Below are 57,671 nucleotides of genomic sequence, written 5' to 3'. Positions count from 1 at the left end.
CTCTATCGTATCAAGTTTCTTCCTGATTGTGTTTCCAAATAAAGTCTATACGTTTGCCGACTGCGGCGTAGTCCCGAATCCTAATGCAGAACAGCTCGCCGACATTGCCATTACCACCGCAGGGAATCATCAAAAGCTTGTCGGTGAAGAACCGCGAGTTGCGATGCTTTCGTTCTCGACAAAAGGCAGCGCGAAACATGAGCTGGTCGACAAGGTGGTGCAGGCCACCGAGATTGCGCGCAAGAAAGCGGCGCATTTGAAGATAGACGGAGAACTCCAGCTTGACGCCGCGATCGTTCCGGACGTAGCGAAGCGCAAAGCTCCGGCGAGCTCCGTCGCGGGCGAGGCCAACGTACTCATATTTCCCGACTTGAACGCAGGAAACATCGGTTACAAGATGGCACAGCGCATGGGCGGTGCGGATGCACTCGGGCCGATTGTACAGGGATTAAAGAAACCGGCTTTCGATCTTTCACGCGGATGCAGCGTTCAGGATATAGTAGACGTTGTTGCGATAAACTGCGTCATGGGTGTGTGAAAACCCAAGAGGGTTGCATTCGACAGAATCGCCCGGATTATCCGGAAGAATTAGGTTTGCATACATTAGTTAATCGCAATCGATCAATGAAAATCGAAATCTGGGCTTAGTCAAGACTGAGCACATATTCTACGGGATGAATCTGTGTTTTCAGTGTGCTATCTTCACTTTTCAAGAGTTCTCCCGACGGCAGCTTTCATTCAGGAGTGACTCAAAATCTCTAAATTCAAATGACAAGAGAAATCGTAATAGGCAAAATCAAAATCGGAAATGGTAATCCGCTCGTGATTATCGCAGGTCCTTGCGTCGTCGAAAGCCGCGAGCTTGCACTGAAAGTAGCGGCCGAAGCCAAACAGATTACCGGAAAACTTCGCTTGCCCTACATTTATAAATCGAGTTACAAGAAAGCGAATCGCACAAGCGGCAAATCTTTTGCGGGAATTGGAATGGACGAAGCGTTGAAAATTCTCGAAGAGGTGAGAAGAGAATTTGAGCTCCCGATTTTGACGGACGTGCATTCTGAAACTGAAATTGATGCGGCGGCAGAAGTCGCCGATGTTCTGCAGATCCCGGCCTTTCTTTGCAGGCAAACCGAGCTCCTTCAGGCAGCCGGGAAAACCGGCAAGGGAGTCAACATAAAAAAAGGCCAGTTCATGGCACCGGAAGACATGAAGCTGCAGGCTGACAAAGTTGCGGCGACCGGAAATTCCAAAGTGATGCTTACAGAGCGCGGCGCAAGCTTCGGTTATCACAACCTTGTTGTCGACATGAGGTCTCTGGTCATAATGCGCGACAGCGGCTTCCCTGTCATTCTGGATGCGACTCATTCAGTTCAGTTGCCGGGCGCAGAGAAAGACAAAACGGGCGGCCAACCCGAATATATTTTCCCAATCGCTCGCGCCGGAGTTGCAGTTGGAATTGACGGGCTCTTTCTTGAAACCCATCCTGAACCGAGGAAGGCATTAAGTGATGCCTCCACGCAACTCCCGTTTGAGTCATTCGAGCCGCTGCTCACTCAGGTGAAGAAGATCGACATGCTGAGACGAGAACTGTGAACGGAATGACGAAAACTGTCTCGAAGAAGTTGCCGTGTAGAGATGGCGAGACGGCGGAGGGATCGTACAAATGACAAAACTACAATCACTCCTTCCGAAGCTGAAAAAAATCAAAGCAATTTTTCTGGACGTCGACGGAGTCCTTACCGATGGAACCATAATTTACGGACCCGACGGCATCGAAATGAAAATATTCGACTCGCAGGACGGCTTCGGGATCACAAATGCGACGAACAGCGGAATCAGAGTCGGAATAATTACCGGGCGGCAATCCGAGGTCGTTAAGCGGCGCGCCATGGAACTCGGCGTTGTCGATCTATATCAGGGATCAATCGACAAGATAACTCCATTCGAGGAGATCAAGAAAATCTATTCGCTTGAATCATCAGAGATCGCATACGTTGGCGACGACATCCTTGACCTTCCGCTCCTTCGCAAAGTCGGATTCAGCGCTGCGCCGGCAAATGCGGTCAGAGAAGTGCGGACGAAAGTCGATTACGTCAGCAAGTCGCGCGGCGGACAAGGTGCCGTCCGGGAAATAATCGATCTAATCTTAAAGGCGCAGAAGAAGATATGAATTCTCCGATGGATGCTATTAAAAAAGGAAAAGAAGTAGTCAGAATAGAAGCCGAAGCGATTCGCGCGCTCGAAAATAAAATAGATGAAGCCTTTGCGGGGGTCGTCGATTTGATTTCGAAAATAAACGGCCGCGTTGTCATCACCGGCATGGGAAAATCGGGCCTCATCGCGCGGAAGATCGTGGCGACTATGAATTCGACCGGAACGCCGGCCATTTACATGCATCCAAGCGACGCAGTCCATGGCGATTTGGGAATGGTGAGACCGGAGGATGTCGTCGTATGCATTTCGAAGAGCGGAGACACGGAAGAAATCCTACAGCTCGTTCCATTGTTCAAGCGAATCGGAGTTCCAATTATCTCGATCATCGGCAACAAGGTGTCCAAGCTGGGAAGAGAAAGCGATTTCGTTCTCGATGCAAGTGTTGAACAAGAAGCATGCCCGTACGATCTGGCACCCACTGCCTCGACGACGGCAGCGCTCGTCATCGGCGACGCACTCGCAATCGCACTGCTGGATCGCAAGAATTTTACCGAAGAAGAATTCGCTATGTTCCATCCCGGCGGAAACCTCGGCAAGCGGCTTTTCCTGCGACTGGAGGAACTGATGGTGAAAGGGAAAGACATCCCCAAGGTTGCCGTGTCGACATCTCTCAGGGAAACGATTCTTGTGATGACGTCGGGAAGATTGGGAGCCGCCTGTGTGGTTAATTCTGATAATCAGCTCGTCGGAATAATAACAGACGGCGACTTACGAAGGCTTCTGCAGAAGGATCTTGATTTTTCTCACTTGATTATCGACGACGTCATGACAAGAAATCCAAAATTTGTGAAACAAAATACACTCGCCGTTGCGGCTCTCGAACTGATGGAGAATTTTAATATCTCGCAGCTGGTAGTCGTGGACGATTTTCATAAACCGGCGGGCATGATCCATCTCCACGACCTTGTAAAAGCGGGACTTTCTTCCAAATCGGAATCATGAAAAAAATTCTCCCGGGAATTTTTGCTGTTTTTATTTTAGACGTATGCTGTCAGTTGCCGGCTATCGTCCTTACCGGCTGCGAAGAAAAATTGAAACCTACAGTGGTACCGATTTCCGGGAATCCTCCCGATCAGGAGAGCTGGAATTCGACGATACTTTTCACCGATAGCGGAATAACGAAAGGAGTTCTAAAAGCAGGACACGCCGTGGTATTCAACAATCAAAGCAAGACTTACCTCGGCGACAGTGTCCGCGTCGATTTTTTCGACGATCGCGGAGTCCACACGAGTTATCTCACTTCCGACAGCGGCATTGTGAATGACCAGACAAACGATCTCGAAGCGATCGGGAACGTATACGCCCATAACGACAGCGGGACGACTTTATGGACCCAGCAACTCTACTGGAACAACAGGACCCAAAAGGTTACTTCAGATGTTTTCGTGAGGATCGTCTCCCCGAAGGAGACCATACAAGGAATCGGTATGGAATCTGACCGCGATCTCAGGAATTACAAGATATTCAACGTCAGCGGGGAGGCAAAATCTGAAAAGTGAGTCTTACCTTCAGCGACAAAAAGGACGGGAAAGAAGTCACCGGTAGCAAGAATCTAGAAGCAGTAATTCGTACGCTGAGAATTCCCTGCATCTTCTTGATCGCCTCCCGCCTGCTCCCTCTCGTCGCGGCTAACGCACAGGAACAGACCGTTCGATTGATTCACGCAGACAGCCTCGTCGGCTACAGTCTAAACGGGGATAGCTACCGCGACCTGGTCGGTCATGTCGTAATGCAGCGAGGAAACACGACTCTGAATTGCGACCGAGCAGTTCAAAACATGACGCTGGATATCGTCGATCTTTACGGCAACGTGAGAGTGGAGGACGATACTCTGACGCTGCGAACAAAACACGGGACGTATTTCGGGAAAACAAGCACCGTTTCAAGCGATAGTGCGGTTTATCTAAACGACAGGCGCCGGACCCTGACCGCGGACAGAGGCAATTACAACACGGATACCAAGGTGGCACAGTTCTTCGGAGACGTTTTTGTCCGCGACTCAGCATCGCAATTGACGTCTGACCAGCTTATTTATTACCGGGAGGAAGAGAAGACATTTGCGGATGTAAACGTCAGGATAAAGAGTCTCGAAAACAATATTACGGTCCGCGGTTTCCATTTCGAAGATTACAGCAAAAGAAACTACAGCCTCATGACCGGAGAACCTCTTCTCGTACAAATCGATACGAGTTCGGACGGAAAAATCGACACGATGATGATTACCTCGTTGATCATGGAAGCTTACCGTGACAGTGCAAACGAGCGGTTCATCGCGAAGGACAGCGTGCAGATAATTCGGGGCTCGCTTTCCGCGCACTGTGGTTATGGAATTTATTTTTCCAAGGACAGCATGGTTGTCCTGGAGAAGGAGCCTGTCGTCTGGCACGAAGATAATCAGCTTACCGGCGACAGCATAACGGTTTACATCCGCGACAAGAAAATTGATCATGTTGTTGTCGACGGCGCGGCGTTCGCTGTGTCGCAGAGCGATTCCATTTTCGCCGACAGATACAACCAGCTCAAAGGCAAAAAACTGACAATGTATCTGAACGACAGGAAGGTGGACCATATCATCGTTGAAAATAACGCAACCAGTTTGTATTATCTTTACGACAAAAATAAACCTAACGGAGTTAACAGAGTCAGCGGTGACCGGGTCGTGATGTATTTCAAGGACGGAAAGATAGAGAGAATCGCGGTAATTAGCGGAGTCGAGGGGACATATTATCCGGAAAAACTTGTCAAGGGTGGAGTAGACTCTTATAACCTGGCGGGTTTTATCTACTACAGAAATCGTCCGGAAAAATCGGAGTTTCCGCGGGAGTGGACAAAAATTTCGCAGTTAGATAAATGAACGAGTCTTCAACTGCACAAATGGATTATACGCTCTCTGAAAGCAGCGTATTGCATTCGCGCGGTCTATATAAAAGGTATAAAAAAAGATACGTTGTGAATGACGTCTCAGTCGAAGTCCGTCAAGGTGAGGTTGTCGGTCTACTCGGACCGAACGGCGCCGGCAAGACGACAACTTTCTATATGATGGTCGGAATGGTTAAGCCAAACTCGGGAAACGTATTCATAGGCGTCACTCAGATCACGGGATTGCCGATGTACAAGAGGGCGCGCCTCGGAATCGGATATTTGCCGCAGGAGGCTTCTATTTTTCGGAAGATGACGGTTGAGGATAATATCATGGCTGTCCTCGAATACAGGAAATTAAATGGAACGGTAAGAAGGGATCAGGCCGACCGGCTTGTCGAAGAACTGGGACTTTCGAACATCCGCAAAACTCTCGGTTACGCTCTCAGCGGCGGCGAGCGAAGAAGAACCGAAATAGCCCGCGCGCTCGCATCCGATCCGAAGTTCATGCTCCTCGATGAACCTTTTGCCGGAATCGATCCTCTTGCGGTCGAAGACATAATGAAAATCGTGGTGAACCTGAAAAAGCGAGGGATCGGAGTTCTGATAACCGACCATAACGTCCACGAAACACTTTCTATCGTGGATCGTGCTTACTTATTGTTCGAAGGGAAAATATTAAAAGAGGGGACGTCAGAGTTCCTCGCAAACGATACGGAAGCTAGAAAGCTCTATCTCGGAGAGAATTTTAGACTGGACCGATACTGAGATCAGAAGACCGTGCCGCCAGCTTAAAAATGGACAGCGTCCCGTCCGATCCTCCGGTTATTTCAGCAAAAGCAATTTCTCTGTTGCAAACAGGTGTTCCGCATTTCGCAGAATAGCGAAATACACACCCGACGCTACCTTCCGTTTGTTCTCGTTCGTGCCATCCCATGTCAGTGAACCGGAATGAGAAAGCCCGTCGAAAGTTTTTATTAAAGCACCGGTGACTGAATAGACCTCGAGTCTTGAGATTGAATTGTCCGGGATATTGTACTGGATTCGACAGGAGGGGTTGAAAGGATTTGGATACGCAGCCAATTCAAATTTGTCCGGAGTTCTGTTTCTCTCGACAATATTCGTCGTTGCCGAAGTCTGCAAAACAAAATGGCAGATTGATGCCGCTTCAATCGGGTATGAAAACGCATTGTTGGATATATTTGTCACGCTGTCGAGCTCATGTATCTGCGAGCCATAACGGTTGAGCTCCCAGACTCTTCCTCCTGTGATTTGCTTTGATGACAGAATGGAAAAGCTGCCGGTTACACCTGTGTTGTAGTTCTTGTTTATCACTATCAGATGGATTTTGTTCTCATCGCTCTTTATCGACGCATAGATCGAGAAGTCTACGCTGTCGCTGGTTCGTGACGGGATATAATAATCACCGAACTTTGAGTCTTCGCCATCATAGTTCCTGTACATTTTGTATGCAGCTGAAATGAATTGAGATGGACCATTGAGCTGCCAGAATGTGGCGAGATAGACACCGTACTTCGCAAATATTCCAAGGACATCATCGGTTGCCAGCGCACCCGAGATGTCATTCTCACCGCCGTAGTTAATCTCAGTAAATGCTAATTTTGTTCCGGGATAATATCTGCCGATCGACTCCATTACTTTCGGAATGAGGGGTAGATACGATGGAAAATACTGAGCGATCCAGCTTTGCTCTTTGTAAGATGGATCCCACAGAGTCCGCGGGGCTTGAACTCTCGCCAGGTTATCAACGGTCGTCGTGGCGTTGGAGTTTACAATCCTGTTTCCGTCGCTTCCCTGCGCCTCAGGATACCAGTGCAGGTCGAGAACGTCGAGCAGTCTTTTGCCTGTGGAATCGCTCGCCCTTTTCATTTGATCCAGGTAGTAATCAAGGAACCATGAATATCCTTTTCCGGCGCTGACAGTACTCCAGTCGGGGGCACCTTGAAAAGACAAATAGCCGTTGAATCCGTAGGAGACAGGTCCGAATATCTCGGCGGAAGAATCAATCTTCTTCACAGCTCGTGACAGATTTACTGACCTGGAAATAATCTCCTGGCACGTCGGCTGCAAGGGATGAAGCCTCGGATGCGTTGAATTCCAAAGGTCGGGTTCATTATCTAACTCATAGCCGCGAATACCGGTGGGCGCGCTTGCAGTTCCGTATTTGCTCACCAAAAAGTTCACATATTCATCCATGAAAACAGTGTCATCGCCTGTATCGGGTTGAAGCGAAAGGTGAGATCCTTTTTGAAACGCCACATAAGCCCACCGCGAAGATGGAGCGGTCTCCGACGAATCAACCGTTCCATTCTTATCCTTCGCGACGAAACCTGCCATTTGAAGCGTGACGAGAGGATAAGAACCGATCTGATGAGCCTGATTATAAAATGCCTCGGTAACAATCGCGGGAATATTGGAACTGTCCGAAGGTATGTTAAATACTGATGTGAGATAGTCGTCGCTCGATTGAAACCAATCACTGCCTGCATTGGATGCGTTGTTTTCCCAGTTGTAGCCGGTAAGACGGTTCCCGCCGATTCGCATAGCGGTCCAGTTTTCTCCACCGGCTAACAGCTGATTTGTTCCATAGATGTACGGACTGATCGGCTTTGCCGAATCGGCTGCCATCACAGTGAAGGAAACGTTCTGAGCAATGATATAAGTCGGAAGAAAGAAAAAGACCAGTATTGGTAAGAGATTTCTCATCGTTATCTCACAATCATTTATCGGCATCTCAAGCATTTTTACCAATATACTTTGATGAGGAAAACTAAAAAACTCATCGATGACTGAGTTAGAAATAATGAACGAGTCAGGCGATGGTGATGAAGCCTGAACAGGCAGCCTATTCGCGAAATCAGATCTTGCAACCTGTGGGTAATTTCTTCTGAATCTTCTTGCAGAATTAGACCTTAGTTGTTTATATTCAGACAGTGAAAAGCAGTAACGAAATACAACAATCCCTCTCCGACGCCCGACCAGTTTGGGCTAACTGGTTATACTCCTATTTCTATTTCCCCCAATGGGGGAATTGACTCTATTCACAGATATAATTGTATTTTGTCGTTAATCCAGAAAGAAAAATCTCTCTTAATCATAAATTTTCAATTAGAGTTTAATCTAAGGAGCATCTAACATGGTTGTGGTATTTGAAGAAGAAGCATCGGAAGCCGAGATCGAAAACGTAATAAAAGTTTTGAACGAGTTCGGCTTCGACGTCCATCGTTCGACAGGCGTTTCGAGAACTATACTTGGCGCAATCGGAGTAAAACCCGATTTCGACCACAGGCAGATCCAGGTTCTTCCGGGGGTCGACGAGGTATACCGTGTCACGGAGCCGTACAAACTCGCGAACAGGACATTCAAACCGGAAGGAACAGTCATCGAGATCAAAGGGGTAAAGATCGGCGGGAACGAGGTGGTGGTCATGGCTGGACCATGCGCGGTTGAAAATGAGAATCAACTTTTCACGATAGCGGATAATGTCGCAAAGAACGGAGCAAAGATTCTTCGCGGCGGCGCATTCAAGCCGAGAACTTCCCCCTATTCGTTTCAGGGATTGGGCGAAGACGGACTGAAGCTGCTGAGGAAGGCAGGAGACAAATTCAACCTCCTGGTGATCACCGAAGTCATGGATACAAGCCAGATTGATATAGTGGCACAATATGCCGACATTCTTCAGGTCGGCGCGCGCAACATGCAGAATTTCTTTCTGTTGAAAGAGATCGGGAAAATATCCAAACCGGTCATGCTGAAGCGCGGGCTCGCCGCAACTGTCGAAGAATGGCTTATGGCAGCTGAATACATACTTGCGGGAGGAAACAGGAACGTTATGTTGTGTGAGCGCGGGATACGGACATTCGAGAATTCCACGAGGAATACACTCGACATTAACGCGATTCCTGTCGTACACAAAAAGAGTCATCTCCCGGTAATTGTCGATCCGTCCCATGCAACCGGCATTCGTGAAAAGGTCGTACCGGTCGCAAGAGCTGCCGTCGCTGTGGGTGCCGACGGGATTATGGTCGAAGTTCACAACGATCCGGCAAAGGCGCTCTCCGACGGCCCGCAATCTCTCTTCCCTGACCAGTTCATTCAAATGATGAAGGAAATCAGACTGATCGCTGAAGCTATCGGAAGGAAAGTCGCTTAACAATGGGCAGATGAAACAAAACAATGGCTGAACACGAGATCACTTCGCCAAGCACCTTTCTCAAACAGGTCGGAGTAACTGAAGTTGGATGAATTTGAGAATTTTAATTCGCTGAAGAAGATAGGTGTGATCGGTTGCGGAATGATCGGCGGCTCGATTGCGCTGTCGCTCGCCAAAAGCGGTCACCGTGTCTTTGTGCTCGATCTGCCCCAGAATGAGAAGTCGATTTTGAAACATATACCCTTTGTGACAGTATCGAAAAGTGTCTCCGACATATGCAGCGAAGGCCCCGAGGTAATTTTTATTTGCGTCCCCTCAGATAAAACAGTTGAAGTTATCAAAGAAGTCGCGGCCGTTGCACATGATGGCACAATAATTACGGATGTTGCGGGCGTGAAAAAACCTGTCATGGATGCAGCAAAAGAATGCATTCCAAAGAACATCGTTTTTGTGGGCGGACATCCCATGGCAGGTTCCGAAAAATCCGGTGTCGAAGCCGCGCAGCCTTTTCTTTTCCAGAATGCCGTTTATGTCCTCAGCCCGCTGAGAAATTATCCGGAAGAAACAATATCGTCTCTGCTCGAATCCATCCAACAGCTTGGCGCCAGGATATTGTTCATGGATTCGGCAAAACACGACAAGATCGCCGCGGCCACAAGCCACCTGCCGCAGCTCATTGCCGTAGAACTCGTGGATCTGATAAATGGACTTTCGAAGCGTGACGAGAACTTCAACACGCTCGCTGCCGGCGGTTTTAGAGATATGACGAGGATTGCTTCGAGCGACTTCGCCGTGTGGAAAGACGTGATCGCTTCAAACAGAGCCAACATAGATGATATCATCGATGTTTTTGTTAAGAGGCTCTCCGATCTACGTGTCTCCATCACTCAGGGGAAGCTTAAAGAAGTGGAGCGCGAATTTGAAAACGCCAAATATGGCCGTTCACAAATTCGTAAAGGCGGGAAAGGATTCTTGCATCCCCTCTATGACCTTTACGTGGTTGTTGAAGACAAAGTCGGAGTTCTCAAAGAAATTACTACAACGCTCGCCGATTCAAGCATAAACATAAAGGATATCGAGCTTCTGAAAGTACGAGAAGGTACAGGCGGGATGTTCAGACTCTCATTCGACACGGAACAGATCATGGATCACGCCGCACAAATGCTTGAACGGGAGGGTTTTCAAATTTTGCGGAAAGAATACGAAGGTTAGGAAAATCGGCGGCCTTTAATCTCAGATAGAATTTTCTATTCCTCTTCTTCTTCAATTTTCGTATCGACTCCGCCGACTTCGTTTACCCTGATTTTGATTCCATCCAGCGTCACCGCAAACAACGAGCCTTCATCAGTAGAAAATATTTTCTGGAAATCCTCGGGCTCAAAGAAATCAAAAAAGCGTTTTGCGTATTCGTCCAATTTCCTTATGTAATACTGCGTATTGTAATCTCTTCTGGTTTCGTCATTCTTGTCTCGAAGGGAACCGCCAGGATCGTAGATCCTTGCGTTCATAAACGATGGCTGATGCGGATCGCTGCCGACAATATAGTAGGTAACTCGCTCGCCCGCTCTCAGACTTAAGCCTGCAGCTATCGCCGCCTCAAAACTTGCACTCCGATTTCTGCGGTTCGCTCTCACCGCCGCTTCGTATTCTTCGGTGGATTCTCTAACCGTTTCAGTTCTGGCAATGTTCCCGGTAGGAAGTTCGCGACTGAGGATTTTATGGGAGTAGCCGACATAAAGGTCATGAAGTGCCTTAACATTTTCATGCAGCAAATACTCAATCGCTTTTTGTATGAAATCACGGCCGAATCGTTCCATGCTCCTCGATATTAATGAAGAACCCCGGACTTTTATTTTCCCGTCAAAGCCGAGCAGTGCGTAATTCTTCTTCTTATAGCTGAGCATCTTTTCATATCTGCCATCCAGAGAGAGATTTATCCCCTGCGGCAAAGTACGAGACAACTTCGTGATAAATCCTCTTTCGTTTTCTTCTCCGACATGTTCACGCGGAGGCACGAAATATAATCCGTCGGTGTCGACCTCAAGAAGTACGGCACCTTCATTTGACAGCTGGCTGATCATTTGTCGAAGAATCTTCTGCCCCGTTTCGGTAACCATGTCGGCGGCTTTGTAATCATTAAAGATCCCGCGAGAATAACCAAGATACCCGTAAAATGAGTTGATCAAGATTTTCAGCGAGGATTGCATCGCGTCCAGCCTGAATCTTTTCATCGAGTCTAACTCTTCTCTCATCTCTTTTTTGGTATCCAGTCTTAATTTCGTCAGATGTTTTAAAGTCTTCTGAAATACTCCGAGCTCATCAGTCCCGGGTGAAATCTTATAACTTAGCATAATTGACGGATACAGCGATTCAACATCCGCGTGGACTACCGGACCGAAGAGGCCCTGCATGTACACATCGGTGTATCCGCCGCTTGTCTGCCTGCCGATTTGCGGCTTCGGTATTGAATGTTTTTTTCGCAGATACTCCCGAACAAATAACGATTCAATTTTTGCCGCTGAGCCGAGGCGGGGAATCTGCCCGTAGTTGTACGGCAGCATCTGAGAAACATAAAAACTCGTTTGCGATAAATGCTCGGCGATCATTCGGGTTTCTCTGACGTCGTCCAAGGCGTATCGTACCAGCGTGTCGGGATTCTTCAACCATGTTTCAGAAATCTTTGAGCCTTCGATGTAGGTTCTATCCTGCGAGGCGAAACCGAAATGCTTTGCGACATTCTTCAACCCGTAGCTTTCGAGTTCCCTTCTCGTCGAATCGTAACCCTGAACCAGCAGCCACGTGTCTATTATATGTCGTCCGGGAATTTCGATGTTGGAATACTCAATTTCTCTCTCCTGGAAATTCACCCGCGAAGTATAGACTTTCGGTTCCAACGAATCTCTCCCGATGTTCAGTTTAACGCCGCACATTTCGCATCGACGCAAAATGTACGGAAGATCGAAGTTGTAAATATTATGACCTTCTATGACATCCGGATCACGCCTCTTTATAATATCCACAAGTTCGTTCAACATGACGGATTCCCCCTTTTCGCGTCCGTCAATCACATACTCCCATCCGGAATTGTCCGACAGAGAAATAAGTATGATCCGGTCCTCAGGCCGCGCTGAGACTGAGAAGTTTGAAATCGAGAAGGTTTCTATGTCAAGCTGCATCCTTCTCAGTTCGGAGAATTCCATGTCTTTGAAGAGGGTGATCCCTGTTTGCATCAGGAACTGAAATATCGGATCCTGCTTCACGTAGATTTCTTCTATCTCCGAGAAATCAACGGAAGGTTCTTTTTGGCCATGATGCAAATTTTCCGCCGCCTTTCTCAGTGCGGAGCGCATGTCGGTCCATTTCTTAAAAATGCAAAGATACCTGTAATAATTATTTCCCGCCAGTTCGACTTCCCAGAACTTTTTCTCGAAGCCCTTGAGAAGAGAAATGTCGTTCACAAAGAAGAACGGGTAAAATTTGCGCTCCTCCGAAACCGCGACACCTCCTATCCTCTTTATGATTTTCATCGAAGCGTCACCCGTCTGGAATACCGAGACAACCTTCGATTCCGCATTGCGGCCAAAGATAATAGGATCAGTCATTTATTCTACGGAAAAAATTATCACATCGTGGACTTCCAAACAAATAATCTCGAACTAACTGTCGGAATCCCACCCTCATTGGGCGCGACCTAGGCGGAGGCTCAACTCCCCATTGCCCTGCAATCCCGAAGATAGGTCAAATAAATGACCCAGATGAAAAATAAGCCGTCGTTCCGTGTAATAAAAAATGGCGAACCTTCCGATCAAGATTCGCCATAGCATCATGTTAATTGTTGATGACTACCTCATATTTCGCATCCAAACCGGCCTGCCGGAATCATCGCGCAGCTTGATCGTTTTTCCGCCGGTCACAATTTGCGCAGCCAGAATCACGTCATTTCCGCGAAAGTTCATTTTTGAGCCGGTAACTTGAATCGCATCCCCTTTGTTAAATGAAATATTCTGACTATTGATGTAGAACGACGGACCGACCATGACCGGTATTGTCCCGCTCGTGTCCTTGACGGTTAGGCGGATCATGTAGCTATCTCCCCTCGGTGCAGCCTGGCTATCGACGGTTGCAATGGTCCCGGTTACGGTCGTGACAGTAGAAGTGTCATAAAACTGACGGCGCTGACCCATTCCTTGGGCAAAAAGCGTGCTGCTCGCCGCGATCATGGACAAAAATACTATTGCGATCTTCATAAGAATCCCTCCTGGTTTATTTTTTCATAATAGAAAATCAAAGAAGCTGTTTTTTTCTCCCGGTTGATTATTTCGCTGTAATTCGGGAGATGCCGCAAGACGGCAATTAAGATTTTAGACGCAGAAACCGTTCTGAGGATTCATGTTTTCTGAACAAAAACCTCAAAGGAAAGTTTCTTTTGAATAGAAGGGACTTGAAATAGGTTATTGATTTGATCTTCCAGCATTCAACGTCTCACCGTAATTTGACGTTGGTTTCGCATATACAACCCGACCTCCCATTATCGTTGCCACAATTTCATCCTCGAGAATTTCTCGCGGCGGAATTTGTCTGAAGTCCTTTCTGAAAATCGTAAAGTCCGCGTATTTCCCTACCGATATTGTTCCCTTTTCGTTTTCCTGAAATGCGCCGTAAGCGGGCCAAATCGTAAAGGCTTTCAACGCTTGTTCCATGGTCATCTCTTCCTCGGGGAAAAAACCTCCTCTGAAATCCGAGCTGTCGGCGGCGATATCGGAGGTAACCTGAAAATATTCTTTCACATCTTCATAATTCCGCGGTAACCCGAACAAGTCTTGTCTTGTGATTGCTGCATAAATTCCTAGACGCGGATCGGGGCTCTCGACGGGAAAATCCGAGCCCCCGATAATCACGTTCCCTCCTTTGAGAAGAGACTGCCAGGCGTAAGAATATTTTATTCGTTCGGGACCGAGTCTCATCTCCGCCCACGACATGTCGGAGGTGCAATGCGTCGGCTGCATCGATGGAATGACATTCAACTTTTTAAATCGCGCGATGTCTTCCTTCAGAAGTACCTGGGCATGTTCAACGCGTAACCTGGCGTCCGGAACCCGGGCAACTTTCAGGGCGGTTTCGTATGCGTTCAACACGATATGGTTCGCGCGATCACCGATGGCATGGGTACAAACCTGGAATCCATTTGACAAACACGCCACAGTTAAATTCTCTAGATCCTTTTCGCCTATTTCTGTCAGGCCGTAATTGCCAGGATCATCAGTGTAAGCTTGCACAAGCGCTGCTCCTCTAGACCCGAGCGCGCCATCCATATAAATTTTTACCGAACGCATTGTGAAAAAGCCTCTTTGATCTGCCAGCGGCCCTTGTTTTAATATCGCCGGCAGAGTCGAATCTGTGCCGAGGTACATCGCATAAACTCTAATCTTCAGTTTACCTTCGCTTGCGAGTCTCTCGTATACTCTCAAAGTCTGCGCATCAATTCCTGCGTCATGAACCTCCGTCAGTCCATAGCGTGCACAGGTATCAGATGCAAGAATAATAGCGTTCTCAATTTCAGCATCTGTCGGCGGCGGTATCTTTGAGGTGATCAATTCCATCGCTGCGTCGAGAAACACTCCTGTTGGTTCGCCATTTTGGTCTCTCAGGATTCGTCCGCCGATCGGATCGCTCGTTGCGCGTGTAACGCCCGCAAGCTCGATAACATTTTTGTTCACCCAGATTGCGTGTCCATCGACTCGCACAAGGAGGACGTAATTATTGGGCGCGGCCCGGTCGAGAATGCCGTGCGTCGGAAAATTTTTATCCTGCCATAATTCTTGATTCCAACCCCTGCCGCGAATCCATCTGCCCCTGACCGATTTCGCCGCCGCATCGTGCACCAGTTTGCCAACATCATCACTGGATCTCATATCCCTCAAATCAAGCGTTGTCAAACTAAAGCCCAATTCCGATACATGACCATGACCGTCGGTCAGCCCCGGGAGAACGAACGCACCTCTCAGATCTATTGTCGCCTTCCCCGTGAACCGGGACTCAATTTCATCTCTTGTCCCGACGGCGACAATCCGGCCGCCATTTACCGCGACCGCCTGCGCATCCTCCACCAGAGAATCGAGTGTACAAAAACTACCGTCTGTAAGTATGAGATCGACTTTCATTTTAGGTAAGGAACATGATGCAAATATCAAACATGCACAAACGACAGCGACAATTTTCAACCGTTCCATCTTCCTAATTACTGGTTCACTCAATTTACTAAGCCAGGATCCAAAGGTCAAAATTCAAGGTCTGAATTCAGGATTCCTTTGGCTTCTCTCAGAAGATCGCCTTGGGAAAATTTTGATTTCTCACTTTTATCCGACAAATTTTACTTTGACCACAAAAGGAAAATATCATGGATCACTCTCTAACCACAACTACATTTGAGCTTGAAGGCTACCGGATCGTCAAGCAGATCGGCGTCGTCCGCGGCATCGTTGTGCGCTCGAGGTCGCTTCTCGGTACGATCGGCGGATCGCTGCAAACAATATTCGGCGGCAACATAACCTTGTTCACCGAGCTCTGCGAAAAAACACGGAACGAGGCATTCGACATGATGACTAAACACGCAGAAGAATTAGGCGCGAATGCGGTGATCGGCGTAAGGTATGATGCAACCGAATTGATGAGCGGAGTCTCGGAAGTATTATGTTATGGAACGGCAGTAGTTGTCTCGCGGGCGTAATAAGACAGGAGAAACTGCGACTCACTTCGCAGCGAGTCGCAGCTGTTACATCCTAGAATGGTCTTGCGAATCGGATGCCAAAAGTGGGTGATGTGGCAATATCGGTCCTCCACGCAACGAAGACGCGGAAATTGCCGTCGTCACTCCCGACGCCGAAGCCATAATCTGATTTGAGATCTGAGGCGCTAACTACTTTCCATCCTTCCGCCATTCCGACGGACGACCCCGCATCTTTTACTTCACCCATGTCTCCAAACAGGATGAGGGTAAATGTATTTACCGGGAAGAATTCAGAATGTTTGAACATGCCGGGATTAAATAAGAATTCAAAGTTGAACAAAACCAGCCTGTTCCCCGAAAACTCCTTGTAGGAAAACGCATTCAGTGAATTGAAGCCTCCTATTTGATACAAACGCTGGAGCGGGAGATCTCCGGTAGAAGTCCCGGTTCTAAATCTCATATTCAACTGCAGGCCTGTGAAGAGCGGTTGGTAACGAACCGCATCCAACGTAATCATCCTGAAGTCGAATGCTCCGCTAAGAGTCGTCTCGCCACGTAGGTCAGCGACCCATCCTTGTTTCCTTGCGTCTCCGCCGCTATAGCTTCTATGCTCAACGTCAACGACAATGCTTCGCAACCAGCCGTCATCGATAGCCGGGTTATCACGGAAGACCTTATGTCCTCCGAAGAGAGACCACTTCGTCGTTTTCGACAGGGATGAATATTTGTCAACATCATAACTTAGGGTGACTCTCGAATTGACCTGATAGTATTGCGCGACGTGGAACGACGCACCCTGCCGGGAATAGTAGTCCATGAAATCCTCTCGCGCTATAATTGAATAGGCAAGATTCTCTTTAGGTCCAATTATCCAATAGTCTTTTGAATCGGTAAGTGAATGCGCCTCGAGGCCCGTCTCAAATCTGTTTTCGTTGCCGAACCATTTGTCCAATCCGAGCTGGTATCTCCAACGATGGAGATTGAATGCATAGCCTAGGAAACCATACGGCGAGGTATCGTCTGTTCCGTCCCAGAAATAATCCTTTTCAGCTCCAAGTCCTAGGAAAAGGCCGTCAACTCTGTTGTAATTCGCTGCGAGATGGTCGAACAAGAAATCATGATTCTGCCAAATATCCGGATGCTCTGTAAGTTTAAGTCTGTGCACGAACGTGTGTCTTTCCTCAAGATCGCTTCCCACCCGCTCTATGACATTCCCTGAAACCGAGGCGTCGTCACTGACGTGAGCTTTGCCGTTCACTACGATCACGTCTCCGTCCACCTTCGAACCGTTTCTGACAAACGCATCCCCGTTAACGACTATCATGCTTCCTCTGATTATCCCGTATATAAACGCGTCTCCGTTCAGCACCTCGACGTTGTCATTCATAACCTGGTCGTCACCCAGTGTGTAATCTCCATGTTCAGTATGGGCACTTTCGATTCCGTAAATGTTTGCAGCATCGCCTGCAAGCTGGGCGGCGGTACTGGTAAGATCCCGAATCTCATCGCCGATCTTTTCCAACAGATCAGACAGCTTCTTCAACTCCTCGCGATCCGCTTCCGTCAATTCCTTGGTGGTATCCGTGCGAGCCTTGAACAGATGGTAAGCCCGCTCGATCTGTTTGAGCTCGGTTCTCAACGAATCTATAAAACCACGTTGAACCGAATAGGTTGTATCCTGATTTCCCTTTTGGTTTGTGGGATTATTATTCTGTGCTCTGGAAACAGAGGCAGCAAAAATCATCGAGCATACGACAAAAAAAGTAAACAGCCATTTCATTTCACAAACTCCTTTCCAGAGAAAATCTACGAAACCGTAGCAAATAGTTACAGACTCACGACCAATTCAAGTCAACTCATTTACAAGGTCGGCTGAAGGCCGGCATGAATGCTCCAAGCTCATAGGGACAGAATGAGTATTCAGCGGCCAAACAGGCCGGAAGAATCGGTAAGTTTCAGCCTTTCCATGCTTTTGTACGATAAGATAATATCCCGGGCCTCCTCAAAACGTCGCTGATCAGAGCCGAATAGAGAGGGAAGTAACCGGGCCGTCTTTACGCGCAGACTGGAATCTAAAAAAATTCTTTGGCGGTTGATTCCAATGGATAGAAGTTAAGCAAGGGGAGATACTCCAGCGCACCATGATAGTAGGAAAGCTCAAAGAAATGTTTCATCCCGGATATCTCTTCCTCGCGGAGATCGAACTGAACATTCTCTGTCAGATAAGATTTTACAAGGTCGAAATCTGCACCGTACTCCGCTGCAGCATCATGGCACACCGCGTCTATATTGTCCTGACCGAGAATCTTAGACGATATTATTGCCTGAAGTTCGTCCGTCTCGAGCGCTCCTCGTCGTCCGGCCCAGACTGCAAACACAAATGGAAGTCCCGTCATGTCATGCCATTCTTCCGCTAGATCAAGATAATTCTCGTCCGTCGATCTCGTCTTGAACAACGCAGAATCGCCGATAACTAGAGCCGCGTCGGCAGCGGCAAGCATTCTTTCTACATCGGGGACTGCGGCTATGAATTCCGGCTTTACTTCGAATCTCTCAGCGAGCAGAATCTTAGTCAGCACAACCGAAGTCACTGAGCTAATATCGACTGCGACCGATCTGATGCTTTTGAGATTCCTGTTGAAGTATAATCGGATGCTTTTCACTTTTCCATGAGCGATGATTCCGCAATCAGGAACGATTTGCAGTTCCGGACTATTTTTCGCGTAGGCGATACTCGGCACGAGGGCGACATCGAGCCGGCCGGCATTCAGCCCAACTGCAAGAGCGGAGGGGATTGCCTTTGTCAGTTGGAAGTTATGCGGAAAGATGTTCTTTTCTATTCCGTAGATAAGAGGTTTCGTATTGAGAAAACTCACAGCACCGATTTTTTTCTTGTTCGGAGGATCTTTAGGATCGCAACTCTGTGAATCGGACATTGTAATTCCTTTGCTACCGCTTAGATGTTTGCTAAGCGAAGCTTTCTATGACTTTGTATAGTGCATCTCTCTCGATTGGGACGCGGCCCGCGTCTTTAATCAGCTTGATCAGCTGCCGTTTTGTCAGAGTGTTTTCGGTTGAAGCGCCGGCCATATGGAAGACTCTCTCGTCACGGACTGTACCATCAAGGTCGTCGGCCCCAAAACCTAGACTTATCTGTGCAACTTTCGGTCCCATCGAAATCCAGTAGGCTTTTATGTGCGGGAAATTATCGAGCATGAGCCTGCTCACGGCGATGCTTTTTAAATTGTCGATGCCCGTCGCCCATTGCGTTGAGTCTTCGACGTGAGGATGATACGCGAGCGGTATAAAAGCAAAGAACCCCTTCGTCTCATCCTGAACATCGCGGAGACGGATGAGATGATCGACTCTCTCTTCCACTTTTTCCATATGACCGTAGAGCATCGTGGCGTTGGACGGAATCCCCAGCCGGTGAGCGGTTTTGATTACGCTTATCCATTCATCGGCGCCGATTTTGTCGGCAAACATCTTGTCGCGCACTCGCTCGCTGAAAATTTCCGCGCCTCCGCCCGGCATCGCATCAAGCCCGGCTTCTTTGAATTCAATGAGGACTTTCTCGACGGTTTTCCCGAAAAGCCTCGCGAAAAAATCTATCTCGACGGCGGTAAACGCTTTGATGTGAATCTTCGGATTTATCTTCTTGATGCCGCGCAGCATCTCAATGTAATAATCGTACGGCAGTCCGTTATGAAGGCCGCCAACGATGTGCATCTCTGTGATGTTTTCTTTCTCTTCTTCGATCCTGCGGAAAATGTCCTGTAGACTGAAGAGGTACGCTCCGTCTTGTCCTTCCTTGCGGTAGAAGGAACAGAACTTGCAGTCAAGCTCACAGATGTTAGTGTAGTTGAGAACGTAATTCTTGACGAAGTACGTATCCGCTCCGTTGATCCTCTCGCGCACCATGTTGGCCAGCTGGCCTAACGCGAGGAGATTATTTGTATTGTACAGCTTTACTCCGTCTTCGCGATCGAGGCGCTTTCCTGCTGCGACCTTTTCGTAAACCGGTTGGAGGTCGCCTAATACATTTGTCTGCTCTAAAAAACTGACGGTCGACTGCTGGTAACTCATGGTGGAACGATTCTTAATCCAAGATTTCGAATCAGAACTTCGCCGTTCGTGACCCAAAATCTCGAAAGTTTTCACGTGGTTTTCTGACGAACGGCTTTGCTTGCGAGATCTCGCAAATAGAAAAGTTTCGCCCGTCGAACTTTTCCTCCTCGCATTACTTCAATTTTTGCAATGCGAGGGGAATGAAGCGGGAAAATCCTTTCAACCCCAACTCCATTGGATATTTTGCGAACGGTGATCGTCGCCTTCAAACCGGCTCCTCGACGACTGATTACGATTCCTTCAAAATCCTGTATTCGTTCCTTATCGCCTTCGACAACTTTGAAATGAACATTCACGGTATCACCGGGACGAAATGGTGGCAGGTCAGTTTTCAAATGCGCTGCTTCTACCAAAGATATTTTATTCATGTTTGTTCTCCATTAATCTGTCATGTTGAACCTGATTCACCGCACCAAAGGCATAGGTATCAAAACAGGTTCAGAATGACTCATAAGTATAATTAGATTTTCAAAACTCATCGATGTTTAGAATGTTTTTCCCGGGTCAACGCCCCGGGGTCAAGCAAGTCGGCTCTGCGCTTCGCAGTTCTGGCAAGACTCATCTCATCGCGCCACTTTTTCACTTCCTCGTGATCGCCGCTCAATAGTACATCCGGGACTTTCATTCCTCTGAACTCCGCCGGCCTCGTATACTGAGGCGAGTCAAGAAGCCCGATCTGGAAAGAATCGCTCAGCGCACTTTCACTGTCTCCGAGAGCACCGGGAAGCAGCCGGACAACAGCGTCGATTACTACGATAGCAGCGATTTCTCCGCTTGTCAGTACGAAATCTCCGATTGAGATTTCCCTGGTGACGAGCCGTTCTCTGACACGCTCGTCAACACCTTTATAATGTCCGCAGATGAACAGCAAATTGTTTTTCAAAGAAAGCTCGTTCGCAACGCTCTGACCGAAAGTTTCTCCGTCAGCCGTTAACAGGATCGCATCATCATAGGTGCGTTCCGAAAACAATTTCTCGACACAATCAAAGATCGGCTCCGGTTTGAGAATCATTCCCGCCCCACCGCCGTAAGGCAGATCATCTACAGTCCTGTGTTTATCATGAGTATAATCACGCAAATCATGAACAACAATCTCTACGGCTTCCCGTTCCTGAGCCTTCCTCAACATGCTTTCATTAAGAGGACTTGAAAGCAATTTTGGAAAAGCCGTTACAATATCAATTCTCATCAACGCAGTCCTTGGTGATTCGGGGGCAATATCTCCATCCCGGGATTAACACCCTCAATGATCCGTCGGCTTAAGCTTTCTCTAACCTTGGGTTAGGAAATGGCTATGTCTCTCTCCTAAGCGGCTCCGTCCATGGGTCACAGCCGACGGCAGCTTAGGTTCCCACATTCACGATCTGAACGCACCCGCCTTCGAGAACTCGACAGGGAAGCGAGAGGAATTTTATTGGTTATCTATTATCTCGAGAATGGCACGCTTGCCTTCACGAGCAGCGATGGCACTGAGCAGAACGCGAATAGCGTTCGCGGTTCTTCCCTTCTTGCCAATCACCTTGCCAACATCTTCCTTTTCAACCTTAAGCTGGAAGACCACCTTGTTTGCTTCTTTTTCTTCCTGAGCTAGCTGAACACTATCAGGTTTGTCCACCAGTTTCTTGATTATGAATTCGACGAAGTCGTGCATTGCGGACCTCCTTTCTTCCTAGTCTTTTTTCCACATCAGTCGGCAAAGACAGGTTTCATCTGAACCTGATAACCAGCCCGACCATGGCCGGGATTAAACAAAAGAAGAAACTTCACTATGTCAAATTCCACTCGCTCATAAGAATCAAGATCAAGGCGAGCCAACGATTTCAAAACTTAATTAAGAAGCCGCCGGAGCAGTTTCTGCCGGCTGTGTCCCGGTGGAGGATTCCGGTTGCGGGGCTGCCGCCGGCGTTGCTTCGGCCGCCTTGGTTTCGGTAGCCTTCTTCGCCTTCTTAACGGCTTTGTGTCGTTGCTTCCGCTCGGCATCACGGGCAAGCTTAGCCTCTTGGGCGGCCTGCCACTCGCTCAATTTCTGAACAACATCAGATTCATCCAGACCTTTTTTCAAAAGATACCACTTGTACCACAATCCAGATTTACGGAGAAGGCTCCGCACCGTGTCTGTGGGCAAAGCGCCGCGCTTCAGCCACTTGAATGCCTTCTCTTCGTTAAACTTGATCTCAGCGGGATTTCTCAACGGGTTGTACGTCCCGACCGACTCGATAAACCTCCCATCGCGCGGCGAGCGTGAATCCGCAGCTACAACTTTATAGGATGGCTGATTCCTTCGTCCGGTTCTTTTTAATCTTAGCCTTACTGCCAAATATTCCTCCGAATTTTACATTGGGAAACGCATAGCAGCGTTCGTCAAAGCAGCTTTCCCAAATCTTCCTTTGGAAAGCGTCTTAAACATTTTCTGCATTTCCGCGAATTGTTTCAAAAGTTTGTTAATATCTTGAACTGTCGTGCCACTTCCTGCCGCGATCCTCTTGCGCCGTCTTCCGTCTATGATGTTCGGCCTGTTCCTCTCTTCATTCGTCATCGAACTTATCATCGCTTCTATTCTGACAAGCGCCTTCTCGTCGACGGCTGCATTCCGCATTGCACCCGAGACGCCAGGTATCATCGACAGAATGTCTTTTATCGGACCCATCTTCTTTATTTGTTTTAGCTGGTCGCGGAAGTCTTCAAGTGTAAACTCGTTCCTTCGTATTCGCTGCTCCAACTTCGCAGCCTGCTTCTCGTCGACCTGCTCCTGAACTTTTTCGACAAGCGTAACAACGTCGCCCATTCCAAGTATGCGTGAAGCCATCCTGTCCGGGTGGAACACTTCAAGTTGATCGAGCTTCTCGCCGAGGCTGACAAACTTGATCGGCTTTTGCACCACCGACCTTATCGACATTGCGGCTCCGCCGCGTGCATCACCATCCAATTTCGTAAGAACGACCCCGTGAAAATTCAGCCGGCGATTGAATTCCTGCGCAGTGTTAACCGCGTCCTGTCCGGTCATAGAATCGACGACAAAGAAAATCTGATTTGGATTCACGGCATCTTTTACGCTCTCGGCCTCGCGCATCATTTCTTCATCGACGTGGAGACGACCGGCAGTATCTATGATCACTATATTGCGAGCGTTCTTTCTGGCGTAGTCGACAGAATTTTTCGCGATGTCGACCGCCGATGCGCCGCGGTCCAGATATACTGGTATGCTGATTTGCTGACCGAGAGTTTCCAATTGATCAATCGCAGCGGGCCTATGAATATCGCACGCAACAAGAAGCGGATAGTGACCCTTCGACTTCAAGTAATTGGCAAGCTTCGCGGCAAACGTAGTCTTACCGGAGCCTTGAAGTCCTGCGACCATGATGACATTCGGAATTTGCTCTGTGAGTTCAAGCTCGCTCGTCGTCGCACCGAGAATTTCCACAAGCTCGTCATGTACGATCTTGATGAAAACCTGACCGGGGTTAAGGCTCTTTACAACATTTTTCCCGATCGATTTCTTCTGGATTTCTTCGGTAAACTTTCGCGCAACAGCGTAATTGACATCGCCTTCAAGAAGTGCTCGGCGCACCTCTCGAACCGCGTCGGAAATATTCTGTTCTGAGATACGCGCCTGCCCGCTAAGACGGCGGAAAATACCATCGAATTTTTCGGAAATCTGTTCAAACATATAACTTTAGGCTCGAAAATTGCCTGAAAATTTACGAAAAAGAGGAGACTGTTGCAAATCTCGACTCACAATCACTTCGGCTCAATAAAAAAGCCCACCTGCGTACCGCAGACGGGCTCCTTGGAAATGTGGATTGCCGATCAGCCTTTCGGCCCTGCGGCGATCACTTCTTCCGGGCAGCCGTCCTCGAACTTCTTGAAGTTCTCGACGAAACGTGACGCGAGTTCCTTGTACTTCTTCATGTATTCAGCTTTGCTTGGCCACGCTCCAGAAGGATCAAGAATGTTATCCGGGACTCCCTCGCATTTAGTGGGGACCTCAAATCCGAAGACCGGATCTTTGACAAATCTTGTCTTGAGCAATTTGCCATCCAGCGCATCATTAAGGAGCGTCCGTGTATATCCGATGCTGATTCTCTTGCCGACTCCAAACGCACCTCCGATCCAGCCGGTGTTGACGAGCCAACAGTTCACTTTGTACTTAATGATCTTGCGTTTGAGAATGTCTGCATAATAATAAGGGTGGTGTACCATGAAAGGTGCACCGAAGCATGTGCTGAATGTCAGCTCGGGCTCTTTTCCAAGTCCGACCTCCGTTCCGGCAATCTTCGAAGTGTAACCTGAAATAAACTGATAGATCGCCTGATCGGGACTCAACTTTGCGATCGGCGGCATGACTCCCGAGGCGTCGCAGGTGAGGAAAATAATATTTTTCGGGTGTCCACCCTTTTTCTCAAGGACAGCATTCTCGATGTATTCGAGAGGATAGCATCCGCGAGTATTTTCGGTTATGGATTCATCGTCGAGATTGATCAACCTCGTGACCGGATCATAAACGACATTTTCCAGAACCGTGCCGAACATTTTCGTAGTCGCGAAAATTTGAGGTTCGGCGGATTCGGAGAGCCGGATCACTTTCGCATAGCAGCCGCCTTCGAAATTGAAGACTCCTTCGTCACTCCAGCCGTGTTCATCATCGCCGATGAGTCTTCGCTTGGGATCGGCAGACAAAGTCGTTTTACCGGTTCCGGATAATCCGAAGAACACTGCAGAACTGCCATCATGTCCTATGTTTGCGGAGCTGTGCATCGACATCACTCCCTGCAATGGCATCAGGTAGTTCATTATCGTGAATACAGATTTCTTTATTTCTCCGGCATAAGCCGTGTTTCCGATTATGCAGACCTTGCGGGCAAAGTTGAGAACGATAAAAGTTTCAGTCGCGGATCCATCTATCTGTGGTACACCCTTGAAAGATGGTACAGCTATCACCGTGAAATCCGGGACATGCCTTCTATATTCCTCGTTGGTTTGCGGCAGGATGAACATGTTCCTCGCGAAGAGGCTGTGCCATGCTTTTTCCGCAACTATCCTTATCGGCATCTGATATTCCGGATCTGCTCCGACATAACAATCCTGCACAAAGAGATCCCTCCCCTGCAGAAAGCCCAACATGCGACTATAAAGTGCGTCGAACTTTTCCGTGCTGAATGGCCGGTTGTACTGTCCCCACCAGATTTTGTCTTCAGTCGATGGTTCCCTCACGATGTATTTGTCGCTCGCCGATCGCGCGGTATGTTTCCCCGTGTTCGCCACGACGGGACCAAGATGGGTTATTCTAGCCTCGCCCCTGAAAGAGATCTCCTCATAAAGCGCTTCGGCCGGCAAGTTCCAATATGACATTCTCAAATTTGAGATACCGTGGTTGTCAAGACCATAGTCGCTTTTAAGAGCCTTGGCCTCATTCTCGGCAGGTGTTTTTATATTCAGAAGATTGTTCATAACCAGTCCCTCACAACTTTGCGTTCGCCAATATAGATTTCTTTAGCGGAAGTCGGATCGAGCGCCCAACGTATTCGGTTGACTCCTTCCGTAACATCTTTTATCGAACCTGCATAACTCAACCTCAGGTGACCTTCCATGCCGAACTCTTTTCCTGGCACAGTCACTACCAAAGCCTTTTTTAGCAATAGTTCACATAACGCCACCGAGTTCTTCATGTAAGCACTGAAATCCGGGAGACAATAATAAGTGCCATCAGGCTTCACCGTCTTTACGCCGTTGAACGCATTCAGCTCCTGAAGCATAACATTCCGATTATTTTCCAAAGTCAATCGCAGGCTTTCGACGGCGCTTTGCACTCCCGTCATCGCACCTTCGGCGGCAGCCTGGAGAAGGACGGCGGTACACGAAGTAATCTGGCTCTGTACGTTCGCCATTATTCTCGTTAGATCCCTGTTCGCGATCGTCCAACCGATGCGAAAGCCGGTCATGCCATAAAGTTTCGACACGCCGTTCACTACGATGATGTGAGTCGATTCTATGTCTTTTGTAGTGTGTTTGTAGGCAGATGGCGCTTTCTTGCCGTCAAAGACCAGCTTGTGGTAGATATCGTCCATGATAATGTAGATATCTTTCTTCTCGCAGTATTCCACGAGCTCACCTATGAATTCATCCGAATACATAACCCCCGATGGATTGTTAGGGCTGTTGACAATTATTGCTCTCGTATAAGAGCTGACGGCTTTCAGTATATCTTCCATCCTCGGATAAAAACCGCCGTCCTCAGGAGTGACGATTACAGGAACGCCATAAACCATCCTCACCATTTCAGGATAACTCACCCAATATGGTGCAAGTATGATCACTTCATCCTGCGGATTTATCAGAGAGTATAGAAGATTGTAGACGGATTGTTTCGCGCCCGACGAGACGATAACGTTCTCGGGTGCGACGATTCTGTCGTAGTTTTCTTCCGTATATCTAATGATTGCTTTCTTTAAAGATGGTATACCGTCTGTTGGAGTATATTTAATGTCTCCCGTATTCAGTTTGGCTGCCGCACTTAATATCGCGGAAATGGGAGCTTTGTTTTTGGGTTCACCTCCGCCGAGGTGAATGACTGCTTCGCCCTTCTCTTTCAATAATCGAGCTTCCTCGTTCAACTTCAGTGTCGGCGACTCAGCAATAGACTTCGCAAGCTGACTTACGCTCATTTTTTACATGATCTCCTTTTGAGTTTTCCTAATCGAAGCTGTTGAAATTAGAACCAATGCTTTGCACAAAGCTATCAAACGATACGGAACCCAACGACATGAAAAATCTCTACACATTTCTTGTGAAGACCTGTTCCGGTCGGGAGTCCTCAGTTTGAAGCACAAGTTAATCTATATGAAAAAGGGAATTTCCAATTTCCCTGTCATGACATAGCTGCGTTGTGATACAAATTTTCCGTCGCTCTGGACAGCGTTCTCCCTTTAACGGGGTTTTGTAACGCCTCCATCAACTTATAAAGTGTCGTTGATTGTGTAAGCGGATGAATCCCTCTCGGGAAAGATTGTCCTAGAGTATCTCGTTAGTGCCTTCAAAGTCAAATTCTGCTTACATTTCAGTATAAAGATTTTGTTAATTCCCCGCAAGTTTTTTTTTACGAATTCTAGTCAGATCGTCGGTCCAGAAGTTTCGTGATTTGATTTTTCGAAAGTTTCAGCGTAACATATAGGCCACATCATTCATAAAGAACATTGGACACGAAATGAATTTCAAGTACTTGAATCGCTGCATTGCGCTTGGACTTTTTCTAGTCACTCTCACAATGTACCGCATGACGTCGCAATCATCGGTAGCATTCTGGGATTGCGGAGAATATGCTGCAACTTCCCCGGCATTGGAAGTTCCCCATCCGCCCGGTGCACCGCTCTTTATTCTCCTCGGCAGGGTAGCCATGATGACTCCTTACGTGAGCGACCCGGCACTCAGGATCAACCTCATCTCCGCATTGGCAAGCGCACTCACCATCATGTTCCTTTACCTCATCGGTGTTAAAGTAATTTCAAGATGGAAAAGCTTTCCAGTCGACCTCCATTCCTCGATAATTATCTTCGGGTCTTCAGCGATAGGAGCACTGACGTTCTCGGTGACCGATACATTTTGGTTCAACGCAGCTGAGTCATCTCTTTTTGCATCGAGCATGTTCTTCGTCTCCTGCGTTATCTGGCTCGGCATGACATGGTACGATAAGGCAGAGGAGCCGGGAAGCCAGCGGTACCTCCTTCTCGCCGCATATTTGATGGGACTGTCGATCGGTATTCACCAATTAAGCATCCTCGCTTATTTCGCAATCGCCCTTCTGATATACTTCAAGTACTACGAGTTTGGATGGAGAACTTTTTTCTGGTTTGGAGTGATAACCGTGTTCTCCTTCTTCATTATTTATCCCGGCATAGTGAAGTGGCTCGCAACCATATTAAACGGCGACGTGAGCTTTGGACCATTCGACTTGCACCATAATATTGTGGTGCAGCTTATTCCGCCCGGCATCGTTATCGCCGCGATATACGGCATCTATAAAGCGGAGAAGGCAAAACGGTGGATAGTCAGCATTTCACTTATGGCAGGACTCCTTATAATTCTCGGATATTCCACTTACACGCTTATCTATATCCGCGCGAACGCTCATCCGGCGATAAACGAAAACAACCCGAGCAACCTCGCCAGGATGGTCATCTACCTCAATCGCGAACAGTACGGTGAGCAAAGGATGTTCCCCCGCATGTGGAGCTCCGAGCCGCAATATGTACAAAACTACAAGAACTATTCTTCGGACCTGGATTATTTCGCATCCTATCAGTTGACTCACATGTACCTTCGTTATCTCGGATTTAATTTCATCGGTAGAGCGGGAGATATTCAGGATGGACCGGTGACGCTCTTCACTTCACCGAAGGGATGGTTCGACGGAAGAGCGGGATATCCGACAAGATATTTTGCCATTCCATTCCTGCTTGCACTTTTCGGAATATGGTACCACGTCAAGAAAGACTGGAAGTTCAGTCTCGTATTCCTGGCGTTATTCGCTACGCTGGGCCTCGCTCTCGTGGTCTTCTTCAACATGCAAAATCCGCAGCCGAGAGAGAGAGATTATTTCTTCGTCGGCTCGTTCTTCGTGTTCGCAATGTGGATCGGCGTCGGAGCTTCAGGTATCATCGATCTGGTTACCGATGCATTCAAAACAAAACAGGAAATCTGGAATAAACATAAAAACATATTGGTCGGGGGGACCGTCGCCGTGCTGATGTGCATTTCGCCGATCGAAATGTTTTCGCAAAATCTTTACTGCCACAACAGGCACGGAAATTTCGCGCCGTTCGATTATTCATATAATATTCTGCAGTCGTGTAAACCGAATGCTATCCTCTTTACAAACGGCGACAACGACACATTTCCGTTGTGGTACCTGCAGGAGGGGATGGGAATTCGTACCGACATCAGAATTGTAAATTTAAGTCTGGTAAACACCGACTGGTACATCCTTCAGCTTAAAAACGAGACGCCGCACGGTGCTGTGAAGGTTCCTATAAGCATTTCAGATGATCAGATTAGAAACATATCTCCGGTGGAATGGCATACGACGACATTTAAACTGCCGGTTCCAAAAGATGTCTACGAGCAATTTGGAATTACGGACACCAGCATAACCGACAAGGGTTACATTCAATATACCGTCAGGCCGACACTCCAGGCGGGAGATGTCCAGGCTATCAGGGTACAGGACATTGTAATGAACAATATCGTCCAGACCAATCAATGGAAGCGTCCCGTTTACTATGCGGTCACCGTTGCCCCGGATAATTTTATCGGGCTCACGCCATATCTTCAAATGCAGGGGCTCGCACTTCAACTGATGCCGAAGGCGAACAACGTGCAAGGTGGAGATTACGAAATAAATCTGCCAATCATGAAGGATTGCCTCATGGAGCCTGAGAAGAAACTTTCTACCGAACCGCAATACGGTTTCCTTTTCAGGAACCTGGACGATCCGCATGTATTTTACGATTACAACGTCAGGAACTTAATGGTGAATTACCGTTACAGTTATCTCAGGCTCGCGGCATACTATGAAATGCACGGTGACAGCGGAAAAGCCATCGCTACGCTCGACACCATGGAAGCTCGAGTACCTAACGAAGTTCTTCCCATGAAGTATGATCTCCTCAGCGATATTGCCAGGATGTATTACATGGCTGGTGCGACGTCGCAGTTCCAAAAGTTTGCCAACATAGTGGAAAGTGGAGCGCGTGAAGCGATTGAGGAAAACCCTAATGACGTGCAAAGGTATTACAATCCGTACAGAATACTTCTCGACATTTACGGCATGGAGAATCAATATCAGAAGTCGATCGCACTTCTCCAGAAGCTGCAGGGGATGTTCCCTAACGACAACTCCATCTCCCGGGAGATCGCAAGATTGCAGACCATGATGAAGATCAACAGCGCTCCTCTAACCCCGGACACTTCATTAATACCCAAAACTAATTAGAGACTTTTCACAAAACTCTTTAAAGGCGGTGGTAGGTAGAATTCTATCACCGCTTTTTTATGACCCCGTTCTTTGTGCACATTGCCAAAGAAACTCGCGGGTTTACTCGCTCACTTCGGATAGCCGACAGTCTGCGACAAGATAATTTTCTGATCAGTCCTCAGATTCATCGCCTTCGAAAGCGCGGGCCTATCGATCGAAGCTCGAACGACGCAGGCAAGATCTTCGGAAGCGCAGTAGAGATAGACATTCTGGACAATGACACCGCAATCGGCAGCGGCGTACAGAGTTTGATCATCGGCCGACACCTTCCCCATCTTTGAAAGGTCGGCGACGTAGACTATGTCGAGCGGTGCATCTTTCACAAAACCCTGAGTCCCAGTTTTCTCGCGGATGTCTTCCTTGGTTAGCTGCCTGAGCAAATTTGAAGGCGCATCGTAAAGATACAAACCGTCTTGCATCGCGACATAAATGTCGATATCCTGCCGGTTCATAGCCGACGGAGCAGTACGGCGTCCATCGGGACGATTTACTCCGAATGCAGCCCAGAGCAGATTTGACAGGACCTGTTGCGGCAGCGGTTTTGAATCGAACGAACGCGAAGTCCTTCTATGCTTCAAACACTGCATGAGCGGCTTACCACCCGAAGTGTCCGGCGGTAATAGTACAATTGTCGAAGTAGAAGTCTCGTGGACCACATTGTAGTATCCAACTCGCGAACTATCCTGCGCAGCACAGGTGGACATGGCGACCAAAAATGTCATGACAGAGTATCTTATCAGCCCGTTCATGATTTATTCCTTTTTATGTTAAAGAATTATCTCACGCCGTTTATTCATTTCAATTCTTTGTATCTGAAACACGTCATCATGTGGTCGTTCACCATGCCTGCAGCCTGCATGTGCGCGTAACAAATGGTAGTCCCGACAAACTTAAATCCCCTCTCCCGCAGGTCTTCGCTCATCCCATCGGATTCTTTAGTCCGCGCGGGCATGTGCCTCAGCGCTCTCCTTGTATTGACGATCGGCTTCCCGCCTACAAACTGCCAGATATATTTGTCGAAACTTCCGAACTCTTCCTGCACTCGTATAAACTGCCTCGCGTTGTTGACCGCACCTTCCAGCTTCAATCGATTGCGAATTATTCCCGCGTCAGCCAGCAGGCTCCTGATTTTTCTGCCATCATACCTCGCCACCTTTTCAACGTCGAAGTTGTCGAATGCCTTCCGGAAATTCTCCCGCTTGTGCAGGATCGTCGACCAGCTAAGCCCTGCCTGCATTCCTTCAAGGATAAGAAATTCAAAAATCTTTCTGTCGTCGTGGACGGGAACACCCCATTCCTTGTCGTGGTATTCGATCATCAGAGCGTCCTCCGTCGGCCAGGGACAACGGATGAGTTTTTCGTGATCAGACTTTGTCATTTGAACTCCCGATAGTTCTTAAACTTGTGAATGCGGGCAAGGCTGTCTTCAAGAAATCTCTTCGAACTCGCCGGTCTTTTTGTTCTTCCTGACATTGTTCCAGTTGAAATAACGGCCGTTCATTGCAATGTAGATTCCGTGTGGCAGCGTCTCAGCAAAAGCAAGTGCGCTTCCAAGATTGAACAGCCCGTCGGAGCTGCCGAATTTATACGGTATCATGGCGCCCGTCAAAATAATCGTTTTGTCTTTTATGGCCTCGCCGAGAACGCGTGCGGTCTGCTCCATCGTATCAGTGCCGTGAGTAACGATAATTTTATCCTCCGGACACTTCGAGCAATTTTCAAGAATGATTGCCCGATCGTCCTTGGTCATTTCAAGGCTGTCTATCATCATCAACGTCCTGGTCTCCACATCCACCTTACAGCGACCGAGCTTCAGCATCTCCTGTAAGTGAGAATCCTTAAAGTACAACTGTCCAGTGATCTCGTTGTACTCCTTGTCGAACGTTCCGCCCGTAACAAATATTCTTATCGCCATTATGAGACAATTTAATATTTCCGTATCGAAAGACTCAAATATTTCTCCTTGCCATTCTAATTCCTCCGCCGACTCGGGTGATATTGAAATAGATACCGGCAAGTCGCTATCTTAAACCCCGACTCCAAAAATGATGCATACAATCTGCAGAGACAATAATGAACAGTAGAAAATTCCCCGATCTTTTTTACAATCCGATAAGCATGGTCGGCAGCATAATCGCCGCAGTTACGTTCGGATCGATCGTGTTGCTGATGCTTTCGGATATCCTCTGGAAATCTTTCCCGCCGTATTTCGGCATCGTCACATATGTACTCCTCCCGAGTGTACTGATAGCAGGTTTGATAGTCATTCCGGTTGGAGCGCTCATTGAACGAAAAAGATGGCGAAGGGCTGCCGAAACAGGCGAGCTTCCTCTCCCCCGAATAGACTTGAACGACTCAAGACAACGAACGGCATTCCTCCTGTTCTCCACGGGCACACTTCTATTGATGATCTTCACCGCGATCGGAGGATACAGGGCTTTCGAGATAACGGAATCGGTTTCGTTCTGTGGAAAAGTATGCCATCAGGTGATGAATCCCGAATACACAACCTACAGTCATTCTCCTCACGCGCGCGTGGCGTGCGTCCAATGCCATGTCGGCTCCGGTGCAAGCTGGTACGTCAGATCGAAACTCTCGGGTGCTTACCAGATCTACTCGGTGATATTTCACAAGTATCCGCAGCCGATACCGACCCCGATAAAGAACCTGCGCCCGGCAAGGGAGACATGCGAGCAGTGCCATTGGCCTCAATCATTTGTCGGCGAGCGCAGAATCACGAAGGCTTACTTCCTGGAAGATTCCGCCAACACAAGATGGACGATAGACATGCTTGTCAAGATCGGTCGTAGCACATCCGGCGAAACGCAGCGCCCGCCTGTCCATTGGCATGTGACACATACAGTCCAGTATCTTGCTTCAGATACGGCACTGCAAAATATACCATGGATACGCGTCGTGGATTCAACCGGTAAGAGCAAAGTGTTTGAGACCGGCAACAACCCCTTCACTCCCGATTCCGTGAAAACATTGGCCGTGAAGACCATGGACTGCATGGACTGTCACAATCGTCCGACGCACATCATCAAAACGCCGGGCGACGCGGTTAACGAAGCTATGGCAACCGGTGAAATTAATCCTTCACTCCCTTGGATAAAGCAGACCTCAGTCAATGCACTGCTGACAAGGTATTTGGATTCCAAGGATGCGCTCGACAGCATCGCACTATCGGTCGATTCTTTCTATAAGGACAAATATCCGGAAATAGCAGCAACACGCGGGGCTGAGATAAAGGCATCTGTCGCTTCCCTGCAGTCTATTTACCAGGCAAACTTTTTCCCTTACATGCGGGTCGACTGGCGGGCCTATAACAACGACATCGGACACGAGAATTATTTGGGTTGTTTCAGATGCCATGACGGGAATCATAAAACTGCCGACGGAGAAATCATACCGAACAGATGCGAGACCTGCCACCAGATCATTTCGCAGGGAACAGGTTCGGAGGAACAGGCCAACCTTGCCGGTGTGGAGTTCAAGCACCCCACCGATGTCGGCGACGCATGGAAAGAAGGATTGTGCACGGACTGCCATGATGGGACACAGTGAGGTGCCAGAAGTCAGAGATCGGATACAAAACTCATCTTCGCTCCTCACCTCTGGCTTCTTGGGTCTAAGTTCTAACTCTTAACTCATCACCTCTGGATCTTTAAGATCGCTTTGCGAATCACAATATACAGGATAGCGATGATCGCTGAAGTGGCCAATCCCCAGATAAGCCCGACATGGAAGCTTACGAAATTTTTCATAACGTGGGATGAAAAGACTGCGCTCCCTTCGGTGAATACCCATGCCCAGACAAATGCGCCGATCAAATTATATATCGCAAAGACGAGGGACCTTACCCCATAAACCCCGAGGGTTATTGGAACTATATTCCTGATGCCGTAGAAGAATCGCGCGACTATCATTAAAGGAGAGCCGTACCGATGAACTACACGCGACGTTGATTCGACTTTCGCCCCGAAAGTTCTTTTCAAGAAATGCCACCTGTTCCACAAGAACCTTCCCGCGTAATAGTAAAATGTATTCCCTACAAAAGAAGCTACGGTGCCAAGAATGACCACCCCTGTAATTGTGACGGCTCCTCTGTGGGCGAGCGCGACTCCTGCAAATAATCCGAACTCGCCCGTAAAGGCGACCGTAATGAAGACGGTGAGGTAGCCGTTTTGATGGATCAGATGTTCCACTCCGTAACATACGAATTCCCGTGGCACAACTTCAAACGGGAGTGGAGATCAACACTATCAGAATATGACAGATATCTCAATACGTCATGATAATTAAGATCAAGACATCATCGAAACCGTGACTCAATTCATAGTTTCGTGCGCTGCAGGCGGATCGGGTCCGAGACAAGATCAAGCTTGTAACTTTACAGTCTGGGATTGGCGTGACTGAACGTTCAACTTGAGTAAGCTGTGCTTTGATTAATCCTGTTTTAGAAATAAATTGGTAGCCCTGAGGGCCAAGACGGCTTCGAAGTGGAGCAGCATCAATAACCTCCTTATTCATCAGGCGGGAGAATTGCTATTTAGAAAAGAGATTTAAGATGGCGCGAATGAACCAAGTCTCGGTCAGACGAGCATGGATCGTCTTTTCGATTCTCATTAGCTTAGCTTTCATAATAGGCGGGTTTTCGTACTACAGCGTCGAGAAAAGCAAGATTCGCCTCGCAAAATATGATGAGATCGCTTCCGTCGCCGAACTGAAAATTGGCGAGATACAAAATTGGCGTTCGGAACGAATTGAAGATGCAGTAATTATTTCGAAGGGTCCGCTTTATGTCGAGACAATTCTTAATTTGCTCCACGACCGCGGGAACAAGCAACTCGAAAAGACGGCGAAAGAACGGCTCGCCCTAGAAAAGAATCTAACATTTTATAGCGACGCATTTATTCTCGATGCAACTGGACAACGGCTTGTCTCTCTCGACACTTCATTCGCTATCGACACTTCCGAAAAAAGATCCTTCCAGGAGACGATCCTCGAGCGCAAACCCGTGATGACGGATTTGTTCCGAGGTGCAGACGGCAAAATTCATATAGATGTCATGGCCCCAGTATTTGACAAATCAAACAACGTTGCAGCGGTCGTCGTTCTGCAATCGGATGCGGAAAATTTCATCTACCCTCTGATCAATTCATGGCCGGTGCCAAGCCGTAGTGCGGAGACGCTGCTGCTGGAGAAGAGGAAGGACGAAATAGTTTTTCTGAGCAATCTCCGATATAGTTCGAACGCAGCTTTCTCATTTCGGCAGCCTCTCACCATGACAATGCTCCCAGCGATGCAGGCTGCTTTGGGAAAGGTCGGGATGTTCGAAGGAATGGACTATCGAGGAGCAAAAGTTCTCGCAGACCTTCGCCCTGTTCCGGGCACGCCGTGGTTCATGGTCGCGAAAGTAGATGAGAGTGAAATTCTCTCGGAGATATATTATCGAGAGGGTGCGGTAATACTCATTGTGTTACTCCTGATAGGAATTTCGGTCGCTGCTACCGCATACGTTTACCGTCGCGAGAAAGCGAGCATGCACCGGGAAATGTACCAGACAGAGGCCGCTCTGCACGAGTCGCAGCGGATGATGAGGGCCGTTCTAGATACCGTACCTGTACGCGTTTTCTGGAAAGACAAGAATGGTATTTATCTCGGCTGCAATTTGCCTTTTGCCAGTGACTCCGGATTCGATTCACCCGACGAGATTGTCGGGAAAGACGATTTTCAGATGGGCTGGCGCCAACAGGCCGAACTCTACCGCGCGGACGACAAACAAGTAATCGAGAGTGGCATCTCGAAAGTAGCTTATGAGGAACCGCAATCCTTTGACAAGGGCACCAGGTGGCTCAGAACAAGCAAGGTCCCGTTAAGAAATGCCGAAGGCGAGATCATCGGCGTCCTCGGGACATACGAAGATGTAACGGCGACGAAACAAGCTGCAATACAGCTGGCTTACGAGAGATATCTTCTGAATGCCCTCATGGAAAACACGGTGGATCCCATTTACTTCAAAGATCTGGAAGGGCGTTTCATGCGAGTAAGCTCGACCATGGCGGCAAAACGCGGACTGGCCAGCGCCGATCAGCTTCTCGGCAGAACAGATTTCGACTTCATCATGAGAGACAGCGCGCACGAAATCCGAAAGCAGGAACTCGAGATAATCAGAACCGGCAAACCCGTAGTGGACGTGGAGATCGAGGAAATGTGGCTTGACCGTCCTCCGACGTGGGCATCCGTAACGAAGGTGCCCTTGCACGATCAATCTGGAAAAATCGTCGGCCTATTCGGCGTCTCACATAATATCACCGACCGAAAAAATGCGGAGATTGCCCTTCGCGAGAGCGAGGAGAAGTTCCGCGGACTCGTCGAAGGTTCATCGGTGGCAATCTGGATCCACGACGGCAATCGATTCCTTTACGCAAACCCTGCCGCATTGAAAATGACGGGCTATACAGCCGAGGAACTTTCCACTTTATCTCCCGCTGAGTTCGTACACCCAGACTACCGTGAACTTGTGATGAAGCGAGCGGAGGAACGCATAGATGGGAAAGAAGTCCCTAGACATTACGAATACCAGATACTGAAGAAATCGGGAGATGCCATCTGGATAGATTTCAGCGGCGCTACGATAGACTACAGGGGAAAGCAGGCCATTATTGCTTCGGCATACGATATAACCGAACGAAAGAAGCTTGAGGAACAACTGCTGCAATCACAGAAGATGGAAGGAATCGGAAGACTTGCGGGAGGGGTCGCACACGACTACAACAACATGCTCAGCGTAATCATCGGATACGGTGAAATGCTTGCCACCAAAATGAACAAAGGTGACCCATTATATCGTTACGCCGAATTCATCGCGGCGGCGGCCAAACGTGGAGCTGACATAACAAAGCAGCTTCTCGCCTTCGCGCGGCGGGAGATTGTTTCACCGCTGGTGTTGAATCCTAACGACGCGATCGACTCGCTCGGGAAAATGTTCGAGAGTCTGATCGGTGAAAACATCGAGCTAACGTTCATTCCCGCACAAAATGTCTGGAACATAAAAATAGATCCTACACAGTTGGACCAAATTCTCGTGAACCTGGCTACCAATTCAAGAGACGCCATAGACAACACGGGCACGATAATCATTGAGACATCGAATGTGCATGTAGATGAGGCTTACGCGCAGAACCACATCGACTTCTCTCCGGGTGAATACGTGGTCATAAGCTTCACCGATTCGGGCAGAGGAATAAGTAAAGAGACGATGGAGAAAATTTTCGAGCCCTTCTTCACCACAAAGTCCAAAGGACAAGGGACCGGACTCGGACTCTCGACACTATATGGAATAGTAAAACAAAACGGCGGCAGCATAAATGTCTACAGCGAAGTTGGGCAGGGCACAACATTCAAAATTTATTTACCGCGCCATAAAGGCGACGTCCAGCAGCCCGAGGAGACTCAGGAAGAGGAGGAGCCAGTAGGTGGAACCGAGACAATCTTGGTCGTCGAGGATCGGGCTGATCTGCTCGAGCTAGTCAAGAACACCCTCCAGATGTTCGGATACAAAGTACTGACTGCTTTGAGCCCGGCAGAGAGCATACAGTTGGGTAAAGCGTACTACGGCGAGATCGATTTACTCCTGACAGACGTCGTTATGCCGGGAATGAATGGGAAGGAACTTCGAAATAAGATTCAGACCATACGGCCTAATATCAAGACTATCTTTATGTCCGGCTACACAGCAAACGTCATCGCTCACGAAGGAGTACTGGACAAGGGGGTCGACTTCATACAAAAGCCGTTCACTTCAAAAGCGCTCGCACGAAAAGTGCGCGAGATATTGAAGGGCTGACATAGAACGAAAGTCTTTCTCGTCGGAACCGTAGAGTCTGAACGAGGATCGAAATCCTTCTTATTCATGCGCCTGAACTTTATTACCGTGCCAACATTCTTTATCCTTTCTTGATATATTCTCCAGGTTACGAGCTAAACTTCTCGTTGTCATGATAGACTGAATTAACCGGAGGTGCCACCCCTCTAACGATGTGTTACTGCGAAGAATCCCTGGCAAATGGAGAATCTCTTTTCGAGAGACACAGCTCTGAATTCATCGTTTAATGATTTTATTGTTGGCAGGCTTCGCGTTCGAGCGGCCGTCAATGACGCATGCTTTTGTCGCGATCATCTTCCTTTATCTTGAATCTGCCTGACCGCTTTTTTAGATTCATAATGATGGTAGTCCGGGTTATTCTAATGATTTCTCTTGTGAATGTTGCTTTGACCTGCGAAGGTTTTTCTCAAAAGTCCAGCGCGTTCAGGATCGCTCGCCTGAAGTACGACGGCGGCGGCGACTGGTACAACGACCCGCTCGAAGAACCGACGCTCTTGAAATTCGTGCGCGAACACACCGACATAGACGTTGATCCGAACTACTACTATGTCGAAATAATGAGCGACGATATTTTCACCTATCCATTTATTTTCATGACAGGCCACGGCAATATCAGGTTCAGCGACGAGCAGGCACAGCGGCTTAGAGAGTACCTTGAAAACGGCGGCTTCCTTTACGCCGACGACGACTACGGTATGGATGAATCTTTCAGAAGAGAGATGAAAAAAGTGTTCCCAGACGATCCGCTTGTCGAGCTTCCCTTCTCTTACGGGCTGTACCACTGTGTCTATAATTTTCCGAACGGAGTTCCCAAGACACACAGCTGGGATGAGAATCCGCCGAAACCGCCCCAGGGACTCGGAATTTTCATCGGCAAGAGGCTTGCGGTTTATTACACTGCCGAAAGCAACGTGTCTGACGGCTGGGACCCGCCTGAGGTGCACGGCGATACCGAATCGAAGCGGGTCGAAGCGCTCGAGTTCGGAACTAATATCGTTTATTGGGCATTGACACAATAGATATGGGAGACATTCTATTTCCGCAGGCCGGGTCTTCGGCGAAAGGTCCACAAAAAGAAGTGATTGCTTCGCTTCGGAGTATTTACAGACGGAAGATTGTCTCGAGAATTCTTACCGGGTTGATCTTTATGGTTTCGTCCCTGTTATTCTCGATAACGTTCTCATGTTTGTGTGAAATTATTTTCGACTTCGGCCGAATCGGGAAAGTTTTCCTCCTTGTACTTGCGGCAGCTCTCTTCTTGTTTGTTTCCGTGAGATACTTTATTCCACATCTGGTGAAGTATTTCAAATCGCCGGATAGAAACGACATACGAGACATCGCGTTCGAAGTCGGAAATCTTTTCCCAGCGCTCAAAGACAGGCTGAGAAACGCCGTCGAGCTTCTTGCTCCCGATTCAGCGGCTTTATATTCGAGCGAGCTGGCGCAGGCTTACATCGACAGGATATTTATGCAAGCATCGCACTTGAAGGTCGCTTCCGCCCTTAAGTACGTGATCGACAAGAAAACGAATGCTATCTTCGCTGGCTCTATCCTTGCGACATTGTTGTGTTTTCTTCTTTTCCCCGCTCAGATGCCGAATGCCTTTGCGAGAATCGTCAGGATATATGAAAATACTCCCAGCGCCTATTCGATCGAAGTCTATCCCGGCGATGTCCGGCTTTGTCGCGGTGACACGTTGAAGATCGAGGCGAAGGTCCGACTGGTAACTGCGAGGAAACTTCCATCCAACGTTATCGTCAACGAAAAATATGAAAATGAGCGGGAGTTTGAAAAACATAACGTAGCGCAGAGCGCCGCTGGTAAATATTATTTTCAGCTGCCGAACGTTAGAAGCAGTATGACATACTTTGTTTCTGCAGGAGAACAGAGCTCCGTGGAATATTCCGTAAAAGTTGTCGATCTTCCTCTCGTCCAAAATCTAAACATCACTCTTGTCTATCCATCTTACACGGGGAAAGCTCCGGAGACTCTACAGGAAAACATTGGAGATTTCACCGCGCTTACCGGAACACGAGCAGAGGTTACTCTACATGCTAACAAAGATTTGAACTCGACATGGATTTCTCTTGGTGATTCGACCCGGAAAAATCTTGTAGTGAGCCGAGCGAACGCAACCGGAGCATTTACAGTAAACAAGACCGCGAGTTATTCGCTTCGGCTTCTCGACACCGATAGCTTGCAGAACCGCGATCCGATAATATACACCGCGCAGGCGGTCGAGGATGAATTCCCGACATGCGATATTGTTTATCCCGGAAAAGACGTCGATCTTAGCAGGGATATGCAGCTTCCGCTGAGAATCAGGATCGGAGACGACTATGGATTTACGAAGCTTGTTTTGGAATACAAACTGACCAAATCGAAATATGTTCAGCCCGACAAGGATTACCACTCAGTCGAGATACCGCTTGAGACAAAATCGGCAGGCGGGCAGGAGATAGCATACACGTGGGATCTTACATCCATGGACCTTGTCCCCGAAGACGTCATCAGCTATCATGCAAAAGTCTTCGACAACGACATGGTACATGGCCCGAAGGCAACCGCCAGTGCCGAATACCAGCTCAGACTTCCGTTGCTGAACGAAGTCTTCGCCGCGGCAGATACCGAGCACAGTGATCTGATCTCGAAAACCGAAAACGCGATAGACAATTCCAACAACCTCAAGAGCGAGCTTGACAAGCTTTCCCGCGACATGAAAACCGCATCGAAGCAGATGAGCTGGGAAGAACAGAAGAAAATGCAGAATACACTCCAAAAATTTCAGGAGCTTCAGCAGCGCGTCGACAGCATCAGAAATCAAGTCCAGTCGATGACGCAGAAGATGCTGGAAAACAATATCATCTCGCCCGAGACTCTCGAAAAATATCTTGAACTGCAAAAGGCACTTCAGGAGATAAACTCGCCGGAGTTCGAGGAGGCACTCAAGAAACTTCAGCAGGCGATCCAATCGCTGGATCCGAACCAGGTGCGTCAGGCAATGCAGAATTTCCAGGTGAATGAAGAAGCGCTTCGGCGAAGCATCGAAAGGACTCTGAGTCTGATCAAACGCGTTGAGATAGAGCAAAAGTTCGACGAAATTCAGAAGCGAACCGAGCAGATGCTTGCCCAACAGCAGAACTTGCAAAGGTCGACCGCAGAATCGGATTCGACCAGCAAGACGAACAAACAAAACCTTGCCGCCCAACAAAAAACGATCAAGAACGATCTTTCCGACACCAAGGATGCGCTCTCCGATTTGCAGCGGAGAATGAATGAGTTCGCCAAAGAAATGCCGGTGCAGAAGGTTGACGAGGCGAATCGGAAACTGGCCGAGTCCGGTACGGAACAAAACATGCAGAAATCCGCCGAGCAGCTTTCAGAGGGAAAATTTACACAATCGATGAATTCGCAGCAACAGGTCGAGTCCGCATTGAAAGAATTTCAGAAGACGCTCTCGGAGGCTCAGAAGGAAATGCTGCAGAACCAGCAAAGAGAAACCCTGAACGCGATGAGAAAAGCCCAGCAGAACCTTCTCGATATTTCAAAGAAACAGGAAGATCTGCGGGACCAATCCTCACAGGCGATTGGCAACCCGGAGGAAACAAGGGTGCTTGCCGACAAACAAAATGAATTGATGCAGGAGCTTAACTACACCGCACAACAGATGCTGCAGCTTTCGAACAAAAGTTTTGCAGTCACTCCGCAGATGGGAAGACAGATCGGCGAGGCTTACTCGCAGATGCAGCAGGCGATGAACGGGCTGGAAGACAGGAACGGGCAGCCGAATGTTTCCGGTCCGCAGAGCAAGGCGATGGGCGCGATGAACGAGGCGGTCATGTCGATACAGAACACGCTCCAGTCCATGATGAGCGGACAGGGCTCGGGGAGTTTTCCATCGCTGATGCAGCAGCTTCAGCAGCTTGCAGGCCGGCAGGAAGGATTGAATGCACTCACTCAGAAATTGGGTGAGGGCGGCGCGCTCTCCATGGAACAGCAGGCGGAGCTCGGACGCCTCGCCGTTGAGCAGGATGCGATCCATAAGTCTCTTTCCCAGCTTGCACAGGAAGCCCAGCAATCGGAGGCGGCGGGCCAGCAGAATAAGATGCTTGGCGACCTCGACCAGATATCCAAAGACATGAAGGACGTCGTCCACGATCTGCAAAGCAAGGACATAACACCGGAGACAATCCAGCGGCAGCAAAGAATATTGTCGCGAATGTTAGATGCCACGCGCTCGATCAACCAGCGCGACTATGACAACCGGCGCATCAGTAAGTCCGGAGAAGACGTGGTGCGTCAAAGCCCCGGCGAGCTTAACTTATCTAATGAGAACGACCAGCAAAACCAGGAGCTTCTGAAGTTAATCCAGAAGAGTTTTCCTCCGGAGTACCAGAAGATAATTCTCAGGTATTATCGCATGATCAATAAAATTCCCGAATAATATCAACACCGGGCCGCATAATTCCCGAAATTCATGCAGTACAACAAAGAATTGTTGAAATTGAGTAAAGTCTGCACACGAACATCCGAAGAGTAGATTAGAGTCTTAGCATTCGGAAACGAAGAGATTTCATGAGAACTAAGAAAGCACGTAATTACCGAGAGACGAAAAAGTCGAATGGCGCTGATGTCTACTCCCGCAAGAGTAAAAGATCTTCCGAGGAGGACAAGCTGCGGCTCGATGAGATAAAGAAGCTTAACAAGCATCTTATCGAAGTGAATCAACTCAAAGACGAGTTCCTTGCGAACACTTCTCATGAGCTCCGGACGCCGCTCAATTCGATAATCGGATTTCTGACCCTGATCACCGAAGGATATTACGACGGCGAGGATGAGCTTAAGTTATTCACACGGAACGCACTGGAAAGTGCATATCATTTATTGAGCGTCATCAACGACCTGCTCGATCTTTCCAGAATAGAATCCGGAAAAATTCATCTCCAGATCGAGAAAGTCTATGTCGATGAGCTGATCAGCGAAGTATGTTCCTTGTTTTCATTGCAGGCTGACCAAAAAGGACTCGGGTTGGAAGTAGAGATGAAAGGCTCGCCGCTCTTCGCCTCCGCTGATCTCAGGAAGCTGAAGCAGGTTCTGATCAACCTCGTGGGAAACGCAATCAAGTTTACTTCCGCCGGGTCGGTAAAGATTTCGGTCGATCCACAAAACGACACGCTTTGCTTCTCGATCAAGGACACGGGATTAGGTATTCCGAAAGAAAAGCAGGACAGACTTTTCCAGAAGTTTCTTCAGCTTGACGGAAGTGCGACTCGGAGGTACGGTGGAACCGGGCTTGGCCTGGTGATCTCGAAACATCTGGTCGAAATGATGGGCGGACAAATAAAACTGGAAAGCAAAGGCGCCGGGATGGGCACAACTGTACAATTCACACTACCACGATGGACCAAGGAATAGAATTGAGATCAAAAATCTTGATCGTCGACGACGATGCCAACGCACGGATGATCCTCAATCAGCTCTTGGTTAAGTCTGGCTACGAAGTGCGAGAAGCCACAAACGGCAAGGAAGCTTTCGAGATGGCAAAAGAATTCATGCCGGACGTGATGATTCTGGACTGGATGATGCCCGAAGTCGACGGTGAGCAATTGGCAATGCGGATCAAGAACGACCCAACGCTGAGATTTACATATATAATCCTTTTGACCGCAAAGGGAGAAATTAACGACAAGGTCCGCGGCCTTCAGGCAGGCGCCGACGACTATATTTCGAAACCGGCTCCGCACCAGGAAGTCCTCGCAAGAGTCGAAAGCGGAATGCGTATGAGATCACTTTACAAAGAGATCCAGCAATTGACTAAACGGCTGGCCGTTCTGGAGCTCGCTGCGACCGTCGGCCATGAAATTAATAATCCGCTGAACGTCATTTACCTGGCGCTGGATATGATGAGAAAATACATCAAGCTGAAAGAGTACGACAAATTAGAGAAAGGTATAGAATTGATCGCCGAAACGGCGGAAAGGTTGAGAAAAATCACACGCAGGTTCGTGGAACTTAGGGATCCACAAAGCACAAGCTACATCGACAACCTGAACATGATCGACTTGCGCGACGAGAAAGAAGAAGATCAGCACTAAACCTTGCGAAGGTTCCGAGCCTTCGCAAGGTTAGCTCAAAAAGACTTACTGCCCTTGTTCTTTCATCTTTGTTTTGATCTCCTGGACTTCCTGGCGAACTACCTGGGCAAACTTCTTTAACTCACCCATGTTCTTGCGCACGCGAGTTCCTGCAGCTTTGTTTTGCTTCTCATAGAACTTCCTGAAGTCCGCTTCGAAGCTGTTCACGAGTTGCTGAAGTTCTTCGAACTTTCCCATAACTTGGCTCCTTTTGTTTGTTGATTGTTTTAGGTGGTGTACTCACCGTTTATTTTGACGTAATCATAACTCAAATCGCAGGTATAAACCTGTGCCGAATCACGTCCGGAATTGAGTTTGATCGTCATCTCTATTTCTTTCTTTGAAAACAAATCGCTTAATCTAGCCGGATCAGTCTCCTGCGGCTCGTTCCTGCGAAACACGCAAACATCGCCGATTTTCAACTCAACTTTTTTCGGATCAAATCTCGCATCGGAATTCCCTACTGCCGACAAGACTCGTCCCCAATTCGGATCGCCTCCGAAGATTGCCGTCTTCACAAGAGGCGACGTTCCGACCGCCCTTCCCACTTTAACTGCATCTTCGAATGTCGCCGCCGATTCAATATTTAACTTCACGAACCGCGTCGCGCCTTCGCCGTCCCGCACGATCATCATGGCAAGCTGAACCAACACAGCGGTCAATGCTTCTTCGAATATCTTCTTCTCAGATGCGCTGCTGATCTTGACTCCGGACGCACCGTTCGCCAACAAGAAAACGCTGTCGTTGGTGCTCGTATCGCCGTCGACCGTGATCGTATTGAACGAGTTCGCCACCGATACGTTCAGAGCCCGCTGCAACACTTTCTTTTCAACTCCGGCATCTGTCGTAACGAAACAGAGCATCGTTGCCATGTTCGGATGTATCATGCCGGCACCCTTCGCGGCGGCGCCGATCCTAAATTTCTTATCCTTCGACACAGTCACTTCGATTCCGACGCGTTTCGGAAACTTGTCAGTGGTGAGAATACTCTGGGAGAAGGCGGAATCTCCGCCTATGGTTGTACCACGGACGAGGTCCGGGACCTTACCGATTATGTTTTCTACGGGAAGTTGTTTTCCTATGACGCCGGTCGATGCGACGAGAACTTCCGCTTTAGGGACATGCAACTCTTTCGCGATTTCGGAGATAATTGCCTCGGCATATTTCAATCCGGCTTTTCCCGTGAGCGCATTTGCACAGCCGCTGTTCACGATGATCGCTCTGCATTTGTTCTTTGATTTGAGCAAATTCTTTGCACATAGAATAACAGGGGCTGCGGTGAATTTATTCTTCGTGAAAACCCCGGCAGTGGTCGCAGTATTTTCGCTTACAACCAATCCGAGGTCTAACGATCCATTTTCCTTTATGCCGGCACTTGTTCCGTTTGCCAAGAATCCGTTTGGGAAAGTTACTGACCTGTCGTAATTCAAATTCATTTCGATCTGTGAATGGCCTTCATGTGTTCCTTCCGTAGCGCATCCAACATCAGCGGAAGTCTTAGATACAATCTCTTCGGCTCTCTCGGTTTCCTTTTTGCCAGAGCGTATGAGGTCAACAGAGGCATCGCGATAGTTGAATCGACATAAGCTACTACCGTGTCGGGAAGTTTGGTTGGGTCTACCTTCCCCCAGCTTACCGCCTCCGAAGGAGTCGCACCGGACAAACCTCCCGTATCTTGCCTCGCGTCTGTAATCTGAATAAAAAAGTCATGCCCCTTTTCCTTTATTCCGAGGACTTCTTGAATTTGAGGCTCGGTTTGAAGCATGAAGTTCTTCGGCGAGCCGCCGCCAAAAATCAAGACTCCGCTTCTCCCGCCAGTCCTCTTTGCATTCAAGACGATGGCAGCGGTTTCATTTACATCTTTCGAAACATCTAGTTTTAATCTATATCCATCGAGAGCCATCGCTGCTACATTCATTCCAATTGAGCTGTCGCCGGGACTCGAAGTGTAAACAGGCACCGCGTACCTGTAAGCCGTTGCCAGAACAGAGTTATTTTTTATCTTGAGCACTTTCTCACGCGCGGACACATATTTGCCGAGTCTATAATGAAATTCCGCGGTGCTCATTTCCTTTTGAAATTCCGGCAAAGCAATCAACTGTCTAAAGAATTCATCTGTAGTCAGCAAAACATCATAATCAAATAAAATATCATAAATGCGGATCACACCCTCCGCTCGAAGCACGCGATCATCCACGAACGGGCTCCCTTTGTGAAGTGAATGACCGATCGCGAAATGCGTATCGTGATAAAGATTGGCGCCCGTCGAAACAATCCAATCGACGAATCCGGATTTAATTAATGGAACTACGCATGAACCGCCAAGACCCGCTGGAGTTAGTGCCCCCGTTAGACTCATCCCAATTGTCACGTCGCGTTCAAGCATTTTCTGCGAAAAAAGCTGCGCGGCTTCTTTCAAACGCGCTGCATTATACGCATGAAAGTATTCATCAATTAATTCGGTGACTTTTATTCCCTTTGGTATCGGTTTCGGAATGATTTTTCCGCCGGTAAGGAATCTCGATTTCGCCATGTCTAATTTTGCTTAAAATAACAGGTTTTTTAGGTCAATTGCAAGGAAATACTGAAAAATTCAAAAAATAAAAGGGCATCCTGCAAAGAATGCCCCAAATTCAGTGAATTTTGAGGTGTGGGCTGATCTAACTTCGATTTGAATTATGCTTTAATGAAAGAAAAAGCGAGTACCGATTCCAGCATCGAGACCTAATCCAGTACCAGGAGTCAAGAAAAGTACAGGCGCAAATTCGACGAAAACATCAATAGGAACTGCACGCGGCATCCAATCGATTCCTATGACGCCTCTCATTCCGAATGCAGATGGCGCACCGTGTCCATCATCATAGTGGAAGCCGACTCCATAAAAAAGGGGAAATCTCTCCTGCGATTTTATCGCGGTATAATTGTGCCATAGATAATCGGCATGTATGTGCAAATAACGCAGACCATAATAGTACCATGTGTTGCCAAATCTCGCCCACTCGCCGTCGTCCGACCAACCAACGGCAAAATCGATTGCGTTTATGTTCGATGTCCAGAACTTCGCGCTGATTCCTGTCGGCGCCCCGAGAATTAGTCCAGCGCCGATACCAGCGCCTTGTGCAACAGATATATTTGGAACGATGGAAATAATCGACAGTAATACCGTTACAAACGATAGGTTTCTCATGATTCTCTCCTTTTTGTATGAATCTTATCCTGTCTCATTTACTAAAATCACTGCTTGATTCTATAAAGCGCAATATAAACATCGTTTTCATCTCGATAACGAACGATATCCAGTTGTTCGACCTTTTCCTTCAACTGGAGACAGATTTGAACGGAAGCGTGATAAAAGAAGCATTCCATTCTCTCAATTATCGGATTTTTCCGGAGCCTGCCTATCTGATCTAAATCAACGCTCGTATCGGGAATCGTTATGTACAACCAGTTATCATCGCCAATCCACGCTTCAACACTCTCGATTTTCCTCACTGCTGAGAGTTTCACAACGTACCCGTTGTCTTTTGTTTCCGCAGAGATTCCTGTGACATCAAATTTTTTCACGGAAGTCGTTAATACGGAAGTACATCCGGAAAGAAGTATAGAAGCTAAGATAATCTCCCAAGCAGAAGATCCGGGACTCTTCACAAATGCTACAGACAAAACTTATACTTTCCTCATAAGAATGATTTCACTGGTGCTACCAATTTCCAAAAGGCAATGTGAATGCCAAGATATGTGTCAAATCATTTTATTTTCATCGGCTGAAAATCCCATTTGGGAAAAACGTGCAGACCATACGCACATTTTGCAGATCCAGTGGAAAATTCATACTCAACGGATTTTCTTCGGAAAAATAATGAGAGTGAGTCGGGCACCCGCCATGTCACTGATCCACCGAACGTGCGGCATCGTAACATGGGAGGTATTGCGGTTAAGGCATCAAGTATATACATTAATAGTACCATGGAGGCTTGAAGCGGACAGTTTTTTAAAGCGTTGAATTTTTTTTCCGATGTACATACTGAGGCTCATTTAATCCGATGGTAATCTGGCACAACACAGAAGACGCCCCGAGAACACCCGCAGAAGTATTCCATAACGACAAGGTTGTTTTATGGATCGGCAGCTACCCGGTCGAACTGGGACAGTCGATAACGGTGGAAATTACCGTTTCAAATAAGACGTCCGAGGGAAGCAACTATTCCGTTGAGGCGGAATGGAGATACAACGATTATTCCCGCAACAACAGCTACTGGACTGCAATCATCGGCCCTTTCAAAGCCGGCGAGAAGATTGAATATAAAATAAAAGGAACGGGCCCCGACCATCTCCAGCACATCCAAGTCGACAGTTTTACGGTTTTAGACCGAAAAAAATCAAGCAAGAAATAAGAACTAAATATTTTTGCCGCAAAGCACCACTCAACGAGCCGCTCTGCGATCCCACAGAGGGCAGCCGGTTTAATCATGTTCTGCAGAATTAATTTCCGTACCCGACAGGAATCACAACGTTGTGCCACGACCCCATTTAAACAGGGAAACAAATATACGCCTGCAACATCGAAGTTTTGGACTCAGGCTGGTTGCGACGCAACCACGCTATTCTAATTGAAATCTAACATGGGAGGATAAAATGGAACTGAAGGTTGTCGCTATTGAAAAACCGGAAGATGTAAACTTCATCATGGGACAGTCTCATTTCATAAAAACGATCGAAGATTTACATGAAGCAATCGTACAAACCGTTCCACAGATGAAATTCGGAATTGCATTCTGCGAGTCATCAGGCCCCGCACTCGTACGGTTTTCGGGGAACGATGACGAGCTGACCGAGCTGGCCAAAAAGAATGCGTTCAAGCTTTCCACCGGACACGTCTTTCTGATCTTCATGCGGGATGGATTTCCCGTCAATATACTTAACACGGTAAAAAATATTCCCGAGGTTGCAAATATTTATTGCGCCACCGGAAATCCTGCACAGGTCGTCATCGCGGATGACGAACAAGGTAGAGGAGTTCTCGGAGTAATCGACGGGGTCAAATCAAAAGGGATCGAGACGGATGCGGATAAGAAAACGCGCCACGATTTCCTCAGAAAGATCGGATACAAACTTTAGGGCGATTCACGAATCGCTCGCGCATGTCGAACTTCTTTTCAAATTTACCGTCTATAAACAAGGTCAACATCTAAATCTATGAAGAATTATATTTTCTTGTGCCTCGTTATTCCTGCGTTGTCGTTTGCCCAGTCGGATACTCTCACACTGGAGCATTGCGTTCAGATTGCACTGAAGCATAATCCGTCAATACGAATAGCCGAAGGCGGCTTAGAATCATCGGAGTCAAACCTGGAGCTATCGAGGTCCGCGCTTTACCCGCAAATTTCGGCGCAAGCTGCTTTGACCCGCAATGGTGGCACAATCATCGTGGGCAATCGTTCAATCAACGGATTTTTTGATAACTACACCACGGGACTTCAAGCTCAGCAGCTAGTTTTCGACTTCGGAAAAACGATCACAAGAGTTTCCGGTTCGGCAGACCTTGTCGATGCATCGGACCAAAACTCAAGGGCCTCGACGGAAGACATTATTCTCAACACTTACATTTCTTACTATGATTATTTAGCCGCGGAGCGTGTCCGCGAAGTGGATTCGGAAACTGTCCAGCAGGCAGCGGATCATCTTAAGCAGGCCCAGGCTTTTTATAAAGCAGGGACTGCCCCGCAGTACGACGTCGTCAACGCTGAAGTTACTCTCGCTAACGCGAACGTCAGCCTGATCCAGGCAGAAAACAATTTGAAGATCACGCGCGTGCAGCTTGAGAATGCGATCGGTCAGCAACTGCCGGACAATTTTTTGCTATCGGATATTTTGGAAGTCTCGTATGTCAAGATCGATGTGCAGGCAGCAATCGACACGGCACTAAGAAGCCGTCCTGAGCTTCTCTCAAGTCAAGCACAGGTTCAAGCCGGCAAACAATTCTTAGCATCGGCATGGACTGCTAATCTCCCGAGCATTTATGCGACGGGAGGATACAACTGGCGCAATCTGAACCCGTCTCCTCTCTATCCAGGATGGAACATCGGAGTTACTCTCTCGCTTCCGATCTTTCAAGGCTTCGCACTCGATGCCGGTATCGACCAGGCAAGGGCAAACCTTAAAACTGCCGAAGCGTCTAATGATCTGGTTATTCAGTCTCTGCTGCTGGATGTTCAACAACAAGAATTTGCCTTAGAGGAAGCGAGTGAAAGCATCCAGGCTTCCAGAAAACTCGTCGAGCAGGCGAGCGAGGCACTTAGGCTTGCGGTGGCAAGATACAATTCCGGGATCGGAACCGCGCTAGAGGAAACAGATGCTCAAGTGGCTCTGGCAAACGCCCGGATTGCATACATTCAATCTCTCTACAATTACAGTGTTTCTTATGCGAGACTGGAGAGAGCAATGGGAACGATAAAGTAGAAACGAGAATTGATAGGATGAAAAAGAAGAAAACAATTATTACCTCGGTTGTCATCGCTCTGGCACTAGTTGGCGGAGTTGCGTTTTTTGTTTCGAAAGGAAAAACCGAAGACCCCAAGTGGTTGACTGTGAAAGTGTCGCGTGGAGATCTTGATGTCGTGGTCACAGCGACGGGAACAGTTGCCGCCGATACGACTATACAAGTCGGCACGCAGGTTTCGGGAACAATTGCGCAGTTATTTGTTGACTGGAATTCGCGCGTGAGAAAAGGACAGATCATGGCGAAATTGGATACCACTTTTCTGTGGGCAAGTGTTGAAGTAGCGGAATCAAATTTGCAAAAAGCCAAAGTCGCCGCTGATCAAGCGAAAGTCAGTTTCGACAGAGTGAAACAATTGTTTGATCGCAATCTCGATTCTCAAGCCGACTATGATGCAGCTTCAGCAACATACGAAAGTGCGGAGGCTGACGTCAAAACAGCTCAGACAGCTCTTGATCAGGCACATATAAACTTAAACTATGCGACCATTAGAGCCCCGATAAGCGGAGTCGTGATTTCAAGGGCCGTTGACCTCGGACAAACCGTTGCGGCGAGTTTCAGTACACCTACTCTGTTCACCATTGCAAATGATTTATCCCGAATGCAAGTGCAAGCGTTAGTCGATGAAGGTGATGTCGGCAATGTGAAAGTCGGTCAAATTGTTACATTCACTGTCGATGCGTATCCTACTGAAGTTTTCAAGGGGAGTGTTTCGCAAATAAGATTGCAGCCTACCACCGTGCAAAATGTCGTGGAATATACCGTGATAATAGAGGCCCCGAATCCGGGTTTGAGATTAATGCCGGGTATGACCGCGAACATAACGATCAATATTGCAGAAGCAAAAGATGTTCTAAAGGTCCCGACGACTGCACTGCGGTTCACGCCGCCAACTGATTACCTTAAACAAATGATGAGCCAGCTTCCTGATTCAATCAAGCAAAAGATGCAGCAGCGGTGGAAGCAAAATGGCAATGGCAACTCAGGGACGGGATCCGGAGGTGGAATGAACAGCGGAATGGGTGGTGGACAGTCAGCCCAAACGCGAGATTTAACTCCCGGAAGTTATTTCAGAGTATGGATTGTTGATGGAAAACAAATAAAATCGGTCCGTGTACTGCTTGGCTTGTCCGATGGAACAAATACAGAAGTGCAAGGCGACATTAAAGAAGATGACGATGTGGCAGTCGGCACTCTGACCCAATCTTCGAGCACGCAAAGTAATCCGTTTGCTCCCGGTGGTCAGAGGAGATTCTAAAGGTATGTCCGAATCGATAATCTCTGTAAAACATATAGTCAAGATCTATAAAATGGGTGACTTCGAAGTTCACGCGCTTCGCGGAATTAGCCTTGACATCAATAAGAGTGAGTTCGTTGCTATCATGGGAGCAAGCGGTTCCGGCAAGTCAACTTTCATGAATATCCTGGGATGCCTCGATACGCCGACGAGCGGTGAATATTTTCTGGATGGTATTGAAGTCGCAAAAATGGATCGTGATGAGCTTGCCCGTCTTAGAAATAAAAAGTTAGGTTTTGTTTTCCAAGCGTACAACCTTCTGCCAAGAACAACCGCTTTGGAAAATGTCGAGCTGCCGCTTCTTTATTCAAACTCTGTTTCTTCGTCCCAACGAAAACAGAAGGCACTGGATGCACTTAATGCGGTAGGACTTGCCGAACGAGCCCAGCACTATTCAAATCAACTTTCAGGTGGACAGCAGCAGCGGGTTGCAATCGCAAGATCTTTGGTGAACGATCCTGTCGTGATTCTTGCAGATGAGCCAACGGGAAATCTAGACACACGGACAAGCGTTGAAGTCATGGAAATTTTTCAGAAGCTCAATGAACGTGGAATCACCGTTGTCCTTGTAACGCACGAGATGGACATTGCCCAATATGCGCGAAGAAATGTCGTGTTCAAAGACGGAAAGATAAACCGTCTTGTCACTGTTGAAGATAGAAAAATTGCCTCTGAAGAATTGCCAAAGATCCCGGTGTTAGAGGAAGAACTAGAAGCATGAAAGTTATTAACATTTTGAAAATTGCTTACCGTTCGCTTGGGAGGAATAAACTTCGCTCCTTCCTGACGATGTTGGGAATCATCATCGGTGTCGCCGCTGTGATTGCAATGCTTGCAATCGGGCAAGGAGCAAGTAATGCGGTCAAAGCGCAGATTGCATCTCTGGGAACAAACATGTTAATTGTTTTTCCTGGCGCCTCGAACCAAAGCGGAGTCAGAACGCAAGCGGCGACATTTACACGGTTCACGGAAGATGACGCAATCGCGATCAGCAAACAGTGTCCCGCAGTTGAATATGTAACACCGGTTGTAAGAAGCGTCCAACAAACTATTGCAAATAACCAAAATTGGCGTACTGCTATATGGGGCGGTTATCCAAACTACTTCAACATAAGAGCCTGGCCTCTGCAAAGCGGCAGTTACTTCACAGGATCGGATGAGCGCGGTGAGACAAAGGTTTGTATTGTCGGCCAGACCATTGTGACGAACTTATTCGGGGCAAATTCGGTTCCTGTCGGCCAGACAATCCGAATCGGAAATCTTCCTTTCAGGATTATCGGTGTTCTATCGGCGAAAGGTCAGGATGCAAGCGGGAATGATCAAGATGATATTATCATTGCTCCCTTTTCCACAGTTTTGAAAAAACTCGTCGGCGGAATTTATGCGAACGTGATTTTCGCTTCAGCGATATCTGAAGATGCTATCAATGAAGCAAGTGATGAGATCACGGCGCTAATTAGAGACAGGCACAAGCTGACGACATGGGAGGCAAACGATTTCACGGTAAGAACCCAGACACAAATTGCAAGTACGGCAGATGCTACGACACAAACGATGACACTTCTACTTGCAAGCATCGCCGGAATATCGCTGATCGTGGGCGGGATCGGAATCATGAATATCATGCTCGTGTCAGTAACAGAGAGAACACGAGAGATCGGAATCAGGATGGCGGTTGGCGCCAGAGGCAACGATGTCTTGACGCAGTTTCTGATTGAGGCATTGACTTTGAGTTTTGCCGGCGGACTTATCGGGATCGTATTGGGCGTTTTGACTTCCCAATTTGTTTCCAATCTTCAGAAGTGGCCAATAGTTATTTCGCCACAATCGATTGGCCTTGCGTTTGCATTTGCGGCGGCTATCGGAATATTCTTCGGCTGGTACCCAGCGCGCAAAGCTGCCAATTTGAACCCAATCGAAGCGTTGAGATACGAGTAAACCTTTCGCCGGCCTGTCATATGAGAGAGAAGCCCGACAAGGTTATAATCACATCAGTTAATCTCTTGATTCAGAGTCTCTCGTCTCTTAAGATTCTCTCAACGAGAAATGAGCGAGTGCTGACAAGTCATGCTTAAATCCATTGGGAAGTTTAGTTTCGTGGTTGTGGTATGCCTTTTCCTATCGTCATTCTACGCTTCATCTGCACTGTGTGAAAATCCAAACGAGTCCCCTCGCGACACGACAGTAACCGGAGCGACAATTTCGCATTCGTCCCGAGACAGCATGTCCGTGGAATCTACCGACGAATACTTGCCGAAATGGTACGACATGATCGCTAGAATTCCCGGAGATTGGGTGGAATATTCGAAGGAGACGTTTCAGCTAAAAAATATTCCATGGATTGTGGGGGTAACTGGGGCGACAGCAGTTTTCATAGTGACGGATCGACAATGGTACTGGACGGAGACGAAATGGTACGACGAATCTCCGACTTTCCACCGGTTCAGTAACTGGATGGTCTTTACAGGAGATGGAAGATTCCAGTTCGGAATCGTCGGTGCATTCGCTGCATACGGCTTCGTGTTTGACGATACTCGCGCCTTAAGGACCGCAAGCGAGACAACTGAGGCCATACTGGCGTGCGGCGGAGTAGTTCAGTTTCTGAAACACATAACCGGTCGAGAGAGTCCATTCGTAGCAACCAAGAGAACCGGCGCCTGGAGATTTTTCCCGAATCAAATTCAATATTCGAAACACGTCCCGCATTATGATGCTTTCCCTTCCGGACATCTTGCAACGGCAACGACCACTCTTGTTGTGATTGCTGACGACTATCCTGAGCTCACATGGTTCAGACCCGTCGGCTATGTCGCACTCGGCGCCATCTCGTCAAGTTTGGTAGCTTATGGCATTCACTGGTGGAGCGATTATCCTCTCGCACTCGTGCTCGGTTATTCATTTGGGGAAATTGCGGCACATCCGATTGGCGTGACACTTTCCGAAAAAAATAGCACGGAGGAAACCAAGCTCTCGTTGGTCCCTGTCTCATATCCAAGGGGAGCGGGAATTGGAGTGGCCCTGTCGTTTTGAGTGAGGGACAAAAATCAATTTGAGATAACTCACTTTCCCGCTGCGGAAATAATTCTCCGAACGGTCCAACTTCCGGCAACAGCCGCCCTGTAATTCTATTTACAGAGTATCAATACAGGCGCAATCAATAACCGGTAATTCCGATATTCCCCTTCCCTGTTATGAGTTGAATGCGACCACGACCTGAGCCCATTCTACCGGTCAGCGAATGCGACGTAGACTGTAGGTCGTTTATGACGATCCCTGAATAGAGAATTGTTCCAGCTCCCGTCTGTGCGGATAACAATGATGAGGTAGATGTAGGAATTCCGACAGAGATGTTTCCAGAATCGTAATTGACTCTGCAGAGCCCGCTGTCAGGAAGCGAGATTTGAATAGAGACGTCCCCACTAGATCCATTCAACACACAATTCCCTTCATGCGCGCGGATAGTGGTCGCAGCAACGTTCTCACCTACGAAACTTGTTTGGAGATACGCGACATCAGTTGTTCCGCTGACTTTGCGAAGGATGCACGGAATTCTATCCGGCAAAGTGAGCGAAAGCAATGAACTGGTAGAAACAGATCCCGTCGGCACCTGAACACTTACGTAGGCGGTATCGCCGTTCGTCTGCAACCCGGTGACCATTTCGGAGAAAACCTGATCTGCTTCCTCCTGCGATTCGGCAGAAACCGTTTTGTCCATAAAACATCCTATCACGGAGGTATCCGGACTTCCCTCAATAATTACCGGGCCCATTTGGTTCTGCACAACTATGGAATTGACCCTGCCAAGACTGAGGCTGCCAGACGACCGCTGATTATATTGCTGCGTCTCGACAAGTGCTTCATCTCCCCGATCACACGAGGACAATAGTAATGACACCAATGCGGCATACAACAATGTTCGTTTCATTTCTCCGACCATCTGATCCCCAAGTATCGTTCACCTGACTCGACGGTCACTTGACGATTCTTATTACAGTGTTAATTTCATTTGCCGGATGTCTCCACGCAAAGTACTTTTCATACTTTTTGGGTGAGACTCTGCAGATCAACCAGCCAATCAATTCGAAGATCGAGCCGTTAAATTTTATTTCATTTTTCAACAAAACAAATTTTTCTTTTCCCAGGACCATATCGAATAGCTGCGGAATGGAGCTCAGAGAAAAATGATGGATGTGAGTGGGATCCCCCCAACTGGCAGAAGAGCTGAAATGCGGAGTAATGAAATGGACAATACAACCATTTTCCGCGAGTCGAAAAATCTCGGACACCAGTACTTCCAGATTTGTAATGTGCTCAATCACATGCTGGCAGCGCATATAAGTGAACGTTTCCTCTACCGGCCAAGGTGCAACGTTTAAGTCATGCACGTATTTTACCGCCGGATATTTTTTCCTATCGATGCCGATAGCGCCGCCCAGACAAAATTGACCGCAACCTATATCAAGAGTATGATTGTTCTGATCCATAGCGCCTGTCTTTCATGCGAACCTTTAGTTCCGCAAGGAATCCTCGAAATTCGTGCGTCCTGCGCAGAAAGTTAAACCGTTGTCCTGATAAATTCAAATTAGGGACACTACCACCGTGTGCGGATCGCCCGGATGCAGCGTAACTCATTCCAAAATATTCACACTCCTTCAAGCAGCATAAACTCGAAATCTTTTCGTTTGCTTTTGTCTTTCAATACCGGAACCTGAGACGCCTTCTCTTTCCATCTGCAAATATCGTAAAGCGAGCATTCATAACAACGCGGCTTCTGAGCCGTGCAGGTTCTCCTTCCGAATTTTATCAGGTTTAGATGCAGTTCATACCCACGACCCGTCGGTATCTGATTTTTGACAGCAAGAAAAGTTTTGTCCGGAGTTGTCCGACTGACAACTCCAAGTCTGTTCAAGACTCTGTGGACATGCGTATCGACTGGAAATGCGTCATTGTCACCGAGAGAAAACAAGAGCACGCACGAAGCTGTTTTGTAGCCGACCCCGTTCAGGCTCCTAAGCTTTTCAATCAATTCTTCTCTTTCGGTTTTCCGCAGACTTCTCCTATCGAATTTCTTAAACCGCCATTCAATTTCCTTCAATACTCGCTTGATGACTTTGCTTTTCTTGTTTGCTATTCCGCCGACTTTAATAAGCGCTTCGATTTTCCTCGGTGGGACTTTTGCAAGCATTCGAAGGTCAGGGTAGCGATTCTTGAGATTGGTGTATGCCTTATGGCTGTTTACGTCGTTCGTATTTTGAGATAGAATGGTTGCAATGAGAAGATCGAGAGGAGCAGGCAGTCTAGATTTACGTTGTGGAACGCCGAAAGAGTCTCTCAACCGTGAGGCCACGAGTCCTAATTCTGATCGAACATCAACGGGCGATCTCAGGTCCGCCATATATCACTCTAATTTGAAAACGAATGTCGCTGTCGCCTGTTGATCAACCTGCGGGTAGCTCCTAGCGAGCCTGCTGAAACGCCACGTTCTTATCGCCGTCATGGCAGCTTCCTCAAAGCGAGAGTCCGCTTTTTCAACGGGGACCATCGCCAAAACACTGCCCGACGGACCGACGGTAATTTTTATTTTTACTGTACCATCATGCAGCACACCCTCGGGAAACTGTGGTCTATCACCGGAGAGGAGTGCTCTGGGAACTCCGTTCCAGAAGATCTGATACGGCGAGCCGAGTGCGGAGTTGTTATTAGGATTTCCCGGTACAACCT

At 48.0% G+C, this 57,671-nt stretch carries 52 protein-coding genes (1 of these 52 running past the window's edge); 24 read left to right on the top strand and 28 right to left on the bottom strand.

What is annotated here, in order from left to right:
- The 7 genes from pta to lptB all read left to right on the top strand — a co-directional run.
- Positions 1-538, top strand: the 3' portion of a protein-coding gene (gene pta / locus VLX91_00540) for a phosphate acetyltransferase (protein ID HUI28671.1). It extends 443 nt beyond the left edge of the window; the window shows 538 of its 981 coding nt (coding positions 444-981); its start codon lies off the left edge, out of view; the stop codon is at positions 536-538.
- Positions 539-768: 230 nt separating this feature from the next.
- Positions 769-1,593: a 3-deoxy-8-phosphooctulonate synthase gene (kdsA, locus tag VLX91_00535; protein ID HUI28670.1), complete on the top strand. Its 825-nt coding sequence runs from the start codon at positions 769-771 to the stop codon at positions 1,591-1,593.
- Positions 1,594-1,663: 70 nt separating this feature from the next.
- Positions 1,664-2,170 carry an HAD hydrolase family protein gene (locus tag VLX91_00530; protein ID HUI28669.1) on the top strand — a complete coding sequence of 169 codons (507 nt, stop codon included), beginning with the start codon at positions 1,664-1,666 and terminating at the stop codon, positions 2,168-2,170.
- The gene (locus VLX91_00525) at positions 2,167-3,156 is read left to right on the top strand and encodes a KpsF/GutQ family sugar-phosphate isomerase (GenBank protein ID HUI28668.1); all 990 of its coding nucleotides are present in this window, start codon (positions 2,167-2,169) and stop codon (positions 3,154-3,156) included. Before VLX91_00530 ends, VLX91_00525 begins: the two co-directional genes overlap by 4 nt.
- Positions 3,153-3,713, top strand: a complete 561-nt coding sequence (gene lptC / locus VLX91_00520) for an LPS export ABC transporter periplasmic protein LptC (GenBank protein HUI28667.1) — start codon at positions 3,153-3,155, stop codon at positions 3,711-3,713. The genes VLX91_00525 and lptC (VLX91_00520) overlap by 4 nt, the downstream gene beginning before the upstream one ends.
- A complete protein-coding gene (gene lptC / locus VLX91_00515; protein ID HUI28666.1) occupies positions 3,710-5,068 on the top strand; it encodes an LPS export ABC transporter periplasmic protein LptC in 1,359 nt (452 codons plus the stop codon). The genes lptC (VLX91_00520) and lptC (VLX91_00515) overlap by 4 nt, the downstream gene beginning before the upstream one ends.
- Entirely contained in the window at positions 5,065-5,841 is a 777-nt protein-coding gene (lptB, locus tag VLX91_00510; protein ID HUI28665.1) for an LPS export ABC transporter ATP-binding protein, read from the top strand. The genes lptC (VLX91_00515) and lptB overlap by 4 nt, the downstream gene beginning before the upstream one ends.
- 57 nt (positions 5,842-5,898) lie before the next feature.
- Here the strand turns inward: lptB and VLX91_00505 are convergent, their stop codons facing one another.
- Positions 5,899-7,800, bottom strand: coding sequence for a glycoside hydrolase family 44 protein (locus tag VLX91_00505; protein HUI28664.1), 1,902 nt, complete (start codon positions 7,798-7,800; stop codon positions 5,899-5,901).
- Positions 7,801-8,230: 430 nt separating this feature from the next.
- On the opposite strand from VLX91_00505, the gene aroF reads away from it, so the two are divergent.
- Together aroF and VLX91_00495 are read left to right on the top strand one after the other, a co-directional pair.
- Complete coding sequence (aroF, locus tag VLX91_00500) at positions 8,231-9,247, top strand: 3-deoxy-7-phosphoheptulonate synthase (protein ID HUI28663.1); 1,017 nt, start codon at positions 8,231-8,233, stop codon at positions 9,245-9,247.
- 84 nt (positions 9,248-9,331) lie between these two features.
- Complete coding sequence (locus tag VLX91_00495) at positions 9,332-10,459, top strand: prephenate dehydrogenase (protein ID HUI28662.1); 1,128 nt, start codon at positions 9,332-9,334, stop codon at positions 10,457-10,459.
- A gap of 35 nt (positions 10,460-10,494) precedes the next feature.
- On the opposite strand, the gene VLX91_00490 is transcribed toward VLX91_00495, so the two are convergent.
- The 3 genes from VLX91_00490 to VLX91_00480 all read right to left on the bottom strand — a co-directional run bounded on the left by VLX91_00490 (position 10,495) and on the right by VLX91_00480 (position 15,408).
- Positions 10,495-12,849 carry a DNA polymerase domain-containing protein gene (locus tag VLX91_00490; GenBank protein HUI28661.1) on the bottom strand — a complete coding sequence of 785 codons (2,355 nt, stop codon included), beginning with the start codon at positions 12,847-12,849 and terminating at the stop codon, positions 10,495-10,497.
- A 240-nt stretch (positions 12,850-13,089) separates the two neighbouring features.
- On the bottom strand, positions 13,090-13,494 hold the full coding sequence (locus VLX91_00485) for a hypothetical protein (GenBank protein ID HUI28660.1): 405 nt from the start codon (positions 13,492-13,494) through the stop codon (positions 13,090-13,092).
- Positions 13,495-13,698: 204 nt separating this feature from the next.
- On the bottom strand, positions 13,699-15,408 hold the full coding sequence (locus tag VLX91_00480; protein ID HUI28659.1) for an amidohydrolase: 1,710 nt from the start codon (positions 15,406-15,408) through the stop codon (positions 13,699-13,701).
- A 236-nt stretch (positions 15,409-15,644) separates the two neighbouring features.
- Here VLX91_00480 and VLX91_00475 point away from each other — a divergent pair, with 236 nt between their 5' ends.
- Positions 15,645-15,974 carry a YbjQ family protein gene (locus VLX91_00475; protein ID HUI28658.1) on the top strand — a complete coding sequence of 110 codons (330 nt, stop codon included), beginning with the start codon at positions 15,645-15,647 and terminating at the stop codon, positions 15,972-15,974.
- Positions 15,975-16,026: 52 nt separating this feature from the next.
- On the opposite strand, the gene VLX91_00470 is transcribed toward VLX91_00475, so the two are convergent.
- The 11 genes from VLX91_00470 to VLX91_00420 form a co-directional block, all read right to left on the bottom strand.
- Positions 16,027-17,754, bottom strand: coding sequence for a BamA/TamA family outer membrane protein (locus tag VLX91_00470; GenBank protein ID HUI28657.1), 1,728 nt, complete (start codon positions 17,752-17,754; stop codon positions 16,027-16,029).
- A 292-nt stretch (positions 17,755-18,046) separates the two neighbouring features.
- A complete protein-coding gene (locus VLX91_00465; protein ID HUI28656.1) occupies positions 18,047-18,910 on the bottom strand; it encodes a menaquinone biosynthesis protein in 864 nt (287 codons plus the stop codon).
- A gap of 31 nt (positions 18,911-18,941) precedes the next feature.
- Complete coding sequence (mqnE, locus tag VLX91_00460) at positions 18,942-20,060, bottom strand: aminofutalosine synthase MqnE (protein HUI28655.1); 1,119 nt, start codon at positions 20,058-20,060, stop codon at positions 18,942-18,944.
- Positions 20,061-20,131: 71 nt separating this feature from the next.
- Positions 20,132-20,470 carry a 50S ribosomal protein L19 gene (gene rplS, locus VLX91_00455; GenBank protein ID HUI28654.1) on the bottom strand — a complete coding sequence of 113 codons (339 nt, stop codon included), beginning with the start codon at positions 20,468-20,470 and terminating at the stop codon, positions 20,132-20,134.
- A gap of 107 nt (positions 20,471-20,577) precedes the next feature.
- A complete protein-coding gene (gene trmD / locus VLX91_00450; GenBank protein ID HUI28653.1) occupies positions 20,578-21,291 on the bottom strand; it encodes a tRNA (guanosine(37)-N1)-methyltransferase TrmD in 714 nt (237 codons plus the stop codon).
- Positions 21,292-21,513: 222 nt separating this feature from the next.
- Complete coding sequence (locus VLX91_00445; protein HUI28652.1) at positions 21,514-21,753, bottom strand: KH domain-containing protein; 240 nt, start codon at positions 21,751-21,753, stop codon at positions 21,514-21,516.
- Positions 21,754-21,788: 35 nt separating this feature from the next.
- Positions 21,789-21,917, bottom strand: a complete 129-nt coding sequence (locus VLX91_00440) for a hypothetical protein (GenBank protein ID HUI28651.1) — start codon at positions 21,915-21,917, stop codon at positions 21,789-21,791.
- 16 nt (positions 21,918-21,933) lie between these two features.
- The gene (rpsP, locus tag VLX91_00435; protein ID HUI28650.1) at positions 21,934-22,419 is read right to left on the bottom strand and encodes a 30S ribosomal protein S16; all 486 of its coding nucleotides are present in this window, start codon (positions 22,417-22,419) and stop codon (positions 21,934-21,936) included.
- Between the two features lie 15 nt (positions 22,420-22,434).
- A complete protein-coding gene (gene ffh, locus VLX91_00430) occupies positions 22,435-23,769 on the bottom strand; it encodes a signal recognition particle protein (protein HUI28649.1) in 1,335 nt (444 codons plus the stop codon).
- Between the two features lie 140 nt (positions 23,770-23,909).
- On the bottom strand, positions 23,910-25,550 hold the full coding sequence (gene pckA, locus VLX91_00425) for a phosphoenolpyruvate carboxykinase (ATP) (protein ID HUI28648.1): 1,641 nt from the start codon (positions 25,548-25,550) through the stop codon (positions 23,910-23,912).
- Positions 25,547-26,764, bottom strand: a complete 1,218-nt coding sequence (locus VLX91_00420; GenBank protein ID HUI28647.1) for a pyridoxal phosphate-dependent aminotransferase — start codon at positions 26,762-26,764, stop codon at positions 25,547-25,549. The genes pckA and VLX91_00420 overlap by 4 nt, the downstream gene beginning before the upstream one ends.
- 539 nt (positions 26,765-27,303) lie before the next feature.
- Here VLX91_00420 and VLX91_00415 point away from each other — a divergent pair.
- A complete protein-coding gene (locus VLX91_00415; GenBank protein HUI28646.1) occupies positions 27,304-30,087 on the top strand; it encodes a DUF2723 domain-containing protein in 2,784 nt (927 codons plus the stop codon).
- A 110-nt stretch (positions 30,088-30,197) separates the two neighbouring features.
- On the opposite strand, the gene VLX91_00410 is transcribed toward VLX91_00415, so the two are convergent.
- From VLX91_00410 to VLX91_00400, 3 genes are read right to left on the bottom strand one after another with little or no spacing between them, the layout of a single operon-like run.
- Positions 30,198-30,878, bottom strand: a complete 681-nt coding sequence (locus VLX91_00410) for a nitroreductase family protein (protein ID HUI28645.1) — start codon at positions 30,876-30,878, stop codon at positions 30,198-30,200.
- A 44-nt stretch (positions 30,879-30,922) separates the two neighbouring features.
- The gene (locus VLX91_00405; GenBank protein ID HUI28644.1) at positions 30,923-31,507 is read right to left on the bottom strand and encodes a DNA-3-methyladenine glycosylase I; all 585 of its coding nucleotides are present in this window, start codon (positions 31,505-31,507) and stop codon (positions 30,923-30,925) included.
- Between the two features lie 48 nt (positions 31,508-31,555).
- Positions 31,556-32,044, bottom strand: coding sequence for an asparaginase domain-containing protein (locus VLX91_00400; GenBank protein HUI28643.1), 489 nt, complete (start codon positions 32,042-32,044; stop codon positions 31,556-31,558).
- A 158-nt stretch (positions 32,045-32,202) separates the two neighbouring features.
- Here VLX91_00400 and VLX91_00395 point away from each other — a divergent pair, with 158 nt between their 5' ends.
- Entirely contained in the window at positions 32,203-33,696 is a 1,494-nt protein-coding gene (locus tag VLX91_00395) for a NapC/NirT family cytochrome c (protein HUI28642.1), read from the top strand.
- 86 nt (positions 33,697-33,782) lie between these two features.
- Here the strand turns inward: VLX91_00395 and VLX91_00390 are convergent, their stop codons facing one another.
- Positions 33,783-34,337, bottom strand: coding sequence for a VTT domain-containing protein (locus tag VLX91_00390; protein ID HUI28641.1), 555 nt, complete (start codon positions 34,335-34,337; stop codon positions 33,783-33,785).
- Positions 34,338-34,699: 362 nt separating this feature from the next.
- Between VLX91_00390 and VLX91_00385 the strand changes: the two genes are divergently transcribed.
- The 5 genes from VLX91_00385 (at position 34,700) to VLX91_00365 (ending at position 44,115) form a co-directional block, all read left to right on the top strand.
- On the top strand, positions 34,700-37,981 hold the full coding sequence (locus tag VLX91_00385) for a PAS domain S-box protein (protein ID HUI28640.1): 3,282 nt from the start codon (positions 34,700-34,702) through the stop codon (positions 37,979-37,981).
- A gap of 380 nt (positions 37,982-38,361) precedes the next feature.
- Complete coding sequence (locus VLX91_00380; GenBank protein HUI28639.1) at positions 38,362-39,039, top strand: DUF4159 domain-containing protein; 678 nt, start codon at positions 38,362-38,364, stop codon at positions 39,037-39,039.
- A complete protein-coding gene (locus tag VLX91_00375) occupies positions 39,021-42,464 on the top strand; it encodes a DUF4175 family protein (GenBank protein HUI28638.1) in 3,444 nt (1,147 codons plus the stop codon). The genes VLX91_00380 and VLX91_00375 overlap by 19 nt, the downstream gene beginning before the upstream one ends.
- A gap of 131 nt (positions 42,465-42,595) precedes the next feature.
- Positions 42,596-43,435: an ATP-binding protein gene (locus VLX91_00370; protein ID HUI28637.1), complete on the top strand. Its 840-nt coding sequence runs from the start codon at positions 42,596-42,598 to the stop codon at positions 43,433-43,435.
- A gap of 2 nt (positions 43,436-43,437) precedes the next feature.
- Positions 43,438-44,115, top strand: coding sequence for a response regulator (locus VLX91_00365; GenBank protein HUI28636.1), 678 nt, complete (start codon positions 43,438-43,440; stop codon positions 44,113-44,115).
- A 45-nt stretch (positions 44,116-44,160) separates the two neighbouring features.
- Here the strand turns inward: VLX91_00365 and VLX91_00360 are convergent, their stop codons facing one another.
- The 5 genes from VLX91_00360 to VLX91_00340 all read right to left on the bottom strand — a co-directional run bounded on the left by VLX91_00360 (position 44,161) and on the right by VLX91_00340 (position 47,718).
- On the bottom strand, positions 44,161-44,352 hold the full coding sequence (locus VLX91_00360; protein HUI28635.1) for a hypothetical protein: 192 nt from the start codon (positions 44,350-44,352) through the stop codon (positions 44,161-44,163).
- Between the two features lie 29 nt (positions 44,353-44,381).
- Entirely contained in the window at positions 44,382-45,590 is a 1,209-nt protein-coding gene (argJ, locus tag VLX91_00355; protein HUI28634.1) for a bifunctional glutamate N-acetyltransferase/amino-acid acetyltransferase ArgJ, read from the bottom strand.
- Entirely contained in the window at positions 45,587-46,687 is a 1,101-nt protein-coding gene (gene speY / locus VLX91_00350; GenBank protein ID HUI28633.1) for a deoxyhypusine synthase, read from the bottom strand. The genes argJ and speY overlap by 4 nt, the downstream gene beginning before the upstream one ends.
- Positions 46,688-46,837: 150 nt before the next feature.
- Complete coding sequence (locus VLX91_00345) at positions 46,838-47,341, bottom strand: hypothetical protein (protein HUI28632.1); 504 nt, start codon at positions 47,339-47,341, stop codon at positions 46,838-46,840.
- A 47-nt stretch (positions 47,342-47,388) separates the two neighbouring features.
- Entirely contained in the window at positions 47,389-47,718 is a 330-nt protein-coding gene (locus VLX91_00340; protein ID HUI28631.1) for a hypothetical protein, read from the bottom strand.
- A 479-nt stretch (positions 47,719-48,197) separates the two neighbouring features.
- On the opposite strand from VLX91_00340, the gene VLX91_00335 reads away from it, so the two are divergent.
- The 7 genes from VLX91_00335 to VLX91_00305 all read left to right on the top strand — a co-directional run bounded on the left by VLX91_00335 (position 48,198) and on the right by VLX91_00305 (position 54,980).
- Complete coding sequence (locus VLX91_00335) at positions 48,198-48,548, top strand: hypothetical protein (protein HUI28630.1); 351 nt, start codon at positions 48,198-48,200, stop codon at positions 48,546-48,548.
- Between the two features lie 241 nt (positions 48,549-48,789).
- Positions 48,790-49,272 carry an adenosine-specific kinase gene (locus VLX91_00330; GenBank protein ID HUI28629.1) on the top strand — a complete coding sequence of 161 codons (483 nt, stop codon included), beginning with the start codon at positions 48,790-48,792 and terminating at the stop codon, positions 49,270-49,272.
- Positions 49,273-49,350: 78 nt separating this feature from the next.
- The gene (locus VLX91_00325; GenBank protein ID HUI28628.1) at positions 49,351-50,613 is read left to right on the top strand and encodes a TolC family protein; all 1,263 of its coding nucleotides are present in this window, start codon (positions 49,351-49,353) and stop codon (positions 50,611-50,613) included.
- A gap of 17 nt (positions 50,614-50,630) precedes the next feature.
- Positions 50,631-51,911, top strand: a complete 1,281-nt coding sequence (locus VLX91_00320) for an efflux RND transporter periplasmic adaptor subunit (GenBank protein HUI28627.1) — start codon at positions 50,631-50,633, stop codon at positions 51,909-51,911.
- A gap of 4 nt (positions 51,912-51,915) precedes the next feature.
- Complete coding sequence (locus tag VLX91_00315; GenBank protein ID HUI28626.1) at positions 51,916-52,671, top strand: ABC transporter ATP-binding protein; 756 nt, start codon at positions 51,916-51,918, stop codon at positions 52,669-52,671.
- Positions 52,668-53,888 carry an ABC transporter permease gene (locus tag VLX91_00310; GenBank protein ID HUI28625.1) on the top strand — a complete coding sequence of 407 codons (1,221 nt, stop codon included), beginning with the start codon at positions 52,668-52,670 and terminating at the stop codon, positions 53,886-53,888. The genes VLX91_00315 and VLX91_00310 overlap by 4 nt, the downstream gene beginning before the upstream one ends.
- A gap of 129 nt (positions 53,889-54,017) precedes the next feature.
- Positions 54,018-54,980, top strand: a complete 963-nt coding sequence (locus VLX91_00305) for a phosphatase PAP2 family protein (GenBank protein HUI28624.1) — start codon at positions 54,018-54,020, stop codon at positions 54,978-54,980.
- Between the two features lie 124 nt (positions 54,981-55,104).
- Here VLX91_00305 and VLX91_00300 read toward each other — a convergent pair whose 3' ends face one another.
- The 4 genes from VLX91_00300 to VLX91_00285 form a co-directional block, all read right to left on the bottom strand.
- Positions 55,105-55,875, bottom strand: a complete 771-nt coding sequence (locus VLX91_00300; protein ID HUI28623.1) for a hypothetical protein — start codon at positions 55,873-55,875, stop codon at positions 55,105-55,107.
- A 46-nt stretch (positions 55,876-55,921) separates the two neighbouring features.
- Positions 55,922-56,434 carry a hypothetical protein gene (locus tag VLX91_00295; GenBank protein HUI28622.1) on the bottom strand — a complete coding sequence of 171 codons (513 nt, stop codon included), beginning with the start codon at positions 56,432-56,434 and terminating at the stop codon, positions 55,922-55,924.
- Positions 56,435-56,592: 158 nt separating this feature from the next.
- On the bottom strand, positions 56,593-57,345 hold the full coding sequence (locus VLX91_00290; GenBank protein ID HUI28621.1) for a hypothetical protein: 753 nt from the start codon (positions 57,343-57,345) through the stop codon (positions 56,593-56,595).
- 3 nt (positions 57,346-57,348) lie between these two features.
- Positions 57,349-57,671: energy transducer TonB (locus VLX91_00285; GenBank protein HUI28620.1), on the bottom strand; the 323-nt coding region annotated here is incomplete at its 5' end.

It is taken from the genome of Candidatus Acidiferrales bacterium (genome assembly GCA_035515795.1).
Taxonomy (GTDB): Bacteria; Bacteroidota; Ignavibacteria; order Kryptoniales; family JAKASW01; genus JAKASW01.
This window is presented reverse-complemented; position numbering and strand designations above follow the sequence as displayed.

Bases quoted from the DNA above. Each gene is read 5' to 3' on its own strand.
- kdsA (HUI28670.1), top strand. From the start codon at position 769: ATGACAAGAGAAATCGTAATAGGCAAAATCAAAATCGGAAATGGTAAT.
- VLX91_00530 (HUI28669.1), top strand. From the start codon at position 1,664: ATGACAAAACTACAATCACTCCTTCCGAAGCTGAAAAAAATCAAAGCA.
- VLX91_00525 (HUI28668.1), top strand. From the start codon at position 2,167: ATGAATTCTCCGATGGATGCTATTAAAAAAGGAAAAGAAGTAGTCAGA.
- lptC (HUI28667.1), top strand. From the start codon at position 3,153: ATGAAAAAAATTCTCCCGGGAATTTTTGCTGTTTTTATTTTAGACGTA.
- lptB (HUI28665.1), top strand. From the start codon at position 5,065: ATGAACGAGTCTTCAACTGCACAAATGGATTATACGCTCTCTGAAAGC.
- VLX91_00505 (HUI28664.1), bottom strand. From the start codon at position 7,800: ATGAGAAATCTCTTACCAATACTGGTCTTTTTCTTTCTTCCGACTTAT.
- aroF (HUI28663.1), top strand. From the start codon at position 8,231: ATGGTTGTGGTATTTGAAGAAGAAGCATCGGAAGCCGAGATCGAAAAC.
- VLX91_00490 (HUI28661.1), bottom strand. From the start codon at position 12,849: ATGACTGATCCTATTATCTTTGGCCGCAATGCGGAATCGAAGGTTGTC.
- VLX91_00485 (HUI28660.1), bottom strand. From the start codon at position 13,494: ATGAAGATCGCAATAGTATTTTTGTCCATGATCGCGGCGAGCAGCACG.
- VLX91_00480 (HUI28659.1), bottom strand. From the start codon at position 15,408: ATGAAAGTCGATCTCATACTTACAGACGGTAGTTTTTGTACACTCGAT.
- VLX91_00475 (HUI28658.1), top strand. From the start codon at position 15,645: ATGGATCACTCTCTAACCACAACTACATTTGAGCTTGAAGGCTACCGG.
- VLX91_00470 (HUI28657.1), bottom strand. From the start codon at position 17,754: ATGAAATGGCTGTTTACTTTTTTTGTCGTATGCTCGATGATTTTTGCT.
- VLX91_00465 (HUI28656.1), bottom strand. From the start codon at position 18,910: ATGTCCGATTCACAGAGTTGCGATCCTAAAGATCCTCCGAACAAGAAA.
- mqnE (HUI28655.1), bottom strand. From the start codon at position 20,060: ATGAGTTACCAGCAGTCGACCGTCAGTTTTTTAGAGCAGACAAATGTA.
- rplS (HUI28654.1), bottom strand. From the start codon at position 20,470: ATGAATAAAATATCTTTGGTAGAAGCAGCGCATTTGAAAACTGACCTG.
- trmD (HUI28653.1), bottom strand. From the start codon at position 21,291: ATGAGAATTGATATTGTAACGGCTTTTCCAAAATTGCTTTCAAGTCCT.
- VLX91_00445 (HUI28652.1), bottom strand. From the start codon at position 21,753: ATGCACGACTTCGTCGAATTCATAATCAAGAAACTGGTGGACAAACCT.
- ffh (HUI28649.1), bottom strand. From the start codon at position 23,769: ATGTTTGAACAGATTTCCGAAAAATTCGATGGTATTTTCCGCCGTCTT.
- pckA (HUI28648.1), bottom strand. From the start codon at position 25,550: ATGAACAATCTTCTGAATATAAAAACACCTGCCGAGAATGAGGCCAAG.
- VLX91_00420 (HUI28647.1), bottom strand. From the start codon at position 26,764: ATGAGCGTAAGTCAGCTTGCGAAGTCTATTGCTGAGTCGCCGACACTG.
- VLX91_00415 (HUI28646.1), top strand. From the start codon at position 27,304: ATGAATTTCAAGTACTTGAATCGCTGCATTGCGCTTGGACTTTTTCTA.
- VLX91_00410 (HUI28645.1), bottom strand. From the start codon at position 30,878: ATGAACGGGCTGATAAGATACTCTGTCATGACATTTTTGGTCGCCATG.
- VLX91_00405 (HUI28644.1), bottom strand. From the start codon at position 31,507: ATGACAAAGTCTGATCACGAAAAACTCATCCGTTGTCCCTGGCCGACG.
- VLX91_00400 (HUI28643.1), bottom strand. From the start codon at position 32,044: ATGGCGATAAGAATATTTGTTACGGGCGGAACGTTCGACAAGGAGTAC.
- VLX91_00395 (HUI28642.1), top strand. From the start codon at position 32,203: ATGAACAGTAGAAAATTCCCCGATCTTTTTTACAATCCGATAAGCATG.
- VLX91_00385 (HUI28640.1), top strand. From the start codon at position 34,700: ATGGCGCGAATGAACCAAGTCTCGGTCAGACGAGCATGGATCGTCTTT.
- VLX91_00380 (HUI28639.1), top strand. From the start codon at position 38,362: ATGGTAGTCCGGGTTATTCTAATGATTTCTCTTGTGAATGTTGCTTTG.
- VLX91_00370 (HUI28637.1), top strand. From the start codon at position 42,596: ATGAGAACTAAGAAAGCACGTAATTACCGAGAGACGAAAAAGTCGAAT.
- VLX91_00360 (HUI28635.1), bottom strand. From the start codon at position 44,352: ATGGGAAAGTTCGAAGAACTTCAGCAACTCGTGAACAGCTTCGAAGCG.
- argJ (HUI28634.1), bottom strand. From the start codon at position 45,590: ATGAATTTGAATTACGACAGGTCAGTAACTTTCCCAAACGGATTCTTG.
- speY (HUI28633.1), bottom strand. From the start codon at position 46,687: ATGGCGAAATCGAGATTCCTTACCGGCGGAAAAATCATTCCGAAACCG.
- VLX91_00345 (HUI28632.1), bottom strand. From the start codon at position 47,341: ATGAGAAACCTATCGTTTGTAACGGTATTACTGTCGATTATTTCCATC.
- VLX91_00335 (HUI28630.1), top strand. From the start codon at position 48,198: ATGGTAATCTGGCACAACACAGAAGACGCCCCGAGAACACCCGCAGAA.
- VLX91_00330 (HUI28629.1), top strand. From the start codon at position 48,790: ATGGAACTGAAGGTTGTCGCTATTGAAAAACCGGAAGATGTAAACTTC.
- VLX91_00325 (HUI28628.1), top strand. From the start codon at position 49,351: ATGAAGAATTATATTTTCTTGTGCCTCGTTATTCCTGCGTTGTCGTTT.
- VLX91_00320 (HUI28627.1), top strand. From the start codon at position 50,631: ATGAAAAAGAAGAAAACAATTATTACCTCGGTTGTCATCGCTCTGGCA.
- VLX91_00315 (HUI28626.1), top strand. From the start codon at position 51,916: ATGTCCGAATCGATAATCTCTGTAAAACATATAGTCAAGATCTATAAA.
- VLX91_00310 (HUI28625.1), top strand. From the start codon at position 52,668: ATGAAAGTTATTAACATTTTGAAAATTGCTTACCGTTCGCTTGGGAGG.
- VLX91_00305 (HUI28624.1), top strand. From the start codon at position 54,018: ATGCTTAAATCCATTGGGAAGTTTAGTTTCGTGGTTGTGGTATGCCTT.
- VLX91_00300 (HUI28623.1), bottom strand. From the start codon at position 55,875: ATGAAACGAACATTGTTGTATGCCGCATTGGTGTCATTACTATTGTCC.
- VLX91_00295 (HUI28622.1), bottom strand. From the start codon at position 56,434: ATGGATCAGAACAATCATACTCTTGATATAGGTTGCGGTCAATTTTGT.
- VLX91_00290 (HUI28621.1), bottom strand. From the start codon at position 57,345: ATGGCGGACCTGAGATCGCCCGTTGATGTTCGATCAGAATTAGGACTC.